Annotated in this window: 51 protein-coding genes and 1 riboswitch (1 of these 52 cut by a window edge); of the genes, 33 read left to right on the plus strand and 18 right to left on the minus strand. The window is 72.8% G+C overall.

Annotation, left to right across the window (positions count from 1 at the left end):
- The first annotated feature begins 346 nt into the window (after nucleotides 1-346).
- The 10 genes from ACFYPH_RS26725 (at nucleotide 347) to ACFYPH_RS26770 (ending at nucleotide 13,977) form a co-directional block, all read left to right on the plus strand.
- The gene (locus ACFYPH_RS26725) at nucleotides 347-1,717 is read left to right on the plus strand and encodes an L-serine ammonia-lyase (RefSeq protein WP_354863302.1); all 1,371 of its coding nucleotides are present in this window, start codon (nucleotides 347-349) and stop codon (nucleotides 1,715-1,717) included.
- 72 nt (nucleotides 1,718-1,789) lie between these two features.
- Entirely contained in the window at nucleotides 1,790-2,617 is an 828-nt protein-coding gene (locus ACFYPH_RS26730; protein ID WP_355066676.1) for an ABC transporter permease, read from the plus strand.
- A 1-nt stretch (nucleotide 2,618) separates the two neighbouring features.
- Nucleotides 2,619-3,365: an ABC transporter ATP-binding protein gene (locus ACFYPH_RS26735; RefSeq protein WP_354863304.1), complete on the plus strand. Its 747-nt coding sequence runs from the start codon at nucleotides 2,619-2,621 to the stop codon at nucleotides 3,363-3,365.
- Nucleotides 3,362-5,404 carry a DUF5941 domain-containing protein gene (locus ACFYPH_RS26740; RefSeq protein WP_387185589.1) on the plus strand — a complete coding sequence of 681 codons (2,043 nt, stop codon included), beginning with the start codon at nucleotides 3,362-3,364 and terminating at the stop codon, nucleotides 5,402-5,404. Before ACFYPH_RS26735 ends, ACFYPH_RS26740 begins: the two co-directional genes overlap by 4 nt.
- Before the next feature lie 15 nt (nucleotides 5,405-5,419).
- Nucleotides 5,420-7,630 carry a bifunctional glycosyltransferase family 2 protein/CDP-glycerol:glycerophosphate glycerophosphotransferase gene (locus ACFYPH_RS26745; protein ID WP_355134451.1) on the plus strand — a complete coding sequence of 737 codons (2,211 nt, stop codon included), beginning with the start codon at nucleotides 5,420-5,422 and terminating at the stop codon, nucleotides 7,628-7,630.
- 132 nt (nucleotides 7,631-7,762) lie between these two features.
- Nucleotides 7,763-9,061, plus strand: a complete 1,299-nt coding sequence (locus ACFYPH_RS26750; RefSeq protein WP_354861948.1) for an ABC transporter ATP-binding protein — start codon at nucleotides 7,763-7,765, stop codon at nucleotides 9,059-9,061.
- Nucleotides 9,062-9,154: 93 nt separating this feature from the next.
- A complete protein-coding gene (locus ACFYPH_RS26755; protein ID WP_387185594.1) occupies nucleotides 9,155-10,201 on the plus strand; it encodes a hypothetical protein in 1,047 nt (348 codons plus the stop codon).
- Between the two features lie 62 nt (nucleotides 10,202-10,263).
- A complete protein-coding gene (locus ACFYPH_RS26760) occupies nucleotides 10,264-10,728 on the plus strand; it encodes a DUF4442 domain-containing protein (RefSeq protein WP_354861951.1) in 465 nt (154 codons plus the stop codon).
- 61 nt (nucleotides 10,729-10,789) lie between these two features.
- A complete protein-coding gene (locus tag ACFYPH_RS26765; RefSeq protein WP_355066672.1) occupies nucleotides 10,790-11,608 on the plus strand; it encodes a beta-phosphoglucomutase family hydrolase in 819 nt (272 codons plus the stop codon).
- The gene (locus ACFYPH_RS26770; RefSeq protein WP_354861955.1) at nucleotides 11,605-13,977 is read left to right on the plus strand and encodes a glycoside hydrolase family 65 protein; all 2,373 of its coding nucleotides are present in this window, start codon (nucleotides 11,605-11,607) and stop codon (nucleotides 13,975-13,977) included. The genes ACFYPH_RS26765 and ACFYPH_RS26770 overlap by 4 nt, the downstream gene beginning before the upstream one ends.
- 45 nt (nucleotides 13,978-14,022) lie before the next feature.
- On the opposite strand, the gene ACFYPH_RS26775 is transcribed toward ACFYPH_RS26770, so the two are convergent.
- A complete protein-coding gene (locus ACFYPH_RS26775) occupies nucleotides 14,023-14,202 on the minus strand; it encodes a hypothetical protein (protein ID WP_354861957.1) in 180 nt (59 codons plus the stop codon).
- A gap of 181 nt (nucleotides 14,203-14,383) precedes the next feature.
- Here ACFYPH_RS26775 and ACFYPH_RS26780 point away from each other — a divergent pair, with 181 nt between their 5' ends.
- The gene (locus ACFYPH_RS26780) at nucleotides 14,384-15,061 is read left to right on the plus strand and encodes a dienelactone hydrolase family protein (protein ID WP_363942215.1); all 678 of its coding nucleotides are present in this window, start codon (nucleotides 14,384-14,386) and stop codon (nucleotides 15,059-15,061) included.
- On the opposite strand, the gene ACFYPH_RS26785 is transcribed toward ACFYPH_RS26780, so the two are convergent.
- Nucleotides 15,056-16,234 (minus strand): AI-2E family transporter, encoded by a 1,179-nt coding sequence (locus tag ACFYPH_RS26785; RefSeq protein WP_387185600.1) that lies wholly within the window; start codon nucleotides 16,232-16,234, stop codon nucleotides 15,056-15,058. The two genes, ACFYPH_RS26780 and ACFYPH_RS26785, sit on opposite strands and share 6 nt — an antisense overlap.
- Nucleotides 16,235-16,388: 154 nt before the next feature.
- Between ACFYPH_RS26785 and ACFYPH_RS26790 the strand changes: the two genes are divergently transcribed.
- The gene (locus tag ACFYPH_RS26790; protein ID WP_387185780.1) at nucleotides 16,389-16,559 is read left to right on the plus strand and encodes an antitoxin; all 171 of its coding nucleotides are present in this window, start codon (nucleotides 16,389-16,391) and stop codon (nucleotides 16,557-16,559) included.
- 70 nt (nucleotides 16,560-16,629) lie between these two features.
- On the opposite strand, the gene ACFYPH_RS26795 is transcribed toward ACFYPH_RS26790, so the two are convergent.
- On the minus strand, nucleotides 16,630-17,235 hold the full coding sequence (locus ACFYPH_RS26795; RefSeq protein WP_354861962.1) for a hemerythrin domain-containing protein: 606 nt from the start codon (nucleotides 17,233-17,235) through the stop codon (nucleotides 16,630-16,632).
- 169 nt (nucleotides 17,236-17,404) lie between these two features.
- Here ACFYPH_RS26795 and ACFYPH_RS26800 point away from each other — a divergent pair, with 169 nt between their 5' ends.
- The 8 genes from ACFYPH_RS26800 (at nucleotide 17,405) to ACFYPH_RS26835 (ending at nucleotide 26,634) form a co-directional block, all read left to right on the plus strand.
- A complete protein-coding gene (locus ACFYPH_RS26800) occupies nucleotides 17,405-18,658 on the plus strand; it encodes a cyanophycinase (protein WP_355066667.1) in 1,254 nt (417 codons plus the stop codon).
- A 206-nt stretch (nucleotides 18,659-18,864) separates the two neighbouring features.
- A complete protein-coding gene (locus ACFYPH_RS26805; RefSeq protein ID WP_354861896.1) occupies nucleotides 18,865-20,295 on the plus strand; it encodes a pre-peptidase C-terminal domain-containing protein in 1,431 nt (476 codons plus the stop codon).
- 66 nt (nucleotides 20,296-20,361) lie between these two features.
- Entirely contained in the window at nucleotides 20,362-21,300 is a 939-nt protein-coding gene (locus ACFYPH_RS26810) for a MurR/RpiR family transcriptional regulator (RefSeq protein ID WP_355066666.1), read from the plus strand.
- 90 nt (nucleotides 21,301-21,390) lie between these two features.
- The gene (locus ACFYPH_RS26815) at nucleotides 21,391-22,338 is read left to right on the plus strand and encodes a transporter substrate-binding domain-containing protein (RefSeq protein WP_355066665.1); all 948 of its coding nucleotides are present in this window, start codon (nucleotides 21,391-21,393) and stop codon (nucleotides 22,336-22,338) included.
- 116 nt (nucleotides 22,339-22,454) lie between these two features.
- Entirely contained in the window at nucleotides 22,455-23,303 is an 849-nt protein-coding gene (locus ACFYPH_RS26820) for an amino acid ABC transporter permease (protein WP_387185606.1), read from the plus strand.
- Nucleotides 23,300-24,076 carry an amino acid ABC transporter ATP-binding protein gene (locus ACFYPH_RS26825; protein ID WP_355066663.1) on the plus strand — a complete coding sequence of 259 codons (777 nt, stop codon included), beginning with the start codon at nucleotides 23,300-23,302 and terminating at the stop codon, nucleotides 24,074-24,076. The genes ACFYPH_RS26820 and ACFYPH_RS26825 overlap by 4 nt, the downstream gene beginning before the upstream one ends.
- A complete protein-coding gene (locus ACFYPH_RS26830; RefSeq protein ID WP_363937504.1) occupies nucleotides 24,076-25,245 on the plus strand; it encodes a M20 family metallopeptidase in 1,170 nt (389 codons plus the stop codon). The genes ACFYPH_RS26825 and ACFYPH_RS26830 overlap by 1 nt, the downstream gene beginning before the upstream one ends.
- A 66-nt stretch (nucleotides 25,246-25,311) precedes the next feature.
- Nucleotides 25,312-26,634: an FUSC family protein gene (locus ACFYPH_RS26835; protein WP_355134455.1), complete on the plus strand. Its 1,323-nt coding sequence runs from the start codon at nucleotides 25,312-25,314 to the stop codon at nucleotides 26,632-26,634.
- Nucleotides 26,635-26,644: 10 nt separating this feature from the next.
- Here the strand turns inward: ACFYPH_RS26835 and ACFYPH_RS26840 are convergent, their stop codons facing one another.
- From ACFYPH_RS26840 to eccB, 8 genes are all read right to left on the minus strand, one after another.
- Nucleotides 26,645-27,289, minus strand: a complete 645-nt coding sequence (locus tag ACFYPH_RS26840) for a C39 family peptidase (protein ID WP_363937502.1) — start codon at nucleotides 27,287-27,289, stop codon at nucleotides 26,645-26,647.
- Between the two features lie 227 nt (nucleotides 27,290-27,516).
- Nucleotides 27,517-27,924 (minus strand): TIGR03618 family F420-dependent PPOX class oxidoreductase, encoded by a 408-nt coding sequence (locus tag ACFYPH_RS26845; protein WP_363937499.1) that lies wholly within the window; start codon nucleotides 27,922-27,924, stop codon nucleotides 27,517-27,519.
- A gap of 31 nt (nucleotides 27,925-27,955) precedes the next feature.
- Nucleotides 27,956-28,294 carry a YkvA family protein gene (locus ACFYPH_RS26850; protein ID WP_363937497.1) on the minus strand — a complete coding sequence of 113 codons (339 nt, stop codon included), beginning with the start codon at nucleotides 28,292-28,294 and terminating at the stop codon, nucleotides 27,956-27,958.
- Between the two features lie 76 nt (nucleotides 28,295-28,370).
- Entirely contained in the window at nucleotides 28,371-29,168 is a 798-nt protein-coding gene (locus ACFYPH_RS26855) for a hypothetical protein (RefSeq protein ID WP_354861912.1), read from the minus strand.
- Nucleotides 29,169-29,439: 271 nt separating this feature from the next.
- Complete coding sequence (locus tag ACFYPH_RS26860; RefSeq protein WP_354861914.1) at nucleotides 29,440-29,799, minus strand: hypothetical protein; 360 nt, start codon at nucleotides 29,797-29,799, stop codon at nucleotides 29,440-29,442.
- Between the two features lie 317 nt (nucleotides 29,800-30,116).
- Nucleotides 30,117-31,406 carry a WXG100 family type VII secretion target gene (locus ACFYPH_RS26865; protein ID WP_354861915.1) on the minus strand — a complete coding sequence of 430 codons (1,290 nt, stop codon included), beginning with the start codon at nucleotides 31,404-31,406 and terminating at the stop codon, nucleotides 30,117-30,119.
- Nucleotides 31,399-31,767, minus strand: coding sequence for a hypothetical protein (locus ACFYPH_RS26870; protein ID WP_007454914.1), 369 nt, complete (start codon nucleotides 31,765-31,767; stop codon nucleotides 31,399-31,401). Before ACFYPH_RS26870 ends, ACFYPH_RS26865 begins: the two co-directional genes overlap by 8 nt.
- An 88-nt stretch (nucleotides 31,768-31,855) precedes the next feature.
- Entirely contained in the window at nucleotides 31,856-33,382 is a 1,527-nt protein-coding gene (gene eccB / locus ACFYPH_RS26875; RefSeq protein ID WP_355066660.1) for a type VII secretion protein EccB, read from the minus strand.
- 159 nt (nucleotides 33,383-33,541) lie between these two features.
- Between eccB and ACFYPH_RS26880 the strand changes: the two genes are divergently transcribed.
- Nucleotides 33,542-34,729 (plus strand): type VII secretion protein EccE, encoded by a 1,188-nt coding sequence (locus ACFYPH_RS26880; RefSeq protein WP_387185615.1) that lies wholly within the window; start codon nucleotides 33,542-33,544, stop codon nucleotides 34,727-34,729.
- Nucleotides 34,730-34,751: 22 nt separating this feature from the next.
- Here the strand turns inward: ACFYPH_RS26880 and eccD are convergent, their stop codons facing one another.
- On the minus strand, nucleotides 34,752-36,149 hold the full coding sequence (gene eccD / locus ACFYPH_RS26885; protein WP_363940523.1) for a type VII secretion integral membrane protein EccD: 1,398 nt from the start codon (nucleotides 36,147-36,149) through the stop codon (nucleotides 34,752-34,754).
- Nucleotides 36,150-36,315: 166 nt separating this feature from the next.
- On the opposite strand from eccD, the gene eccCa reads away from it, so the two are divergent.
- The 6 genes from eccCa (at nucleotide 36,316) to ACFYPH_RS26915 (ending at nucleotide 44,665) form a co-directional block, all read left to right on the plus strand.
- The gene (eccCa, locus tag ACFYPH_RS26890) at nucleotides 36,316-40,278 is read left to right on the plus strand and encodes a type VII secretion protein EccCa (protein WP_354855537.1); all 3,963 of its coding nucleotides are present in this window, start codon (nucleotides 36,316-36,318) and stop codon (nucleotides 40,276-40,278) included.
- A gap of 275 nt (nucleotides 40,279-40,553) precedes the next feature.
- A complete protein-coding gene (locus ACFYPH_RS26895) occupies nucleotides 40,554-40,862 on the plus strand; it encodes a WXG100 family type VII secretion target (protein WP_354855538.1) in 309 nt (102 codons plus the stop codon).
- Between the two features lie 25 nt (nucleotides 40,863-40,887).
- On the plus strand, nucleotides 40,888-41,166 hold the full coding sequence (locus ACFYPH_RS26900; protein ID WP_354855539.1) for a WXG100 family type VII secretion target: 279 nt from the start codon (nucleotides 40,888-40,890) through the stop codon (nucleotides 41,164-41,166).
- A 117-nt stretch (nucleotides 41,167-41,283) separates the two neighbouring features.
- The gene (locus ACFYPH_RS26905; protein ID WP_354855540.1) at nucleotides 41,284-42,705 is read left to right on the plus strand and encodes a S8 family serine peptidase; all 1,422 of its coding nucleotides are present in this window, start codon (nucleotides 41,284-41,286) and stop codon (nucleotides 42,703-42,705) included.
- A gap of 37 nt (nucleotides 42,706-42,742) precedes the next feature.
- Entirely contained in the window at nucleotides 42,743-43,306 is a 564-nt protein-coding gene (locus ACFYPH_RS26910) for a hypothetical protein (RefSeq protein ID WP_354855541.1), read from the plus strand.
- 18 nt (nucleotides 43,307-43,324) lie between these two features.
- Entirely contained in the window at nucleotides 43,325-44,665 is a 1,341-nt protein-coding gene (locus ACFYPH_RS26915) for a WXG100 family type VII secretion target (protein WP_355066657.1), read from the plus strand.
- A gap of 90 nt (nucleotides 44,666-44,755) precedes the next feature.
- Here the strand turns inward: ACFYPH_RS26915 and mycP are convergent, their stop codons facing one another.
- Entirely contained in the window at nucleotides 44,756-45,991 is a 1,236-nt protein-coding gene (mycP, locus tag ACFYPH_RS26920; protein WP_355066656.1) for a type VII secretion-associated serine protease mycosin, read from the minus strand.
- Nucleotides 45,992-46,190: 199 nt separating this feature from the next.
- Entirely contained in the window at nucleotides 46,191-46,520 is a 330-nt protein-coding gene (locus ACFYPH_RS26925) for a MarR family winged helix-turn-helix transcriptional regulator (protein WP_355066655.1), read from the minus strand.
- A gap of 248 nt (nucleotides 46,521-46,768) precedes the next feature.
- On the opposite strand from ACFYPH_RS26925, the gene ACFYPH_RS26930 reads away from it, so the two are divergent.
- Entirely contained in the window at nucleotides 46,769-47,497 is a 729-nt protein-coding gene (locus tag ACFYPH_RS26930; protein ID WP_354855545.1) for a carbonic anhydrase, read from the plus strand.
- An 88-nt stretch (nucleotides 47,498-47,585) separates the two neighbouring features.
- On the opposite strand, the gene ACFYPH_RS26935 is transcribed toward ACFYPH_RS26930, so the two are convergent.
- Together ACFYPH_RS26935 and ACFYPH_RS26940 are read right to left on the minus strand one after the other, a co-directional pair.
- Nucleotides 47,586-48,605, minus strand: coding sequence for a hypothetical protein (locus tag ACFYPH_RS26935; RefSeq protein ID WP_354855546.1), 1,020 nt, complete (start codon nucleotides 48,603-48,605; stop codon nucleotides 47,586-47,588).
- 4 nt (nucleotides 48,606-48,609) lie between these two features.
- Nucleotides 48,610-48,740: riboswitch (cyclic di-AMP (ydaO/yuaA leader) on the minus strand.
- Nucleotides 48,741-48,906: 166 nt separating this feature from the next.
- Nucleotides 48,907-50,271, minus strand: a complete 1,365-nt coding sequence (locus tag ACFYPH_RS26940; protein ID WP_354855547.1) for a YibE/F family protein — start codon at nucleotides 50,269-50,271, stop codon at nucleotides 48,907-48,909.
- Between the two features lie 312 nt (nucleotides 50,272-50,583).
- On the opposite strand from ACFYPH_RS26940, the gene ACFYPH_RS26945 reads away from it, so the two are divergent.
- Entirely contained in the window at nucleotides 50,584-52,695 is a 2,112-nt protein-coding gene (locus tag ACFYPH_RS26945) for a heavy metal translocating P-type ATPase (RefSeq protein ID WP_387185624.1), read from the plus strand.
- Between the two features lie 5 nt (nucleotides 52,696-52,700).
- Here the strand turns inward: ACFYPH_RS26945 and ACFYPH_RS26950 are convergent, their stop codons facing one another.
- Complete coding sequence (locus ACFYPH_RS26950) at nucleotides 52,701-52,997, minus strand: metal-sensitive transcriptional regulator (RefSeq protein WP_030329541.1); 297 nt, start codon at nucleotides 52,995-52,997, stop codon at nucleotides 52,701-52,703.
- A 149-nt stretch (nucleotides 52,998-53,146) separates the two neighbouring features.
- On the opposite strand from ACFYPH_RS26950, the gene ACFYPH_RS26955 reads away from it, so the two are divergent.
- From ACFYPH_RS26955 to ACFYPH_RS26970, 4 genes are all read left to right on the plus strand, one after another.
- Nucleotides 53,147-53,356: a heavy-metal-associated domain-containing protein gene (locus ACFYPH_RS26955; protein WP_387185627.1), complete on the plus strand. Its 210-nt coding sequence runs from the start codon at nucleotides 53,147-53,149 to the stop codon at nucleotides 53,354-53,356.
- 14 nt (nucleotides 53,357-53,370) lie between these two features.
- Nucleotides 53,371-54,318, plus strand: a complete 948-nt coding sequence (locus tag ACFYPH_RS26960) for a hypothetical protein (RefSeq protein WP_387185630.1) — start codon at nucleotides 53,371-53,373, stop codon at nucleotides 54,316-54,318.
- Nucleotides 54,319-54,330: 12 nt separating this feature from the next.
- Nucleotides 54,331-56,580: a heavy metal translocating P-type ATPase gene (locus ACFYPH_RS26965; RefSeq protein WP_387185633.1), complete on the plus strand. Its 2,250-nt coding sequence runs from the start codon at nucleotides 54,331-54,333 to the stop codon at nucleotides 56,578-56,580.
- A gap of 75 nt (nucleotides 56,581-56,655) precedes the next feature.
- A complete protein-coding gene (locus ACFYPH_RS26970) occupies nucleotides 56,656-56,829 on the plus strand; it encodes a CsbD family protein (protein ID WP_139583988.1) in 174 nt (57 codons plus the stop codon).
- Nucleotides 56,830-56,865: 36 nt separating this feature from the next.
- On the opposite strand, the gene ACFYPH_RS26975 is transcribed toward ACFYPH_RS26970, so the two are convergent.
- A protein-coding gene (locus ACFYPH_RS26975; protein WP_387185637.1) for an RNA polymerase sigma factor crosses the window boundary here: on the minus strand, nucleotides 56,866-56,923 show its end. 1,250 nt of this gene lie beyond the right edge of the window; only the last 58 of its 1,308 coding nucleotides appear in the window; its start codon lies beyond the right edge, outside the window; it ends in the stop codon at nucleotides 56,866-56,868.

Consider the following 56,923-nt stretch of genomic DNA (forward strand, 5'->3'; position numbering starts at 1 on the left):
ATCACCTTGCTCGACACAAGCTGATCTATCAGAAGTCCCGTTCGCGTCTCCAAAGCCCTTGACTCAAGTCCCGATCGCCAAACGCAACAGCGTTGACAACAAGGATCGAGCGTGATCATGAAGGCTGCGCGAAGGTGGCGGACGAGCGGCCGGCGGGAGGCGGCCGGGTGGCCCCGCCGCCGTGCTCGGTTGAGGGGTGAGCTGGGCGGGTAGGCTCGCAGGTCGGGCACCCACACCCCGGGTGACCGGCGGCCACCCGACCGGGCGGCCACGAGCGGGGCTGCCGGACCGGCGGCCACGACCGGGCGGATCCCGTACGACGGGATGACGCCGAGGAAGCGCAGCCATGATCAGTGTTTTCGACCTCTTCAGCGTCGGCATCGGGCCGTCCAGCTCGCACACGGTCGGGCCGATGCGGGCCGCCCGTACGTTCGTGGCCGGGCTCAAGGCCGACGGGCTGCTCACCGAGACGGCGCGGGTGCAGGCCGAGCTGTTCGGTTCGCTGGGCGCGACCGGGCACGGGCACGGAAGCGACCGGGCGGTGCTGCTGGGGCTGGCCGGCGAGGCGCCGGAGACGGTCGACACCGACACCGTCGGTCCTCGGGTCGAGCGGATCCGCGCCGAGCGGCGGATCAGTCTGCTGGGTGCGCACGAGATCGACTTCGATCCGGACCGGGACCTGACGCTGCACCGTCGCCGGTCGCTGCCGTACCACCCGAACGGGATGACCTTCGTGGCCTTCGACGCGGCCGGGGAGCAGGTCCGGGCCCGCAGCTACTACTCCGTCGGCGGTGGCTTCGTGGTGGACGAGGCGGCGGCGGGCGCGGACCGCATCAAGCCGGACAGCACGCGGGTGCGATACCCGTTCCTGACCGGGGCGCAGCTCCTCGACGTCACCACCCGCACCGGGCTGTCAATCAGCGAGGTGATGCTCGCCAACGAGCGCTCGTGGCGCAGCGAGGCGGAGATCCGGGCCGGCCTGCTGGAAATCTGGCGGGTCATGCGGGAGTGCGTGCAGCGCGGCTATGAGCGGGACGGCGTACTCCCTGGTGGTTTGAAGGTCCGGCGGCGCGCGGCGGAGTTGCGGCGCGGCCTGGAGGCGGAGGTCGGGACGCCCGATCCGCTGCACGCCATGGACTGGGTGACGCTGTTCGCCCTCGCGGTGAACGAGGAGAACGCGGCCGGCGGTCGGGTGGTGACCGCGCCGACGAACGGCGCGGCGGGGATCATCCCGGCGGTGCTGCACTACTACAGCCGCTTCATCGAAAAAGCCGACGACGACGGCGTGGTGCGGTTCCTGCTGGCGGCCGGCGCGATCGGCGTGCTGTTCAAGGAGAACGCGTCGATCTCCGGCGCGGAGGTCGGCTGTCAGGGTGAGGTCGGCTCGGCCTGCTCGATGGCGGCGGCGGGGCTGGCCGAGGTGCTCGGTGGCACTCCGGAACAGGTGGAGAACGCCGCCGAGATCGGGATGGAGCACAACCTCGGGTTGACCTGTGACCCGGTGGGTGGCCTGGTGCAGATCCCCTGCATCGAGCGGAACGCGGTGGCTAGCATCAAGGCGATCACGGCCGCCCGGTTGGCCCTGCGCGGCGACGGCGTGCACAAGGTGTCGCTGGACAAGGTCATCAAGACCATGCGGGAGACGGGCGCCGACATGAAGGTCAAGTACAAGGAGACGGCGCGGGGCGGTCTGGCCGTCAACGTGATCGAGTGCTGAACCCCGCCGATTCGGGGCATTCGTTCACCGACTGCTAACCTGGCGTCCGTTTTCAGGAGGCGGGAGGCTGCGGTGACCTCTGGCGTCGCGGCCCTGTGGTCGCACCGCAACTCGCTGCGCATCCTGGTCCGACGGGATCTGGCGGTCAAGTACCAGCAGTCGGTGCTGGGTTACTTCTGGTCGCTGATCGAGCCACTCGGCATGGGCGCCATCTACTGGTTCGTCTTCGGGGTGCTCTACTCCCGCGACACCGGTCGGCACCTCGGCGAGGCGGCCGGGTCGTACCCGTTGTTCCTGATCACCGGGATCTTCGCCTGGATGTGGGCCAGTTCGGCGCTGAGCGAGGCCACCAACGCGCTGACCGGCCAGTCCCGGCTGATCACCACGATGAACGTGCCGCGGCAGGTGTTCCCGATCGGCCGGGTCACCGGTCGGTTCGCCGAGTACGCGGCCGGCCTGCCGATCCTGATCGGCATCGCGGTGATCTACGCGGCGCGTGGCAAGATCCACCCCGGGTGGTCGCTGCTCGCCCTGCCGCTCGCGGTGGCGGTGCAGGCGGTGCTGCTGATCGGGCTGGCCCTGCTGTTGTCCGCGTGGAACGTGCTGATGCGCGACGTGGAGCGGTTCCTGCGGCTGATCATCCGGGTGCTGTTCTACGCCACGCCGATCATCTATCCGCTCAGCCTGGTCCGGGAGTCCGGCCTGCCGGGCTGGCTGAAGGTGGCGTACGAGCTGAACCCGCTGGTCGGGATCTTCCAGCTGCACCACGCGATCTGGTACCCGGACGAGTTCCCGGACACCCGCCTGCTCGCCACCACGGTCGTCGGCAGCCTGCTGGTGCTGGCCGCCGGTTGGTGGTCGTTCCGCCGGTTGGAACCCGCCGTGCTCAAGGAACTCTGACGTGGCCGCGCCGATCATCGAGGCGGACGGTCTGGGCATCCGGTTCGTCCGCAACCGGCGCCGCCAACTGCGGCTGCGCGAGCTGTTCATCCACCGGGGCGCCCGGGGCGCCCTGCCCGGCCAGTTCTGGCCGCTGCGCGACGTGTCGTTCACCGTCGAGCCGGGCGAGACCGTCGGGGTGATCGGCCGCAACGGCACCGGCAAGAGCACCCTGCTGCGGCTGATCGCCGGGGTGCTCATCCCCGACGAGGGCGACATCCGGGTGCACGGCGCGGTGGCGCCGCTGCTGGAGTTGTCCGCCGGCTTCTCCAACGACCTGACCGGGCGGGAGAACCTGCACCTGGTCGGTGGGCTGCACGGGCTGTCGACGAGCTACCTGAAGCGGCACTTCGACGAGATCGTCGAGTTCGCCGGTGAGCAGGTGGAACGGGCCATCGACACGTCGGTGCGGCACTACTCGTCGGGAATGAAGGTGCGGCTCGGCTTCGCGATCATCTCGCACCTGCCGCACCCGATCCTGTTGATGGACGAGGTGACCGCGGTCGGCGACGCGGAGTTCCGCAAGAAGTGTTACGCGACGATTGAACGTCTGCTCGGGGAGGGGCGCACGCTCGTGCTGGTGTCACACAACGAAAAGGACCTGACCCGGTTCTGCCGTCGGGGGTTGTACCTCGACGCGGGCCGGTTGACGCTCGACGGCACCATCGCCGAGGCGCTCGACGCGTACCACGCCGCGGTTCCGCGGTGACGCTCGCGATCGTGCTCGCCGCCGGGACGGCCGCGGCGAGCCTGCGCACCGCGTCCGGCGAGCCGCTGGCCGACCGACTCGCCGCCCAGCTGCGCCGGGCCGGAGCGGCCGACGTGCGCTTCGCCGCCACCCTCGACGAGCTGGCCGCGCTGGCCGATACCGCCGACGGGCCGCTGCTGATCAGTGGCACCGACCTGGTGGCGCACACCGCCGTACTGCGGCACCTCGCCACCAGCCCGGTGGGACCGACCGTGGCACTGGTGCTGACCGACCCGCCGGTGCCCGGACGGACCGCCGTGCGCGAGGAGCGCGGCCAGATCGTCGACGCCGGCCCGCTGGACGCCCTCGACGGTGACGCCACCGGCGTGTTCGGTGGCGCGTTGCGCGTCGGCGTCGACGACCTGCCGACCCTGGCCGCCGCCGCGCGGGCCGCCGCCGTCGGCGCGCGACCCCTTGCCGCCCCGATCGGGCCGGCCGGTGACGTGTCGCCGCTGCCGGCGGGCGGGGGCGCCGGCCACGACGAGCCCGGGCCCGCCGTGGACCGGCTCGTCGCGGGTCTCGCGGCGCTCGGCACCCTGATCTTCGCCCAGCGGGTACGCCTCCTCGTCGCGCACCGGGTCGAGGACCCGGCCGGGCTGGTCGCCGCCGAGGCGGCGGTGACGGCGGTCGACGAGGACCGCGCCGAGCTGCGGCTGTCGGTGAAGGAGCGGGACGACTTCTTCTCCACGTACTTCGTCAGCACCTGGTCGCCGTACGTGGTCCGGCTCGCGGCCCGGCTGCGGCTCACCCCGACCGGGGTCACGGTGATCTCGGTGCTGTTCGCGCTGGCCGCCGCCGTGCTGTTCGGGGTCGGCGGGCGACCCGCGCTGGTCGGCGGCGCGGTGCTGCTCTACCTCGGCTTCGTGCTGGACTGCGTGGACGGTCAGCTGGCCCGCTACACCCGGCACTTCAGCGCGTGGGGCGGCTGGCTGGACACGATGGCCGACCGGGCGAAGGAGTACCTGGTCTACGCCGGCCTGGGCTTTGGAGTCAGTCACGCCGGGCTGGGCAACGGCTGGGCGTTGGCGATCGCCGCGATGACGTTGCAGACCGTCCGGCACATGACCGACACCTGGTACGGGGTGCTGCACGACGAGGCGGCACGCCGGCCCCGGACGGCGGCGGGAGCCAGCGGCGGTATCGGTGACCGGCTGAACGCCGCGTCGACGCGGGTGCAGGCGGACACGGGCTCGCTGTCGTACTGGCTGAAGCGGACCGTGGTGTTCCCGATCGGTGAGCGGTGGGCGCTGATCGCGCTGACCGTGGCGCTGTTCAATCCGTTGGTCAGCCTCATCGCGGTGCTGGTCTGGGGTGGGTTGGCGTTCGCGTACACCGGGGCGTTGCGCACGTTGCGGGCCCGCTGGATGTGGGTGCCGGTGCTGGACACGGTCGACGCGACCCTGCACCGCGACGACGGCCCGCTGGCCCGCCGGCTGCCGGTGGTCCGCCCGATGGGGCCGCTCACCCTGGCGGTGATCGCCGCGCTCGGCCCGGCGGTGCTGCTTGTCGTCGCCCTGCTGGGCGACTCGCCGGCAGGGCTGCGGTGGGCGGTGCCGGTGGCGTTGCTGGTGCTGCTGGCCGGTGGCCTCGGCGCCGGGGCCGCGCACAACGGCCCGCTGGACTGGCTGGTGCCGGCGGCGCTGCGGGCCGCCGAGTACCTGTTCGCGATCGCCGTCGGGGTGGTCGGCGACGCGCCGGGCTGGCTGATCTTCGGCTACGTCTTCGTGCTCACCGTGCACCACTACGACCTGACGGCGCGACTGGAGAAGCGGCAGACGGCGCCGCCGCTGCACGTCGCCACGCTGGGCTGGGACGGACGTTCGGTGCTGCTGGCCCTCGCGGCGATTGTCGGCATCGTGAGTATCGGCATGGCTACACTCGGTGCGTACCTTCTCGTGGTTTTCGTGGCGAGCGTCGTCCTGGCCTGGTTCGTCCGGCCGGCCCGTAGCGCGCGGGCGTCGGCCGCGCCGGTGGGCGCGGGAGGTGTCGCGCCGCGCTGACGGAGGGACGGCCGGATGACCCTGATCAGTTTCGTGGTGCCGGCCTTCCGGGTGCAGGGATATCTGCGCGAGTGCCTGGACTCGGTCCTCGGCCAGCCGGTGACCGACCTCGAGGTGATCGCCGTCGACGACTGCTCGCCCGACGCCAGCGGCGAGATCATCGACGAGTACGCGGCCCGCGACCAGCGGGTCCGGTCGGTCCGGCTGTCGGAGAACGTCGGCCTCGGTCCAGCCCGCAACATCGGGCTGGACCAGGCCGTCGGCGAGTACGTGTGGTTTCTCGACGGGGACGACTGGCTGGCGCCGGACTGCCTGCGGGAGGTGGCCGAGCGACTGCGCGCGACCCGGCCGGACGTGCTGCTGGTGGACCACGTCCGGACGCACTGGAACGACACCGCCACCCGCAGCGCGATGGCCGAGGTGTTCCCGGAGTCGCCCGGGGCGGCCACTTTCCGGCTGCGGGACCGGCCGGAGGCGATGCGGCTGCTGCACACCGCCTGGAACCGGCTGGTCCGCCGCGAGTTTCTGGTCGAGCTGGGGTTGCGCTTCTCGGACGGCTGGTACGAGGACGTCTCGTTCAGCTACCCGGTGCTGATGGCGGCGCAGCGGATCGGCGTACTGGATCGGGTCTGCGTCAACTACCGGCAGCGCCGTGCCGGCGCGATCACGAAGACCAGAGGGGACCGGCACTTCGAGGTGTTCCCGCAGTGGCACCGGGTCTTCCACCTGATGGACGCCTGGTCGCCGGCGGTGGACGCGCTGCGGCCGGCGGTCTTCGAACGGATGATCTGGCACTACCTGACCGTGCTGGGCAACGGTCAGCGGATCGCCCCGGAACTGCGGCCGGCGTTCTTCGCGCAGATCACCGCCGACTACGCGCGGTGGCTGCCAGAGGGCGGGTACCCCGTGCCGGAGGGCGTCGAGGGAGTCAAGCACCGGCTGGTGGCGGCCGGCCGGTGGCGGACGTTCAGCGCGTTGCGGGCCGCCAGCCGGGCCCGCGACACGGCCCGGAGGCAGGCGCGTACCGCCCGTCGTCGGGTCGGGCCGGTGGCCCGGCGTGGCGCGCGGCTGACCCGCGACGGGCTGCTGCACGAGTACTACCGGGCGGAGCTGCGCCGGCCGGTGGACCCGACGCTCGCGGTGTACGCGGCCTACTGGTACCGCGGGTACTCCTGCAACCCGGCCGCGATCTACGAGGCGGCCCGCCGGCTGGCCCCCGAGGTGCGGGGGGTGTGGATCGTGCGCCGCGACCGGGTGGACGATGTCCCGGCCGGGGTGGAGTACGTCGTCGCCGGTACCCCGGCGTACTACCGGGTCCTCGCGCGGGCCCGGTGGTTGGTCAACAACGTCAACTACCCGGACTTCGTGCGCAAGCGGCCGGAGCAGGTGCACGTGCAGACCCACCACGGCACCCCGGTCAAGGTGATGGGGCTCGACCAGCAGCGCTACCCGGTCGGCGCGGGCCGGATGGACTTCGCCGGCCTGCTGCGCCGGGTGGACCGCTGGGACTACAGCGTCAGCGCCAACAGCTTCTCCACCCAGATGTGGGACCGCGCCTATCCGGCCACCTACACGACGCTTGAGGTGGGCTATCCGCGCAACGACCGGCTGGTCACGGCCAGTCCGGACGAGGTACGCCGGCTCCGCGCGGAGTTCGGCTTCGGGCCCGACGAGCAGGTGGTCCTGTACGCCCCGACGCACCGCGAGCACCTGCCCGGCTACCGGCCGCCCTTCGACCCGGACCGGTTCGTCGCCGCGCTCGGTGACTCGGGACGGCTGCTGATGCGCAGCCACTACTTCCACGACCGGGAGCGCCGGCCCGGCTGGCCGCTGGACTTCCAGCGGGTGCGCGACGTCAGCGGCTACCAGCGGGTGGAGGACCTCTACCTCGTCGCCGACGTGCTGGTCACCGACTACTCCTCGGCGATGTTCGACTATGCGGTGCTGGACCGGCCCATCGTGCTCTACACACCGGACTGGGAGGCGTACCGCCTGGCCCGGGGTGTCTACTTCGACGTCACCGCGGAGCCACCGGGGGCTGTGGCCACCACGTTCGCCGACCTGCTCGACCTGTTCCGCACGGACGCGGTGCGCTCGGACGCCGCGCACAAGGCCCGCCAGCACTTCCGGGGCCGGTTCTGCCGCCTGGACGACGGGCAGGCGGCTGAGCGGGTGGTGCGCCGGGTGTTCCTCGGCGAACAGCCCGAACCGTCGGCGGGCTGCTGACCGCGACGACACCTCGTCCCGGCGTAATAGCGGCGTCATGGGCCGAACACGAGACGTTTACCCGATGTGCGAATCGAATGATCCTGGTCACAGTCTTGTGGGGGTTCGGCCGACGACCTGGGGGAGGTGACGGTGAGCACCGTCGCGCTCAAAGATGTGACCAAAGTTTTCAAGGACGGCACGTTGGCCGTCGACAGCATAAATCTGGACGTGAACGACGGCGAGTTCATGGTGTTGCTGGGGCCATCCGGCTGCGGCAAGTCCACAGTGCTGCGCATGATCGCCGGTCTGGAGGACCCGACGCAGGGCGCGGTGCTGCTGGACGGGGAGCTGGCCAACGACCTGCCGCCACGCGACCGCAAGATCGCGATGGTCTTCCAGGACTTCGCGCTCTATCCGCACATGACCGTTGGCGACAACATCGCCTTTCCGCTGCGGCTGGCCGGTGTCGAACCGGAGCCGCGCGGTGAGCGGGTCACCGACGTCGCGAGTGCCCTGGGCATCAGCGACGTGCTCGCCCGCAAGCCGGGCCAGCTCTCCGGCGGCCAGCGCCAGCGGGTCGCCATGGGCCGCGCAATCGTCCGACGACCGGGGCTGTTCCTGATGGACGAGCCGCTGTCGAACCTGGACAGTGGGCTGCGCGCCGAGCTGCGCGCGGAGATCTCCGGGCTGACCCGGGAGCTGGGCGTCACCACCGTCTACGTCACCCACGACCAGGCCGAGGCGCTGACCATGGCCGACCGGGTGGCCATCATGCGCCGCGGCGTGCTCCAGGACGTGGGCACACCCACCCAGGTGTACGGCCGCCCGGCGACGCTCTACGTGGCCGCCTTCCTGGGCAGCCCCCGGATGAACCTGCTGGAGGCGTCGGTCTACGTCCACCTCGACCGGTACGTCACGCTCAACCTCGGTGACCAGTCGCTCTACCTGCCGTGGAACGACATCCGCAGCCGGGCGGTGGCGCATTACCACGGCGAGCGGATCGTGGTCGGGATGCGGGCCGAGGCGCTCACCCCGGTCGCCCCGGACAGCCCCGGTGACGTGCTGCGCGGCCGGATCCGCTACCTGGAGCACCACGGGCACGAATCGCTGGCGTTCCTCGACATCGGGGCGACCGCGATCGTCGTGGACGAGATGGGTGCGCCTCTGGACCCGCCGCCCGTTGGCCAGCGAGGACTGCGCCGGTTCGGTGCGGTGATGCAGCGGCTCACCGGCAAGCCGGTGGAGCCCCAGGAGGTCTCGAACGGCGCCACGCGGACCAGCGTCCTACCCGACCCGGGCCGGCACCACCGTCGCCCGGCCGAGTTGGCGGTGCGGCTGGCGCCGTACCCGGCGGTCACCGCCGGTCATCCGCTCGCCGTGTCGGTTCGGATGGACGCGCTGCACTTCTTCGACGAGCGCGGGGCCCGGATCGACGTGGGTTGGCGGTGACGCCACGCCGTAGCGGGGTGGCGGGAGGTCCGTCCGGTGTCCTACCGTCTGCCCACCTAGTCCACTATGTGACACACCGAAAGGGGTGCACCCGTGTCGGGTGACCGTCCCAGCCCGCTCGTCATCGAGCGCATCCTGCGCGACCGGCAGGGCATCTGGCAGCAGATCGTGGCCGAGGGCGACCTCAACGCGCTGACCGGGCGGATGCTGGCCAGCTCCGCCATCGCGCTCGCCTGCTACGGCGCGGTGCTCGGGGCGTTCCACAGCCCGCTGATGGCGCTCACGTCCGCGCTGAAGCTGCCGCTGCTGTTCCTGGTCACGCTGGCCATCTGCCTGCCCACGCTCTACCTGTTCAACCTGGTGTTCGGCGCCCGGCTGTCGGTGCGCCAGTCGCTGGCGCTGGTGATGGTCGCGATCACGGTCACCTCGATGCTCGCGGTGGCGTTCGCACCGATCAGCCTCTTCTTCCTGATCACCGCGCCCGACTACGGCTTCTTCAAGCTGCTCAACGTCGCCATCCTGACACTGTCGGCGCTGGTCGGGCTGCGCTTCCTGACGGGCGGGATGCAGGTGCTCAACGACCACGGCCTGCTCGCCCCGGCGGTGGCCACGGCCGGGGCCGCGGGCCAGGTCAACGCCCAAGCGCCGGCGGTGCCGGCTGCCGTGCCGGCCGGTTCGGTGCCGGCCAGCGTGCCCGCCGGTGCGGCCTCGTCCACCGATGCGGGTGCCGAGCCGGTCGCCGTGTCGGCAGGAGCAGCGGTGGCGGGGTCGGCCGCGAACGGTGGCACGCCCGCTGCGGCGCCGACGGTGCAGACCCCGGCTCAGGTGCCCGCGCATGTCCCGGCCCAGTGGGGCGGACAGCCGGCCACCGGCTCGTTCCCGCCCGGCATGATGCCGCCCGGCTACCCGGCGGCGCAGCGTCCGTGGGCCACCCCGCCGGCCCGGCGCGGCGAGCCGACGCAGCGGCCGGCCAGCATGACGCTGCTCTACATCTGGATCCTGCTCTTCGGGTTCGTCGGCACCCAGTTGGCGTGGACGCTGCGTCCGTTCTTCGGTGACCCGGGTCAGGATTTCTCGCTCTTCCGCAGCATCGACGGCAACTTCTACGCGGAGATCCTGCGGACGATCGCCAACCTCTGACCCGTCGGTAGCCGGGAAAAACCCTGGTTGCCGCCCTGGTTACCGAGAAGTAACGTCGGGCTATGACCATCGACTCCCGCCAGGTGGCGGCCGGCATCCTGGAAGCGGTGCCGTTCGCCCGTACGCTCGGCATCGAATTCGTCGAGGTGGCACCGGAGGCGGACGGCGGGGTGCGGGCCGTCGTCCGACTCCCCGACACGCCGGCCACCCACAACCACGTCGGCGGCCCGCACGCCGGGGCGATGTTCACGCTCGGCGAGACGGCCTCCGGCGCGGTCGTGCTGGCCGCCTTCGGGCAGCTGCTCGATCGTTGCGTGCCGCTCGCCGTCCGGGCCGAGATCGCCTACCGCAAGCTGGCCCGGGGGCCGGTGCTGGCCGCCGCGCGGCTCGGGCGGCCCGCCCCGGAGGTGATCGCCGAGCTGGAGTCCGGTCGGCGGCCCGAGTTCGCCGTCGAGGTGGAGATCGCCACCGAGGACGGCACACCCACCTCGGCGATGACGGTGATCTGGACGTTGCGGCCGAACTGAGCGAGGCCACGGGCGGCCGAAAACGGGTTTGCGGGCCGGGCCGGGTGGTTAGATTCGTACCGTGCTGGGCCTACCTGCTCATGTGACCGCCTGTCTCTTCGATCTGGACGGTGTGCTGACGCAGACCGCCCGGGTGCACAACGCCGCCTGGACGAAGACGTTCGACGAGTTCCTGCGGCAGCGGGCCACGGCAACCGGAGAACCCTTCCAGCCGTTCGACCCCGGCCCGGACTACAACCGCTACGTCGACGGCCGGCCCCGCGCCGACGGCGTCCGGTCGTTCCTCGGCTCCCGGGGGATCGTGCTCCCCGAGGGCAGCCCCGACGACCCGCCGGACGCCGACACCGTCAACGGTGTCGGCAACCGCAAGAACGTCCTGCTGCTGGAACAGCTGCGCACCTCCGGAGTCGAGGTCTACCCGGGTTCGGTGCGTTATCTGCGGGCGGCGGCCGCCGCCGGGCTGCGTCGGGCGGTGGTCACCGCGAGCGCCAACGGGCGCGAGGTGGTCGCCGCGGCCGGGCTGGAGGCCCTTCTGGAGGCGCGGGTCGACGGGCTCGTCGCCCGCGAGCAGAAGCTGCGCGGCAAGCCGCAGCCCGACACCTTCCTGGCCGGGGCCAGGATCCTCGGTGTGGACCCCACCCAGGCCGCCGTCTTCGAGGACGCGCTCTCCGGGGTGGCCGCCGGCCGGGCCGGCGGCTTCGGGTATGTGATCGGTGTCGACCGGGTGGGACAGGCCGACGAACTGCTCGCACACGGCGCCGACGTTGTGGTGAAGGATCTCGCCGACCTGCTCGACGCGGGCGACGCCGACCCGCCGGCGCCCCGCCCCGCCGGCGACACCGCTGGCCGGGCGCCGACCGGCGAGCGGGGCCTCGCGTGATCCGGGAACGGGCCTATCCCGTCGAGCCCTGGCACATCCGGGAGACCCGCCTGGACATGGACGTGCTGGCCCAGTCGGAGTCGGTCTTCGCGCTCTCCAATGGCCACGTCGGTCTGCGCGGCAACCTCGACGAGGGCGAGCCGCACGGCCTGCCCGGCACCTACCTCAACTCGTTCTACGAGCTGCGTCCGCTGCCGTACGCGGAGGCCGGCTACGGGTTCCCCGAGTCCGGGCAGACCATCGTCAATGTCACCAACGGCAAGCTGATCCGGCTGCTCGTCGACGACGAACCGCTCGACGTCCGCTACGGCGAGCTGCTGTCGCACGAGCGCATCCTCGACATGCGGGCCGGCACCCTGCACCGGGAGCTGCACTGGCGCTCGCCGGCCGGCCGTGAGGTCAAGGTCCGCAGCACCCGGCTCGTGTCGTTCACCCAGCGGTCGGTCGCCGCGATCAGCTACGAGGTGGAGGCCGTCGACGGCCCGCTGCGGCTGATCGTCCAGTCCGAACTGGTCGCCAACGAGTCGCTGCCGGCGCAGAGCAAGGACCCCCGGGTCGCGGCGGTGCTGGAGTCGCCGTTGCAGGCTGAGGAGGAGCTGACCACACCGGACGGCGGGCAGCTGATTCACCGCACCAAGGTCTCCGGGCTGCGGGTGGCCGCCGCCATGGAGCACGAGGTGCACGGCCCGGACCACACCACCATCGAGTCCGAGGGGTACGAGGACTGGGTACGCACCACCATCGGCTGCGTGCTCCGTCCCGGCGAGAAGCTGCGGGTGGTCAAGTACCTGACGTACAGCTGGTCCAGCCGGCGGTCCCTGCCCGCACTCCGCGACCAGGTCGGCGCGGCGCTCGCCGGGGCCCGGCTGGACGGCTGGGACGGTCTGCACCGGGAACAGCGCAACTACCTCGACGAGTTCTGGGACGCGGCCGACGTGCTGGTCGAGGGCGATCCGGAGATCCAGCAGGCCGTGCGGTTCGGTCTGTTCCACGTGCTCCAGGCCGGCGCCCGGGCCGAGCAGCGACCGATCTCGGCGAAGGGGTTGACCGGCCCCGGTTACGACGGGCACGCCTTCTGGGACACCGAGATGTTCGTCCTGCCGGTGCTCACGTACACCCAGCCGAGCGCGGTGCGCAGCGCGTTGCAGTGGCGGCACAGCACGCTGGGGCAGGCCCGGGAACGGGCCGAGACGCTCGGCTTCAAGGGCGCCGCTTTTCCCTGGCGGACCATCGAGGGGCCGGAATCCTCCGGGTACTGGCCGGCCGGCACCGCGGCGTTCCACATCGCCGCCGACATCGCCGACGCGGTCCGCCGGTACGTGCTGGTCACCGGGGACACCGTCATGGAGCGGGAGATCGGTCTGGAGCTGCTGGTCGAGACGGCCCGGCTGTGGCGCTCGATCGGGCACCACGACCGGCACGGCCAGTTCCACATCGACGGGGTCACCGGCCCCGACGAGTACACGGCGGTGAAGAACGACAACGTCTACACCAACCTGATGGCCCAGCGGAATTTGCTCACCGCCGCCGAGGTCGTGATGCGCTACCGGGATGAGGCGTTCCACCTCGGGGTCACCGACGAGGAGGCGGCGAGCTGGCGGGACGCGGCGACCTCGATGCACGTGCCGTACGACCACGAGCTGGACGTGCACCAGCAGGTGGAGGGGTTCACCCGGCTGCAGGAGTGGGACTTCCCGCACACACCCGCGGAGAAGTACCCGCTGCTGCTGCACTACCCGTACTTCGATCTGTACCGCAAACAGGTCGTCAAGCAGGCTGACCTGGTCCTGGCCATGCACTGGCGGGGGGACGCGTTCACCCCCGAGCAGAAGGTGCGCAACTTCCTCTACTACGAGCGACGGACGGTGCGCGACTCGTCGCTGTCGGCCTGCACCCAGTCGGTGCTCGCCGCCGAGGTGGGCCATCCCGACCTGGCGCACATCTACCTGCGCGAGGCCGCGCTCATGGACCTGCACGACCTCAACGAGAACACGCGCGACGGCGTGCACATGGCCTCGCTGGCCGGCGCGTGGCTCGCCCTGGTCAGCGGGTTCGGCGGGCTGCGCGATCACGACGGCGAGCTGTCGTTCGCGCCCCGGCTCTCCAGCCGGCTCAGCCGCCTGGAGTTCTCCGTTCAGTGGCGCGGGCTGGCGCTGCGGGTGGACGTCCGGCCGCACCAGACGACGTACTCGCTGCGGCACGGGGGCCCGGACGACGTCGTGGAGCTCCGCCACCACGACCAGATGCTGCGGGTCACCTGCAATGAGCCGGTGACCGTGCCGGTGCCGCCGGCCGAGCCCTCGGGGCCGCCGCCGGAGCAGCCACCGGGCCGGTCGCCGTTGCTGCGGCTGCCCGAGCACGAGCAGTGACGGCCGGGGCGGGAGCACTCCCGCCCCGGCCGTCACGCGCGTACGTCAGACCGGCTCGCCGGTCGAGGGCCGCCCGATCGCGTCGCGGGGTGCGGCCGCCTTGGGATCGTCGGGCAGCCGGGCCGAGGCGGCCTGGTCCCCGAAGTCCTGGTTGCGCTCCGCGTCCTGTTCACGCTGGTCGCGCTCGGTCATCTGCTGCTGCCGGGAGATCTGCTGCTTGGCCATGCTGATCCTCGCGATCCGTCGGGGCGCCGGTGCGCCGACACGGTCTGCGGTCGGTCGTCGCGTACCCGGCGGCCCACCCGGCAAACGCCGCCCCGGAAGCCGCGCGACGCGGCGGGCGCGGGGCGCGTGCGACGCGGCGGGTGGGGTAAGCGGGCCAGAGGCGAGCACGCGGAGGTGCGGCATGGACGAGCAGCGCAGCACGGTGACCATTCCGATCCGGGACGTCCAGCTTCCCGCCGATCTGATGGTGCCCCCACGGCCGGTCGGCGTGGTGCTGTTCGCGCACGGCAGCGGTAGCTCGCGGCACAGCCCACGCAACGTCGCGGTGGCCCGGACGCTGACCGGCCGCGGCCTCGCCACCGTGCTGGTGGATCTGCTCACCCCGGACGAGGACGAGCTCGACACGCGCACCGCCGAACTGCGCTTCGACATCGGGATGTTGGCCAGCCGGCTGGCCGGGATCGTCGACTGGTTGGCGGTCGAGAGCCCCGCCGGTGACGTGCCGATCGGTCTCTTCGGTGCCAGCACGGGCGCCGCCGCCGCGCTGGTCGCGGCCGCGTACCGCGCCGACCGGGTGGGGGCGGTGGTCTCCCGGGGCGGCCGACCCGACCTGGCCGGCGCCGCCCTGGCCCAGGTGCGTACCCCGACGCTGCTGCTGGTCGGCGGCCTGGACGAGGAAGTGCTCACGCTCAACGAGCAGGCGCTCACCGAGCTGGGGGAGGTCGGCGAACTGTGGGTGGTGCCGGGGGCCACCCACCTCTTCGAGGAGCCCGGCGCGCTCGACCAGGTCGCCGAACACGCCGGCACCTGGTTCACCACCCATCTCGCCCGGACGACCGCCGCGCCGCGCCGCTCATGACCGTGCCGGCGCGTCCGTGGTGGAGCGGCGGCGCTGAACGGTGTCGATGACCCGCCAGAGAACGGCGGTGATCGGAACGCTGACGAAGGCGCCGGCGATGCCCGCGATCAGGGTGCCCGCGGTGACCGCCACCAGGATGACGGCCGGGTGCAGGCGCACCTGCCGCTTCATGACCAGCGGCTCCAACAGGTTGCCCTCGATCTGCTGCACCGCGACCACCGCGGCGAGGGTGAGCAGGGCGGTCGTCGGCCCGTTGGCCGCCAACGCCACCAGCACCGCCACCGCGCCGGCCACCGTCGCCCCGATGATCGGTACGAAGCCGCCGAGGAAGGTGATCAGCGCCAGCGGCAGGGCCAGCGGCACCCGTAGCAGCACCAGGGCCAGGCCGATGCCGATCGCGTCGATCGCGGCGATCAGCATGGTCCCCCGGCTGTACGCGCCCAGCGTCTGCCAGCCGGCCCGGCCGGCCTCGGCCACCACCGGTCGGTTCGGGCCGGTCATCCGGGACAGCACCCAGTGCCACATCGACCTGCCGTCCTTGAGCAGGAAGAAGAGCAGCACCAGGGCGAGCAGCGCGGAGCCGACGACCTCGCTTGCCGTCCGGGCGCCCGCCACCGGGTCCGGAGAGCTGCCGCTGAACCCCTCCCGGGCCTGGTCGATCAGCTTGTCGAGTTGGGCGTCGCTGACCGGCAGGGTGGACGTGACGAAGTCGCGGCTGCGGTCGAGCCCCTGGGTCAGCTCCTGACTGAGCTGGTCGAACTGGCTGGCGGTCAGGTTCCACACCAGCGCGCCGACCCCCACCAGGATGCCGAGCAGCAGCAGGACGGTGAGCAGCGCGGCCAGTGCGGCGGGCAGGCGCAGGCGGCGCAGCCGGAGCAGCACCGGGTCGAGCAGCGCGGTGAGGAAGATGGTGGCGGCCAGGGCGATGGCCAGCGGGGCCAGCAGGACGGCGATCCGACCCAGCAGATAGAGCCCGGCGATGATCACCACCAGGCAGGCGCTCCACACCACCGCGCTTCGGACCAGCCAGGGCAGCGCCGCCCACGCGTGGCGTGGTCCGGTCTCACCGGTCTCACCGGTCGTCGCCGCGGTGCCGGTTGTGGACGCGGTGCCGGTTGTGGACGCGGTGCCGGTTGTCGGCGCGGCGTCCGCCCCGGGTTCGTCTGCCGTCATGTCGGCCCTCCTCGATCTCGGCGAGTCGGTACCCGGCCGGCGATGCACCGACACCCGAATCGCGCCATCCCCGTCCGGACCGTCGGTGTTTGCGCCGACAGGCCCAGGGAACGCAAGTGGAAACGATCCCAGGAGGAGCGCCGTGGGTGACTTCATGGACAAGGCCAAGGACGTCACGGACAAGCACGACAAGCAGGTCGACCAGGGCATGGAGAAGGCCGGCGACATGGCCGACAAGCGCACGGGCGGCAAGTACGACGACCAGATCGACAAGGGCGTGGATCAGGCGCAGGCGCGTACCGGTGAGGGTGACCAGGTCCGCTGACGAACCGGACGTCTCCCGGGCCGCCGAGGTGTCGGCGGCCCGGGATCGTCCCTGTCGGACGGTACGTCGGTCAGCGCTGCTGCTTCTCGCGTAGCTCGTCCATCGACGTCGGCCGGTCGCGCAGTGCGTCACGCAGCCGGTCGATCAGCCCGGTGCCGGGGGCGAGCAGCTTGTTCGCCGGCGGGCGGTCCGGCGCGCTCGGGTGGGGCCGGGTCGGCGCCACCTTCTTGAACGCCGTCACCTTCCCGGCCAGCTCGACCAGCTCCTCACGGGCCGTGGCCGCGCGCAGCCGGGGGAAGAGGTCGTTCTCCTCGTCCTGCACGTGGTGACGGATGGTGCTGGTCAGGTTGGCGAGCAGCTCGTCGAAGCGGGGGTCGGACGGGTCAACCGACTCCAGGTCCTTCATGGTCCGTTCGGCGTCGGCGTGTTCGTCGATCTCGTGGTCGGCGATCTGGTCGCCGTCGGGCAGTGCCTTGCGAGCCGTCGGATAGACGTACGCCTCCTCGGCCACCGCGTGCCGCACCAGCTCGGCGATCAGCACGTCGGTGAGCTGCCGGCGGTACTCGGGCGTGCCCTGCCGGGTCTCCAGCTCGACGAAGAGGGTCTCGACCTCGCGGTGGTCGGCGATGAGGATGTCGACGACATCCTCATCGCCGGTGGTCTGTGGATTGCTCATCTGGGCCCCTTACCGGTTGCGGTCGGTGGGTGTGTGGCCCCTGGTACCCCGCAGCGGTCGGGCAAACCTACGGTCGCCGATGGATTTGACGGCGACCCGTTGTTCGCGTCGGGACGCTGTCGTACGCTTCGTCTCGGCCCGCCCTCACGGTCTCCTGTGAGGAGCAGTCATGCCCCTGAACCGCCTGCTGGCCCTCGGGCTCGGCGTGTGCACGGCGGTCGCGATGAGCGTCCCGCTGGCCGCGGCACCAGCCTCGGCCCATCCGTCCCACTCCGGTGGCGGCAGTCTGGTCCTTGTCGGCGGCGGGCTCGCCGACGACAACGCTGCCGTCTACGGCGACATCGTCCGGCTGGCCGGCGGCGTCGGCAAGGCCCGCATCGGCATCTTCACCGCGGCCGCTCCGGTGCCGGCAGAGGATCCGGACGCGGCCACCCCGGACTGCAACAACAGTGTCTGCAACGGCGACTACTACGCCACGCTGTTCCGGAGCTACGGCGTGGCCGACGCGCAGTGGATCCCGATCGACCTGGACCGGTCGGGCGCCGCCGAGGACCCGGCCGTGGTCCGGCAGATCGACTCGATGACCGGCTTCTTCTTCGGCGGCGGCGACCAGTACCGCTATGTCACCACGATGACCCGGGGGAAGGCCCAGCGGGACACGCCGGCCCTGGCGGCGGTGCGGCGCAAGCTCCGCGCCGGCGCGGTGGTCGCCGGCACGAGCGCGGGCGCGCAGATCATGGCCGGCCGCGACATGATCACCGGTGGCTCCACCGAGCCCGGTCTGCGCGACGGTGCCCGGCCCGGCTACTTCGAGGACGCCGGCGTGCTGGCGTACCTGCCCAAGGGTGGTTTCGGATTCTTCACCGACGGCCTGCTGGACACGCACTTCTCGCGGCGGGGCCGGGAGGCCCGGTCGATCCGGCTGGCGGCGGACACCCGGCACCAGCGGGTCTTCGGCCTGGACGAGGACACGGCACTGGAGGTGACCGGGGTCGGCACGCCGCGGCAGTCGCTGCGCGTCCTCGGCACGCGCGGCGTGAGCGTGCTCGACCTGCGCCGCGCCCGCGTCACCGAGTCGGCCGTGTGGGGCATCGAGGGGGTCCGGTGGAGCCGGCTCACCTCCGGTGACCGCTACCGGTCCGGCCGCTGGCAACCGGTGATTTCGCCGGGCAAGCAGCGGGTGACCCCGACCGCCGGCGCGTGCACCGTCCCGGCCTCGGACGACGTCTTCTACGACTACGCACTTGTCGGTCTCGCCGAGGGACTGGTCGACCAGGCCGGTTGTGCGTCGACGTCGGGCACGTCGTACGAGAAGGACCCGCAGTTCGCCGCCGAGGTGACCCGGGGCCGTGGCTTCGCCGGGTACCGGGTCGGCTCGACGACGTCGTTCGTGGACGCGGTGATCGGCATCCGTCCGGTCTGACGATCGGCCCACCTGGCACGTTTCACCAGGAGCGGTATGACTCTGCGTCATAAATATGGCGGGGAGTCATACCGCTCGTCCCGGTGGTGCCGGCCGGGCCACGTCGCCGCGCGCTGCGACGAGATGTAACAGGGGTTACTTATTGAGCAACGAACGTGATGGATGTAACTTCTGTTTCATCGATTCGTGGCCCCTCGGAGGTGCCCATGTCCCCTTCCCGTAACCCCATCCGCAAGCGGCTCGCGGTGCTCGTCACCACGACCACCCTGCTGACCGTGGCACCGATCGGGGTGACCGCCGCGTACGCCCAGGTCACCCGGGTCCGGCAGGGCAGCTCGACGGACGTCAGCCGGGCCAGCTGGTCCGGCCCGGCGTACACCATGAACGGCTCGGGCGGCATCGTGGCCGCGACGATGAACCAGGCGATCGCCGCGATTCGCGGCGGCTCCGGCTCGATCGACGTGGCCGTCGTCGCCGGATCGGGCACCGGCACCCCGGAGTGTGACGTGATCACCGGGCTGAGCGGCGTCAACTCCTGCACCACGCTCACCCTCACCGCCGCCAGCGACGGCAACAACAGCCAGGTCAACACCGACATCCGCAACGCCGAGTTCGTCTACTTCGCCGGCGGCGACCAGTGTCGGTACGTGGCGTGGAAGGGCACCGCGCTGGAGGCGTCCGTCGAGTCGGTGGTGGCCAAGGGCGGCGGGGTCGGCGGCGGCAGCGCCGGGCACCACGTCAACAGCGACATCGTGTACGACGCCTGCGGCGGCAGCGCCACCTCGGCCATCGCCCTCGACGATCCGTACGACGCGTCGATGACGTTCACGACCGGGATGTTCCGCTGGCCGAACTACGCCGACACCATCAACGACTCGCACTTCGTCACCCGGGACCGGATGGGCCGGCTCATGGCGTTCGTGGCGCGGTCCATCAAGGATGGCCGGACCAGCGGTGGCAAGGCGTGGGGAGTGGGCGTCGAGGAGGGCGCCTCGCTCTTCATCGACCGCTTCGGCCTGGCCACCCTCAGCGGGCCGAGCGCGTACGTCGTGCTCGGCGACCACCAGCCGGAGGTGGCCAGCTCGGGCCAACCCCTGACCTACTCCAACTTCAAGATCTGGAAGCTGACCAGCGGTCAGAGCTACCACTTCGGCAACCGGCCGACCTGCGGCTACTACCTCAAGAGCGTCACCAGTGGCGTCCCCAGCGGCAGCCTCTACAGCGGTACGCCGGTCACCGACTGCTCCACGCCGCCGCCCACCGGCGGGTCCAGCTATGCCGAGGTCGAGGCTAACGACTCCCGCGCCGCGGCCAACGACGTGACCGGCCGCAGCTACCCGCTGACCATCACGGGGGACATGAAGAGCGGCACGGACCGGGACTACTTCACGGTCAGCCTCGCCAGCGGGCAGACGCTGTCCGTGAACTGCGCGGTGCCCACCGCGTACGACGCCGATCTCTACCTGCTCAGCTCCACCGGAAGCACGCTCACCAGGTCGGTCAACGACGGCGCCGGCACCGGCGAGTCGGCGTCCACCACCCGTACCGCGTCCGGCTCGGCGACCTACTACGTCGAGCTGGAGGCGTACTCGGGATCGGGCAGCGCCGACTACAGCTGCACCGTCACGAAGTCCTGATCACCGCTGCGGCGCGGGCGCGTTCGGCGCGTCCGCGCCGCCTCGGGCCACGGCTAGGCTCAGCGCGTGTCGACCTCCGATCACGCCGACCAGCCGGGCGCCCGGCCGGTGGCGTACCCCAGCGGTTCTGATCCCGACGGCGTCGAGCCGGCGGCCGTCGGGGTGGCCGCCCTCATCCGGCAGCGCCTCGGTGAGTGCAGCCCGGCCGAGCGGCGGGTGGCGCGGGCCCTGCTCGCCGCCTATCCGGCGGCCGGGCTCGGCACGGTGGCCGCCCTGGCCGAGCGCGCCGAGGTGAGCGCGCCGACCGTGCTGCGCTTCCTCAGCCGTCTCGGCTTCGGTGGCTACCCGGAGTTCCAGCGCGCGCTGCGCGACGAGCTGACCGAGCGCGAGGTCTCGCCGCTGACCGCGTACCGGGCGGCGGAACGAACGGGCGAACCGCCGGCGGGGGCGCTGTCCCGCGCGGCGGCGCGGCTGCCCGAGGCGGTCGCCCGCACGCTCGTCGAGCTGCCGCAGGGTGAGCTGGACGCGGCGGCCCGGCTCCTCGCCGACCAGCAGCTGCGGGTCACGGCGGCCGGCGGCCGGTTCTCCGGGCTGCTCGCCCACTATCTGGTGCTGCACCTCATGCAGGTACGCGGGGGGAGCCGGCTGCTCCCGGCCAGCCCGGTCGAGCGCACCGACATGCTTGTCGACGTGGGCCGGCGTGACCTGGTCGTGCTCTTCGACTTCCGGCGGTACGAGGAGCCGACGCTGGCACTGGCCCGCGAGGTGACCGGGCGCGGTGCCCGGGTGGTGCTGTTCACCGACCGGTGGCTGTCCCCGGTGGCCGGTCTGGCCGAGGTGGTGCTGCCCGGCCGGGTGGAGTCGCCCTCGCTGTACGACAGCTTCGTTCCGGCGCTGGCCCTGGTGGAGACGGTGGTGGCGGCGGTGATCGACCGGCTCGGGCCGGTCGCGGGCACCCGACTGAAGGCGATGGAACAGGCGCAGCAGGAGTTCCACATCGGCTGACCGCCGTTACAGAAAACTGTAACACCACAGAAATAGTAATGTGCGTTACAGTCCGGGTGCTGGTACGTCTGGCACCCGGAAGGACACCCCATGCGCATCCGTCAGCTCGCCCTGGCCACCACGGCCACGGCCCTTCTCGCCGTCACCGCCGGCTGCGGCGGCACCTCCTCCACCGCTGCCGGCTCCGGCGGCGAGGCCCCCACCGTCACGGTCACCGTCGAGGGCGTCGGCCCCATCAGCACCGACGCCAACCTCGCCAAGAAGGTCCCCGCCGACCTGCGCGGGCGGGGCACGGTCACGGTCGCCACCAACGCCCCCTACGAACCGTTCATCGACTTCAAGCAGGAGGGGCGGACCGACGAGTTCAAGGGTCTGGACTACGACCTCTTCCTCGCCGCCTCCGCCCGGCTGGGCATCAAGGCCACCTTCACCCAGCAGCCCTTCGACGGGCTGGTGCCCGGCCTCCAGGCCGGCAAGTACGACGCCATCGCCGGTGGCATCACCGACAAGAAGGAGCGCCAGCAGGTCGCCACCTTCGTCGACTACTCCGCCTCCGGCACCGGCTTCCTCGTCAAGACCGGCAACCCGCTCGGCGTCAAGACCGTCGCGGACCTCTGCGGGCGCAAGGTCGCCGTGCAGAAGGCCAGCAACCAGGCCAAGAACCTGGCCGCGTACTCCAAGGAGAGCTGCGCCGGCAGGGCTGTCGAGGTCAAGGAGTACCCGGAGAACCCGCAGGCCGTGCAGGCCCTGATCGCCGGCAACGTCGAGGTCGTCGCCGCCACCAAGGTCAACCTGGTGGACACCGCCGGCACGCTGGCCGGCAAGGCCGACCTGGTGGACGACCCGTCCGCCCCCAACGGCTGGCTGGCCAGCCCGAACGGCTTCGGCTTCCTCAAGAGCAAGAAGGACGTCGCCGAGGCGTACCGGGCCGCCGTGCAGTCACTGATCGACGACGGCACCTACGCCAAGATTCTCGGCCAGTGGAAGCAGACCCCGATCGCCGTCAAGCAGGCCACCATCGACCAGGCCATCGACTGACCCCGCGGTAGGCGACCCCCTGAACCGCGGTCGCCGGGCGCCCTTTCCACACCGTGAGGGCGGGTCCGAAAGGCGCCCGGCGACCGCCGCACCGCTTTCCGCAGGAGGCACTGCACATGAACGACACCGAGACCGTACGGGTGGTCCCCGTGCGGCACTACGGTCGGTGGCTGACCGCGCTGCTCGTGGTCGGACTGGCGGCCCTGTTCCTCCGGGCGCTGCTGGACAGCCCCAACCTCGAACCCGCCACCATCGGCGAGTACCTGTTCAAGGACTACATCCTCGACGGCGTGGTCACCACGCTCTGGCTGACCCTGCTGGCGATGGTGCTCGGCACCGTCGGCGGCGTCCTGCTGGCGGTCATGCGGCTGTCGCCCAACCCCGTGCTGAGGGCGGTCTCCTGGGCCTTTATCTGGGTCTTCCGGGGCACGCCGCTGCTCGTGCAGATCATCTTCTTCGGCTTCCTCGGCGCGCTCTTTCCCCGGCTGACGCTGAGCCTGCCGTTCACCGGCACCGTGTTCGACCAGCCCACCAGCGTGGTGGTCACCGGCACGGTCGCCGCCGTCCTGGCCCTGTCGCTCAACGAGATGGCGTACGCCGCCGAGGTCATCCGGGGCGGCATCCTCGCCGTCGACGGCGGCCAGACCGAGGCCGCCGCGGCGCTCGGCATGAGCCCGGCGCTCACCCTGCGCCGGGTGGTGCTGCCCCAGGCGATGCGGGTGATCATCCCGCCGATGGGCAACGAGACGATCACCATGCTCAAGTCCACCGCCCTGGTCTCGATCATCGCCGGGCGGGACCTGATGACCGCCGTGCAGACCGTCTACCAGGGCAACTACAAGGTGATCCCGCTGCTGGTCGTCGCCGCGATCTGGTACCTGGCGCTGGTGAGTCTGCTCTCCGCCGGGCAGTGGGCGATCGAACGGCGATTCGGGCGCGGCTTTAGTCGAGGAGGAGTGCGATGACCGTCGCCGAACGGGTCCCCATGGTCCGGGCCGAGTCGGTCACCAAACGCTACGGCCCCATCGAGGTGCTCAGGGGCATCGACCTCGCTGTGGCGCCCGGCGAGGTGGCCTGCCTGCTCGGCCCCTCCGGCTCGGGCAAGTCGACGTTCCTGCGCTGCATCAACCACCTGGAACGGATCGACGGCGGCCAGCTCTGGGTCGACGGCGAGCTGGTCGGCTACCGGCGCAGCGGCGACAAGCTCTACGAGTTGAAGGCCCGCGAGGTGGCCCGACGTCGCCGGGACATCGGCATGGTGTTCCAGCGGTTCAACCTCTTCCCACACCTGACCGCCCTGGGCAACGTGATCGAGGCGCCGGTCCGGGTGCTCGGCACCGCCCGGGAGGCGGCCCGCGACGAAGCGCTGCGGCTGCTCGAACGGGTAGGGCTGGCGGAGAAGGCGAACGCCTACCCCGGGCAACTGTCCGGCGGGCAGCAGCAGCGGGTGGCGATCGCCCGCGCGCTGGCCATGCACCCGAAGTTGATGCTCTTCGACGAGCCCACCTCGGCGCTCGACCCGGAGCTGGTGGGTGACGTGTTGGACGTGATGAAGGGCCTCGCCGCCGAAGGGATGACGATGATCGTGGTGACCCACGAGATGGGCTTCGCCCGCGAGGTGGCCGACTCGGTGGCCTTCCTGGACGGCGGGGTGGTCGTCGAGGCCGGCCCACCGGCGGACGTGCTCGGCAACCCCCGGCACGAGCGCACCCGCGCCTTTCTCGACAAGGTGCTGTGATGGATCCGCTGCTCACCGCCGCCGGCGACCGGCTTACCGCGTACCACGAGCGGTTGGCCGAGCTGGTCGGCATCGACTCCGGTTCCGGACAGCTCGACGGACTGCGCGCGGCGGCCGATCTCGTGCAGACCTGGTGCCTGGCCGCCGGCCTGGCGGTGGAGCGGGAGCCTGTCGCCGACCCGGCCGGCACGCCGCTGGGCGACGTGCTGATCGCCCGCCGGCGCGGACGCGGCACCCGCCGCATCCTGCTCGCCGGCCACCTGGACACGGTGTTCCCGCCGGGCACGGCAGCCGCCCGTCCGTTCCGGGTTCAGGACGGGCGGGCGTACGGCCCCGGGGTGTGCGACGACAAGGGCGGTGTGCTCGCCGGCCTGGCCGCGATGGAGGTGCTGGCCCGGTTGGGGCTGGCCGAGTACGGGGAGCTGATCCTGGTCTGCACCCCCGACGAGGAGATCGGCTCGCCCGGCAGCCGGGCCCTGCTGCGCCGCCTCGGGTCGGAGGTCGACGTCGCGCTCTGCCTCGAGTGCGCCCGCGACAACGGCGACCTGGTCTCCGCCCGCAAGGGCGTGGCGGACCTGGAGGTCACCCTGCGGGGTCGCGCGGCGCACGCCGGTATCGAACCGGAACGCGGCGCCAACGCCCTGCTCGCCGCGGCTCGGTTGACCGTCGCGCTGGACGCGCTCAACGGCCGCTGGCCGGGTGTGACGGTGAACGTCGGGCACCTGCACGCCGGGAACCGGCCGAACGTGGTCGCCGATCAGGCCCGGATGCTCGTCGACCTGCGCGCCTGGCGCACCGGCGAGTACGAGGCGGCGCTGGCCGAGATCCGCCGGCTGGTGGCCGTGCCGACCGTCTCCGGAGTCCGGGCCGAGGTGGCCGTCCACGCGCCCACCCCACCCTGGGAGCCGAACCCTGTCGATCGTCGACTCACCGAACTGGCCGCGAAGGTGGGGGCGGGGCTGGGCGTACCGGTGTCCCACACCGCGACCGGCGGGTGCGCCGACGCGAACCTGCTGGCCGAGGCGGGCGCGGCGGTACTGGACGGACTCGGCCCGGTCGGCGGCGCGGACCACAGCCCGTCGGAGTGGCTGGACCTGGACTCCGTCGTACCCCGTACCGCCCTGCTGGCCGGCCTGATCGACCAGGTCAGCCGGGACGGCGGTGGCTGACGTACGGCTGGTGCCGGTGGGGCGGAGGGGCACGATTGGCCGGACGTCCCCGGGGTAACCGCCGCCATGGCCGACGACCGCCCACCAGCCGACCGGGACCGGTCACCGCTCGGCGAGGCCGCCGAGCGGAGCGGCCAGGCGGTCGAGCGGGTGCGACACCGCAGCGGGCAGGCCAGCCGGATCCGGGCCCGGCAGTGGGAGGTCACCCTGGTCATCTCGATCCAGGCCGGGCTGGCCGCCGCGCTCGCCGCCCTGATCGCCCAGCACTTCCTCGGCCCCGGAGCGCACGTCTTCGCCCCGGCTGCCGCCGTCGGTACGATCGCCACCGCCATCGGCCAGCGGGCCCGACGAACCTTCGAGCTGCTGTTCGGCGTCGGCCTGGGCATCGTCATCGGTGACGCGCTGCGCTTCATCGTCGGATCCGGGCCGTGGCAGACCGGCGTGGTCGTCGCCCTGGCCGTCGCCAGCGCCCTCCTGGTGGCCGGTAAGGGCGGGCCGTTGGTCGGCCAGGCTGGCGGTACCGCCGTACTGATCGCCACGCTGGCCCCGATGCAACGTGGCCTGGAGCTGCCCCGGATCTTCGACGCGCTCGTCGGCGGCGCGGTCGGCCTCCTGGTGGTCGCGCTGCTCCTGCCCATCAACCCGATACGGGTGCTCGACCGCGCCGCCACGCCGATCTTCGCGGTCCTGCGCGAGCAACTCGCCGAGCTGGCGGAGGCGGTACGGCAGCGCGACGTCGACCGAACGCAGGGTGTTCTGGAGCGGCTTCGCGGCACCGAGGGCGACGTGGGGCGCCTGAACGACTCGCTGAGTGGGGCGGAGGAGGTGGTCACCATCGCGCCGGCACGCTGGCACCGCCGTCAACAGTTCCACCGGTACGCCCGCAGCGCGTCGCACCTGGAGCGGCTGCTGCTGGACAGCCACGCGCTGGCCCGCTGGTCGACGACCGCCCTGCAGTACGACGAGCCGATTCCGGCGGAGCTGCCGGACGCGATCGCCCGGCTGGGACAGGCGGTGGCGGAGATGCGGACGGAGTGCCGGGTCGGCGAGACCCCGCGGTGCACCCGGAAGCTGGTCGAGGAGTGTGCCGAGCTGGCCGGACGGGCAGCCGCGACCGGGGTCAGGTCGTTCGGCGACGCCCTCGTCACCGGCCTGCGCACCGCGGCCAGCGACCTGCTCCGGGCGGCGGGGTGCGAGCCCGACGACGCCAACCGGATCGTGCGCAAGGCGGCCGGTGCCGGCGAGGCGGCCATCTCCCCGCCGACCCGACACCATCTGCACCGCGCCCGGCCGACTCGGGCCACCCGGGCGCGTCGGCGAGCGCACCACGCCTCCCGCAGACGCGACGACAGGGCCGGCCTCTCCGCGAGGAAGAGACCGGCCCGGTGAACCGTCAGGGTCAGGAGGAGTAGCCGCGCTCGGCGATCCAGTTGGCGACCTTCGGCAGGCTCATCCAGTACTCGCCGAGCGCCGGGTCGGCCGGGTCGGCGACGCGGATGCTGTCCCCGCCGTCGCGGTAGCCGACGAGCGTCAGGTAGTGGCCGCCCTCGTACGAGTGCGGGTTGCCGTCGGTGTCCACGGTCGTGCCCTTGATGTTGGCCACCACCGGTCGGCCGGCGTCGATCGCGGCCAGGACGTCCCGGCGCAGCTGCTCGACCTGGTCGGGGCGGGCCACCGAGTCACGGATCTCGGTGGTCCGGTAGCGACCGCCGGTCAGCTCGTTGAGCACGCGGGTGGTGTCCAGGGCCGACGGTGTGCCCGCCTCGGTGGTGCCGAGCCGCTTGGCCACCTCGTCCTGGGACAGCGCCTTGCCCTGCGCGGAGAGCGCAATCCGGGTCGCGGCCGGGCCGCAGTAGAAGAAGTTCGGCTGGGCCTGGTAGTCGACGTCGAGAATGCGCTCCGCGCTCCGGCTGGTCTGGCTCGACGAGGGCGGGGCGCCCTGCGCGGGCGCTGCCTGCGCGGCGACCGCAGGGCCGAGGGCGCAACCGCCGGCGACCAGCAGGCCGACGACGGACAGGCCGCTCTTCTGCACGATCGGGTTCATGGTCGAGTCTCCGTTCGGGGGTAGCCGCCTCCGTGGCGGTCTCGGCCGTGCGTACCGGGGACGTAACGGCCCTGCTTCGGCCGACATTCCGTCGCCGGCTGCCGCCGGGGGCGTCGTGACCAGGTGCAACGGCTGTCGCCGGTGCGAGATTCCGGGAGACCACGTGCGGCCGTGGGAGGGCCCGAAGCGGGCATGGCGGCGTGAAGCGGACAGCGGGCCGGTGCGGCTCAGAGGCTCCCGAGCAGCCCGGTCACGGTGATCTCGATGACCACGCGCTCCGGATTCGGGCGCGGGGTCCGATACCGCTCGGCGTAGCGGCGCTCCGCCTCCGCGACGGCGGCTCGGTCCGACCGGAGCACCGCCCGGCCCTCGATCGTCAACCAGCGGCGGCCGTCCACATGGCAGACCGCCACCGGAGTGCCGTCGGCGCTGGCGGCGGCCACCTGGCGAGCCTTGCGGGACGTACCCGAGGTGATCACCCGGGCCAGCCCGGCCGCCGGATCGAGAGTGACCCCGACGGGCACCACGTGCGGGGTGCCGTCGGCGCGCAGGGTGGTCAGTGTCGCCAGGTGCCGTTCCGCGCAGAAGGCGGCCACCCGGTCGTCGCGGATGTCCAGCCGATGATCGCCCGCCACGTCCGTCCCCCGTCCTGTGCGCCAACCTCGATCATCGTACGGAGCGGGCGCGGTCCGGATCCGGCGGCGCGTCCGGCCGCCCGGGCAGGCGAAGGCCGGCAGCCCGGCGCTTGTGCACGAGCCGCGTGAGATAGATCAGCGCGCCGGCCAGAACACCCATGTCGTCCAGGTAGATCGGGTCCGGGAGGATGTCCACCGGAAAGATCGTGTAGATCAGCGCCCCGTAGAAGGCGATCTTGCCGCCCGCGCCGAGCCCGGTCAGCAGCCGCCTCGTGCGCACCACCCGTACCGCCAGCACCACCGCGCCGACCAGTGTGGCGATCGCCAGGATGCCGGCGATCACCACGAGGACCCACGCCTGTCGGGACATGCCGTCACGCTAACCCACCAGCGCCGGCCCGGCCCGGTTCGCCGGGTCGCGAAACCGGAACCGCCGGGCCACCGGGTCAGAACGCCGGGACCGCCGCCCGACCGCGGGCGACCACCGCGTTCTCCCGGGTCTGCTCGGTCGGCGGCCGGAGGACCTCGCTGAGCGGCAGCACCGACGCCGACTCCGCCACCCGCCGCCCGGTCGCCGCGTGGGCCTCCTCGCGAAGGCTACGAGCCGCCGCCACGGCCAGCTCCGCGGCCCGCCAGGCCGCCTGCTCCCGCTCCTGGGCCGCGACGTGCCGGGCGGCCAGATTGTCGCGGATCGCCCGCTGCAGCACGAGTTCCTGATCGACGGGGTGCAGCCGCGGGTCCCAGCCGTCGCGGTGCGCGAAGACGTCGCTGAGCTGCTCCACCGACAGCTCCCGCCGCCAGTACGCGTCCAGCGCGGCCCGGTGCAGGTAGCGCTCGCGGTCGGCGTACTCGGCGGGGGTCCGGGCGGTCTGCGGCAGCGGCATCGCGGCCGCTGCGCCGAGCCGTCGTACGCCGGCCTCGGCCGCCTCCAGCGCCTGCCAGGCGGCTTCGACGGTCTCCTGCGCGGCCACCCACTCCGCCCGTCGCCGCTGGGCGGTGGTGGTGGCGCGCTCGGCGGCCACCGCGACCTCCTGCGCGTAGCGGCTCTGCTCCCGCTCCTGGAGCGCCTGTTCGAGCTGGCTGGGCATGGCGGCGTTGCGGATCCGGGCGGCCGGGTCGAGGCGGAGCCGGCCGGGTCGCAGCAGGAGCGCGGCGACGGCGACCACCACCACCCCGAGCAGGCTCAGCCAGATGGCGGCGGCCCGGGGCACGTCGGGCAGGACGGCGGAGAGGACGGTCTGCATGATCAGCACCTCGCGGTCGAACGACGGTATCGACGGATGGGTCCTGACGGCACCGGGCCGGTCGCTCGACTGGTGTCGACGCGCCGGGCTCCGAGTGGTCGGGGTGAGCTGCGGATGGCCGCCCGAGGCTCGGGCCGATCCCCGCTGGGCGGGATCTCGCGAGCCGGATCGGGTCTGGCTGCGGGTAGCGCCGGTGGCGGCGACCCGGGCACCCGGACGCACGACCCGGAGCCAAGTCACGGGGAGCGTCGGGTGGCCTGACGGCCTGAGATCAGCTGGTGGGAGGGCCGCGTCGGGGCGGGGTACCGCGGCCGGGCTCAACGGCCGACGTGTGCTCCGCGCCCGCGAGGACCGGGCCGGTCGGCGCGGCGACGATGGCGTCGCTGCTCGGCCGGGGCGCGGCCGGCTGGCTCGTCCGCTCGGTGGCCGCGACGGCCTCCGGCTGAACGGCGTCCACCCGGCTGCTCACGGCGCTGGGCCGCAGCTGCGCCTGAGCGGACGGCGGGGTGGCGGCGAGCGCGCCGCCGAGGCCGACCGCGAGCACCAGCGCGGTGACCGCCAGCCGGGTCAGCTCCCGCAGTGACCACAGCACGGCCCACCGGGCTGGGCGGACCAGGGCTGCGGACGACACCCGACCAACCTATCGCCCGACCCGGCATGGCGCAGCACGACAGCGGGCGAATGGGAGTGACCGCCACCACCGTCGCCACTGTGGACGGTGCTGACCTGCGGCCGCACCGTATCCGGGTGCGAGGGCCGAGGGCCGGGGCCCGGGCCCCGGTGGCCGGGGGCCGGGGGCCGGGGGCCGAGGGCCGGGGCCCGGGCCCCGGTGGCCGGGGGCCGGGGGCCGGGGGCCGAGGGCCGAGGGCCGAACCACGGTGACCCCCGCCGCAGCAGGCGGCAGGGGTCACTCGGGTATCTCGTGCGGCGCCGGGTGCCGTCGGCGGGTCAGCCGGAGGTGCCGAGCACCGGCGGCGCGGCGTCCCCGCCGTCCTGCCACACCATCTCGTCCTCGGTCAGCCAGGTCAGCCGCTCGTCGGACTCGTCGTCCTCGGGGCGACCGTGCCCGCCGAGCACCCCCGGGCGGTTGGCGCCCCGGCCGTTGCCCGTCAGACCCTGGCGCCCACCCGCGGCCGACCGACCGGACTCACCGCGGCGGCCGTCGATGCTCCGCCCGACGCCACTGGCGGACCGGCTCTCGGCGGCGGCAGCGCCGCCGGTCGGCCGGGCCGCCGTGGTGGGCGTGCTGCTCGACCCGGCGAGCGCGGAGGTGCGCAGCACCCCACCGGCCGGCGCCCCGCCCGGTGCCCCGAAGAGCAGGCTCGGCCCGCCCGAGGCGCTGGCAGCCACGGTGGTGGTCGGCCCGGCCAGCCCGGCCAGCCCGGCCGCCCCGCCGGTGAGCAGAGCCCCGCCGAGCAGCGGGTCCGCGCTGGCGAGGGAGGTGGTGCTGCCCTCGGGGTCGCTACCGGTGCCCTCCGGCCCGATGGCGACGACCGAGGTGCCACCGTCCTGGCCGGGGACGGAACCGCCCCCGCCGGCCGGCGGAGGTGCCACCCCGTCGGGCGTCGCGACTGTCGCGCCGCCGGTGTGCGCGGTCAGGCCGGTGGCGGTCGGAGCGGCCGACGGCGTCGTGGTGGCCGGGCCGCTGCGCGGCGTCGGCCGGTCCTGATTGGTCGTCTTCGGCGTCTCCGGGTGGGGGTGGGGCGGGTCGACCACCCGGTCGTAGGCGGAGAGGTCGTAGCCGGCGGCCAGCTCGGCAACCACGTTCACCATCCGCTGGTGGGCCTTCTCCTGCTCTTCCTTGTCCTGCTGGTGGCCCATGATGCCCCCGACCACGGCACCGGGCAGGCCGAAGGCGGCACCCTTGAGCGCGCCCGAGATGGCCTGGTCGTTGTCGTCGGTCTCTTCCGGGCTCTCGGCCTGCTTGTGCGCGGTGCGCAGCTGGCTAGCCATCATGGTGAGGCCCTGCTTGATGCCGGCCATGCCCTCGCCCAGCGCGTCGGAGTGATCGACGATCAGCGTCAGCCGGCGCTGGAACTCCCGACCCGCCGGGCCAGTCCAGGTGTTGCCGAGCTTCTCCAGGTCGCCGCTCAGCTCCCGGCCGAGGCCGTCCAGGATGCCCTTGAGGGCGGCCCACTGGGCGGCGATCCCCTCGATCTGCTCCGGCTTGCCGGCCATCACCGCGTCGTACAGCTCGCGGTGGCTCTTGCCCTGGTAGCGCTGGGTGTACTCAGACACTGCCGTCCCCCTTCGGCTGCAACGCCCGGTCGACACCGGTCAGCGCAGCCGTGATGTCGGTGGCGTTGGCCGCGTTACGCGCCTCGGCGGTGCGGTAGTTGGCCAGGATGGTGCTGGTCGCCTGCTGCGCCGCCTGCACCGCCTGCCGGAGCCGCTCGGCCTGATCCACGTACGACTGGTGGACCTCGCTGTAGCGGCGCGAATTCTGGGTGGCGTCGGTGAACGAACCCAACGCCGGTGGACTGCACTGCATCTCGGTGTTGAGCTTGCGCAGCACCGACTCGGCCTGACTCAGCCGCGACGCCAGGTGCTTGTGGAAGTCCTCAAGGGACAGCAGGTCCACTTCCGTACGCCCGGTCATGGCAAACATCCCCGTCGTTCTGGTTGACAACCGTCAGCGAACCCAGGTTAGTCCACTGCCGCGACCCGGGGCGACCCGTCCGAACGGCTCAGCCGTCGGCGCCGGTCGATGCCCCGGGCAGCCCACCGCCCGTGCCGCCGCTCGCCGGGGCGCTCGTGGCCGTAGTGGACGACGTGGGCTGCGGCACGGACGCGGACGCCGGCGCGTCACCGGGTGCGAACTGCACGAGCGCGTCATCCCGGTCCAGGGTGGGCCCGGTCGGGATCAACGCGAGCAGCGAGCCGGGCACCGCCAGCGGGGTGACCCCTTCGTAGCCGAGCGCCCCCAGCGTCTCGGCGGAACCGAGCGGGTACCGGACACCCTGCGGGCTGATCAGGTAGACCGTCGCGCCAGCGGCACCGGACCCGCTGGTGCCGGCGCCGGGCGCGGCCTGGGCCAGTACGCCCTTGCCGCCGGGCAGCAGCACCGACTCGGCCGTGCGCACCGCGTCCCGGTTGGTCTGGCGCACCGGCACCGAGCCGGGCTCGTCCGCCGTCAACTCCGCCGGAGCCCGGTCGAAGACCTCCAGCGTGGTGGTCGGGGGACCACCGGCGCTGCCGGCCCGGTACGTCGCGCAGAGCAGCGTCTGCCCGGCCCGGGCCTGGTACAGGGTGGGCAGCGTCCGGGGCATTCCGTCCGCGTCCACCCGCTGCTCGGTCAACAGCCGACCGGCCTGGTCCGGCGTGATGTCGGTGATCTGACCGCCGCCACTGATGAGCAGCAGGGCGGTGATCTCACTGATCGAGACGAGACCCTCCCGCGCGAGCACGTAGTGCTGCCCCGCCGCCTGGAAGACCTGACCGATGGTGGCGGGCCGGCCGGCGACGCTCAGCCCGCTGCGGTCGCCCATTCCGGGCAGCGACGGCTTGCGCAGCGGCGGCCCGGCCGGCACGGCGTTGAGCAGCTGCTGCCCGACCGGCAGCGGTGCCGTGCCGGTCATCCGCAGCGCCGCGACCGCCTGGTCACCGCCGCGTACCTCGAGCCGGGAGTTGCCGGTGAGCAGGTGCCGCTGACCGTCGACGGTGACCAGGACCGCCCGGTCGCCGAGCGGCGCACCGCCGGGCAGCGCGCGGTCGATCACGACGCGGGTGGTGGAGTGGCGCGGGTCGGCCGCGTCGGGCACGTCGCAGACGGACCACGGCAGGCCGGTCAACGACTTGCGGTCCGGCAACGCGTCGGGCGCGCCGACGATGCCGACGGTGTGCCCCCGTGGACGGTCGCGCAGCGCCGCCTGCGACATGGTGCGCACCGTGGGGTCGGGCTCGTTGAGGATCAGCCGTGCGGAGGCGTAGTTGAGCGTCGGATGCAGCTGTCCCTCGGCGAACACGTACGTCGCGCCGGTCTCCCGCTCGATGACCAGGCTGTTCTCCTCCAGTGGCGCGGTGTTCCCGGTCAACTGGCCGTACGCGCCCACGCCGCCGAGCACCACCGCCGCGGCGATCACACTGCCGAAGACCGCCATGCCGAGCCGTCGCATCGGCAGGTTGGTCGTCTCCGGATCGCCCGACACGAGCGCGGAGACGATCCGACGGGTGACGAAGCGGTACGCCTGCACTTGATCGCGGCGGGTCCGCATGACTTACCTCCGGCGGGGTGGATCCGCGACGATGTCCTCGGGGTGCCGTCGCGGGCTTCCCTACGATAAGGGGCCGACGGCGGGTCCTCGGGGCCGCCGCCGGATCGGTGCCGGGCCGACCCGGCGCAGAGTCGTACCGTCCAGGAGGGACAGTCAGCGATGACGCAGGTTCAGGCGCCACCCGCGGATGCGGTCGCGAGGCCGTCCGACGTCCCGGTACGGGCCACCCCGGCGGCCGATCGGCCGGGTCGGGGTCGCATCGGTCCGGTGCTGGTCGGCCAGCTCGTCGTACTCGAGGTGTGTGCCCTCGCCGTCTGGGCCGCGACGGCCGGGCCGAGCTGGCTGCTCGCCACGGTCGCCGCCCTGGCGGTCGCTGTCGTGGTGGCCGCGTTCGCCCGCCGTGGCGGTCGCTGGTGGTTCGACGACCTGCTGCTGCGTCGCCGGCTCCGCCACCGCCGCGAACGGGCGGCGGCCGCGCTGGCCGGCGGGACCGCCGTGGACCCCCGGCTGGCCGCGCTCGCACCCGAGCTGGGCGTCATCGAGTTGACCGACCGGGGCACCCGGCTCGGCATCGGGCAGGACGAGCAGGGCTGGTTCGCCGCGGTCGCGCTGCAACCGGTCACCGGCGCCGCGGTCGGTTCGGTGGACGCGGCGACCGTGGACCGCGCGTTGCGGGTGCTCGCCGACTTCTCGGCCCCGGTGTCCAGGGCCCAGGTGGTCGCGCACACCCTGGTCTGGTATCCGGCCCCCGGTGCGCCGCCGGCGGCGCACCGGACCGTCTGGGTGGCGCTGCGGCTCACGGTCCACGACGCGCGGGTCGAGACGGTGAGCCGGGGCGGCGGGCTGCCCGGCGTCCACCGGACGCTGGCCGCCGGAATCGGCCGGTTGGGCAAGGCGCTGACGGCAGCCGGGTTGGCCCACCGGCCGCTGGGTCGCGACGAGCTGCGCGCCGCCGTGGTGTCGGCCGCCGGGCTGGACCTGGTGCCGGAGCCGCCGACGGAGAGCTGGCGGGGGCTGCGCGGCGGCGGCTGGACGCACCGCTGCCTGACCCTGCGGGGCCGCCCGGACGCGCCGCTGAGCCCGCTGGTGGACGCGATCACCGCCACGTCGGCCCCCTCGCACACGGTGGCCGCGGCGGTGTCGCCCGACGGGCGCATGGCGGCACCGCTGCTCCGGGTCGCGGCCATGGACAACCACGTCGAGGCGCTGGTCAAGGTCGTCCGGGACGTCGCGCACCGCGCCGGCACGCCCGCCCGGCCGATGGACGGGCAGCACGGCCCGGGCGTCTACGCCAGCGCGCCGGTCGCGTCAGCGCTGGGCGGCGCCGGTCGTCGGCAACCCCGCTGACGGCGCGCTGGAGCCTCCCCGGTCAGGGCCGCAGGTTGACGATCCAGCCGTACAGGCCGCAGACCCAGACGGCGAGCGGCACCAGCGCGATGATCAGCATGATCTCGACGATGTCGAGCAACCGGCCCCACACCGGCGAGATGCGCTTGCCGGCGACGGTCAGGCCGTAGATCAGGCTGACCACGGCAGCCACCAGCAGGCCACCGAGGATCAGGCCGAGCCGGACCGGAAGCGATCCACCGGCGAAGGTCGCCGCGGCGGCCAGGCCCAGTCCGACGGTGCCGGCGAGCAGCACCGGAACGCGCTGGGCCCGACCCAGGAGCGGACGCGCCCGCAGCAACGACAGCAGGGCCAGCACCAGGCAGAGCAGCACCGCCGGCAGGCGGCCGTCCAGGGCCAGCACGAGCTGCGCGCCGAGCACCAGCAGCGAGACCATCCACAGCAGACCGGTGAGGAACTGGTCGGCCCGGTCGCTCCGCTCGAGCACCTGCCGCCCGTCGACCGACTCGCTGTCGGTCTTCAGGTCGTCCGGGCCGGTCGGGATCGACGGCACCGGCAGCCGGGCCAGCCGGTAGGCCACCATCGGCAGCGCCGGCACCACGCCGAACGCCACCGCCGCCACCACCGCGGCCCCGGCCGCGGCGTCGATGCGGAGGGCCAGGCAGAGCAGCGCGCCCAGACCCGTCCCCGCGCCCACCCCGATCGCGGCGAAGAAGAGGGGGTACCGGTCACCGACGGCCAGCACGGCCACCGCCCCGGCGACCACCACGGCGGTGGCCGCGAGCAGGACGTGCGGACTGGCCAGCTCGGTCAGCTTCCGGTCACCGGCGAGCAGCAGCAGGCCACCGGTGCCCGCGTGCACCAGCCCGACCATCGCCAGCACCGAGCCCGTCCCGCTGTCACCCGCGGCCCGGGCGAGCACCGCCGCGCCGACCAGCAGCGCCACCGCGACCAGCAGGGCGGCCAGCGTGCCGGGCAGGTGGGGAGGGCCGGTGAACAGGGCGGCCAGGGCGCCGCCGCCGAACGCCGCGGCGGCGAACAGCACCGCGAACGATCGGGTCGCCCCGACCTGCCAGGAGCCCGGCCGCCGGGTGGTCGCGGTGGCGACCGCGTCCACCACGTCGTCGAATACGACCTCCGGCGCGGAGGCGGACCGGGGCTTGAAGTACAACACCTCGCCGTCGCGGACACCGAGCTGCGCGGCGGTACGACCACCCTCCAGAGGTGCGCCACCCAGGCGGGACAGCGCCCAGCCGCCGTGCCGCACCCCGTCGTCGGCCAGGTCCTCCCCGGCGTAGCGCAGCAGGGTGGGCAGAAGGTCCGCCATCGGCACGTCCGACGGCAGGGCCAGATCAATCCGGGTACGGGGGGCCACAATGGTGATCCGGCTCAGACCACCGGTCGCCGTCTTCGTCGCCACAGTGGCCTCCTGGTGTCCATCTACGATCGGCGGGCCGGGGTCCCGCGGTGCGGGTGCACCGCGCCCACGGGAGATTACCTACGATGACGGGCACGTACAGTGCCCACCCGCGGGCTTCGGGCCGCGCCGGCACGACAGCAGGGCCGCTTCTGGGGAGGAGACAGCCGTGAGCACGGTCGTGTTCCGCCGACCTCCGCGCCAGCCGGGGCCGGCCTTGCCGCGCGGTGAGGTGCTGCTGGAGTCCCCGCCCGAGCTGCCCGAGCCGACGCCCCGCGGGATGGGGCAGCTGCTCATGATCCTGCCGATGGTCTGCGGTGTCGGTGCGATGGCGTTCCTCTACGCCGGCCGGGGCGGCGGCATGATGACGTACGTCGCGGGTGGCCTGTTCGGCGTCTCGATGCTCGGCATGGCCATCGGCTCGCTCAGCAACGGTGGCAACGACAAGGCCGAGCTGAACGCGGACCGCCGCGACTACATGCGTTACCTGGCACAGATGCGCAAGCGCACCCGGCGGGCGGCGGCCCAGCAGCGGGACGCGATGAACTGGCGGCACCCGGAGCCCGACGCGCTCTGGTCGATCGCGGCGTCCCGCCGGCTGTGGGAGCGGCGGATCACCGAGCCCGACTTCGGTGAGACCAGGATCGCGCTCGGCCCGCAGCGGCTGGCCGTGGAAATCGTCCCCCCGGAGACCAAGCCGGTCGAGGACCTGGAGCCGATGAGCGCCATCGCGCTGCGTCGGTTCGTCCGCGCACACTCCACTGTGCCCGGCCTGCCGACCGCGCTGTCGGTGCGCGCGTTCAGCCGGGTGGTGCTGCGCGGCGACCGGGAGCCCGTGCTCGATCTGACCCGGGCGGCCCTGGGCCAACTGGCGACGTTCCACGCCCCGGACGACCTGGTCGTCGCCGTGGTCGCCGCGCCCGACCGGCAGTTGGCCTGGAACTGGGTGAAGTGGCTTCCCCACGCCCACCACAGCGGCCGGACGGACGCGGCCGGCGCGCGCCGGCTGGTCTTCGCCAGCCTGGCCGAGGCCGAGGCGTCTCTCGCGGCCGAGCTGGCCGGGCGACCCCGGTTCGCCGCCGAGGCCAAGCCGCTGACCACCGCGCCACACGTGGTCGTGGTGGTCGACGGTGGCGAGATCTCCCCGACCTGCCAGCTGGTGGGCCAGGGGCTGCTCGGCGTCACTCTGATCGACCTCTCCGGGACGGTGCCGCGCGACGTCGGCCGCTGGCTGCTCTGCCTGGACGTGGGCGACGGCACCACCCTCGACCTGATCCGGGGCAGCTCGTCGTCGCGGCTCGGACGACCCGACCGGCTCACCGCCGAGGCCGCCGAGGGGCTGGCCCGGCAGATCGCGCCGTACCGGCTGTCGCAGCAGCAGACCAGCAACGAGGAGCCGCTGGCCCGCAGCACGGAGCTGCCCGACCTGCTCGGCGTCGGTGACGCCGCCGCCGTGGACGTGCACCAGACCTGGCGGCCGCGCGGTCACCGGGACCGGCTGCGCATCCCGCTCGGCGTCGGCCCGGACGGCAACGTCGTCGAACTCGACTTCAAGGAGTCGGCGCACGAGGGTATGGGCCCACACGGCCTGGTCATCGGCGCGACCGGCTCGGGCAAGAGCGAGCTGCTCCGTACGGTGGTGGCCGCCCTGGCGGTGACCCACTCGTCGGAGGAGCTGAACTTCGTCCTGGTGGACTTCAAGGGCGGCGCCACGTTCGCCTCGTTGGAGGCGTTGCCGCACACCAGCGCGGTGATCACCAACCTGGCCGACGAGCTGCCGTTGGTCGACCGGATGCGCGACGCGCTGGCCGGTGAGATGGTGCGCCGGCAGGAGCTGCTGCGCGCGGCGGGCAACTACGTGTCCCGGTTCGAGTACGAGAAGGCCCGGGCGGCCGGTGAGCCGTTGGCGCCGATGCCGAGCTTGTTGATCATTTGTGACGAGTTCAGCGAGTTGCTGGCGGCGAAGCCGGACTTCATCGACCTGTTCGTGATGATCGGCCGGCTGGGTCGGTCGCTCGGTGTGCACCTGTTGCTGGCCTCGCAGCGCCTGGAGGAGGGCAAGCTGCGCGGTCTGGACACCCACCTGTCGTACCGGATCGGTCTGCGGACCTTCTCGGCGGTGGAGAGCCGGATCGTGCTCGGCGTGCCGGACGCCTACGAGCTGCCGAACGCGCCCGGGCACGGCTACCTCAAGACGGACACCAGCACCATGCTGCGGTTCCGGGCCGCGTACGTCTCGGGGCCGTACCGGGCGCCCGGCCAGCAGGCCTCCGCGTCGCAGGCCCTGGTGCAGCGCCGGATCGTGCCGTACGGCGTCAGCTTCATTCCGGCGCAGGCCACGCAGGTGTCGGTGGACGCCATGCCGGAGCCGGAGCAGCCGGCCGACGGCAAGGCCGTCGCGATGCTGGACGTCCTGATCGACCAGCTCAAGGGTCGGGGCCGCCCCGCGCACCAGGTGTGGCTGCCGCCGCTGGCGGAACCGCCGGGCCTGGGCGAGCTGCTCGGTCCGCTGGCCGTCGACCCGACCTACGGGTTGTGCACGGCGTCCTGGCCGGGCCGGGGTCGCCTCACCGTGCCGGTGGGCGTGGTGGACCGCCCGTACGAGCAGCGCCGCGACCCGATGATGGTCGAGCTGGCCGGAGCGGGCGGCAACGTCGTCATCGTCGGCGGTTCGCTCAGCGGCAAGAGCACCATGCTGCGGTCGCTGCTGGCCTCGCTGGCGCTCACCCACACGCCGCGCGAGGTGCAGTTCTTCTGCCTGGACTTCGGCGGTGGCGCGCTGCGCAGCCTGGAGCGCCTGCCGCACATGGCCGGGGTGGCCGGCCGGCGCGACGTCGAGGCGGTGCGGCGCACGGTGGCCGAGGTGGTCGCGGTGCTGGACGAGCGGGAGATGCGCTTCGCCCAGTACGGCATCGACTCGGTGGCGAGCTACCGCCGTCGCCGGGCGGCCGGCGAGTTCGCCGACGACCCGTTCGGCGACGTGTTCCTGGTGGTGGACGGCTGGAACACCCTGCGCCAGGATTACGAGGAGCTGGAGCAGACCATCACGACGCTCGCCAACCGGGGTCTCGGCTTCGGGGTGCACGTGGTGCTCACTGCGGTGCGCTGGGCGGAGATCCGGATCAACATGCGCGATCTGCTCGGCACCAAGCTGGAGTTGCGCCTGGGCGACGCGGCGGAGTCCGAGATCGACAGGCGCTCGGCGATGAACGTGCCGGAGAAGTCGCCCGGTCGCGGCCTGACCCGGGACAAGCTGCACTTCCTCACCGCGATCTCGCGGATCGACGGTCGGCGCGACATCGAGGATCTGAGCGAGGCGTCGGTCGCGCTCGCCGGGCACGTGGCGGCGAACTGGCCGGGGCGTCCGGCGCCGAAGGTGCGGCTGCTGCCGCGCCGGCTGCCGGTGTCCGAGCTGGCCCGGATCATCGACCGGTCGGCCCCCGGTCTGCCGATCGGCGTCAACGAGTCGGCGCTCGCGCCGGTCTACCTGGACCTGGCCAACGAGCCGCACCTGACCGTCTTCGGCGACGCCGAGTGCGGCAAGACCAACCTGCTGCGGCTGATCGCCCGGGGCATCACCGAGCGGTACACGCCGGCCCAGGCGCGGCTGGTGATCGCCGACTACCGGCGTGGGCTGCTCGGCGCGGTGGAGGGCGATCACCTGCTCGACTACGCGCCGTCCAACCAGGCGTTCGCGCAGGGGCTCGGCTCGATCCGCAGCGCGCTGTCCAACCGGCTGCCCGGCCCGGACGTGACCACCGCCCAACTGCGGGACCGCAGCTGGTGGAAGGGCCCGGACCTCTACATCCTGGTGGACGACTACGACCTGGTGGCCTCCGGTGGCAGCAACCCGCTGAGTGCCCTGCACGAGCTGCTGCCGCAGGCCCGTGACATCGGTCTGCACCTGATCGTCACGCGTCGGGTCGGCGGGGTGTCCCGGGCGCTCTACGAGCCCGTGCTGCAACGGCTCCGCGAGCTGGACTCGCCCGGCCTGCTGATGTCCGGCAACCGGGAGGAGGGCACCGTCTTCGGCACGCTGCGTCCGAGCCCGCAGCCACCCGGCCGGGGCACGCTCGTCCGCCGACGCGACGGCCAGCAGTTGATCCAGACCGCCTGGTCCGAGCCAGCCTGACCGAGCCGTCACGGGGCTCGCTGAGCCGGCGGTCCGGAATCGGCGGGTGACCATGCGTGGTCGCGGGGCCGTTCGGGTCGGATTCCCGTCCGAACGGGCCGCACAAACGACGCGATTCACCGCCATCCATGGAACGCGGCCGGTCAGGGCTGCGATGGCTGGACAGATTCCGCTACGGTCTCAGGTGGAGTGTCCGTCGGTGGGGTGTTGCTGCCTTGCCGCGGGGGAGGGGCGCGGCAAAGCCGCCGCCACAACATGACGGAAGGGTGTGAAGCATGGCGTTCGAGGTCGAAGCTGCGACTCTGCATACCGCCGCGAGTGACGTGCGGTCCACGCGCAGCGAGGTCGACGGCGAGCTGAAGAAGCTGTGGAACGTAGTCGACGACCTGGCCATGGCGTGGAAGGGTCAGGCGTCCACGGGGTTCCAGTCGCTCATGGCTCGCTGGAACGAGGACACGGTGGGCCTGCTGACCGCGATGGACAACATCGCGGACCTGCTCGACAAGTCGGGTACGACGCACCAGGTCAACGACGAGGAGCAGCAGCAGATGCTGGACAAGTTCCACTCTGCGCTCAACCCGTGATCCGTAGCCAGCAGAGGAGGAAGTCGTGACGATCAAGGTTGACTACGCGGTCCTCGAGAGCAGCAACCAGCAGATGCAGGCCATCTCGAAGACCATCGACGAGAAGCTGGACACGCTGCGGTCGATGCTGTCCAAGCTGCAGTGGGAGGGCGAGGACCGCACCGCCTACGAGCAGCACCAGGCGAAGTGGGACTCGTCGGTCCGGGACATCAACCGGATCCTGAACGAGATCGGTGGTGCCGTCGGCATCGCCCGCGAGAACTACGTCTCCACCGAGATGAGCAACTCCAAGGTGTGGGGCTGACACAATCACCGATGCGGCTCCGGTCCGGCTCGACCGGGCCGGAGCCGCATCGTGTTGGCGTCGGTGAGATACGGGAGAGCGATGCGTACGGGGAAGCCTTTCCGATCGACACGGGCCGTGGGCGCGGCCGCGCTGGCGCTGTGCGCCGCGCTGGCCCCCGCGGTGACAGTCGCGCCGGCGCCGGCTCGGGCCGCTGACACGGTCCGTGGCCTTCAGTGGTACCTGGACTACCTCAAGATCCCTGCCGCGCACAAGATCACCAAGGGCGCGGGTGTCGTGGTCGCCGTCGTCGACACCGGGGTCGAGGCCAGTCATCCGGACCTGCGCGGGCAGGTGCTCGCGGGGCACGGCACCAACGCCACGGCCGCCCCGGACGGCCGGCGTGACGACGACAAGGTGAAGGGGCACGGCACCTCGATGGCCGGCATCGTCGCGGGACGCGGCGGTGGCGAGATGCACGAGTTGGGCATCGCCCCGGCCGCGAAGATTCTCCCGGTCTCGATGGGCGCCAATTTCGATAACCAGGACGTGGTCCTGGGAATCCGTTGGGCTGCGGACAACGGCGCTGACGTCATCAACCTCTCGCTCGGCGACGAGGGGACGGCTCAGCCGGAGCTGGTGGACGCCATCAACTACGCGCTGAGCAAGGACGCCGTGGTGGTCGCCTCGGCGGGCAACATCGAGCAGGGCGACCGACAGGTCACCTCACCCGCCAACATCCCGGGCGTCATTGCCGTCTCCGGGTTCGACAAGCGCGGCGGGTTCTTCGCCGGCTCGGTGCAGGGCCCGGAGATCGTGATCGCGAGTCCGATGGAGAGCATCATCGCCCCGGCGCCCAAGGCGGTCTCGCCGAACGGCTACACGCTGGCCAGCGGCACCAGTTCGGCGGCCGCCATCATGTCCGGTGTGGTGGCGCTGATGCGCTCGAAGTACCCGAAGCTCGATGCGCCCAACGTCATCAGCCGTCTGATCGAGACCGCCCGCGATGCCGGTCCGGCCGGCCGGGACCCGCAGTTCGGCTTCGGCCGAGTCGACCCGATAGCCGCCCTGACCCGATCGGTGCCGGCCGTGACGGCGAACCCGCTGTTGGAGGGCGCGGCGGCCGGTCCGACCCGCTCCGGCGGGGCCGCCCGGCCCGGCAACGACGACGACGGACCGGCGGTCGAGTTCGGCGTCTCGAACAAGGCCGGCGCGATCGTCCAGGTGGGACTCTGCCTCGGCGTGCCGATCATCGGGCTGATCGTGCTGCTGGTGGTGCTGCGACGCCGCAAGCGGCGCGCACCGCCGGCCGCCGTCGGCCCGTACCCCGGCGCACCCGGCGTGCCGCCACCCGGCTGGCCCGCCCAGCCGCCACCGGCCTACGGCCCGCCGCCGCAGCCCGTCCCCGGGTACGGTCCGCCACCGGGCCAGCCCGGGCAGGGATACCCGCCGCCCGGCCATCCCGCGCCGGGTCATCCGCCCGCGCCGACCGCTCCGGCGCCGGGCGCGCCCGGCTGGCCGGGCTCGGGCCCGCCGCCGAACGGCCCACAGCAGCAGTGAACGCAGACCACCAGTCAGGGTTTCGGGGAGGGGACCGATGACGGACGACAGGACCACCCAGCCGGCACGGTACGTGAACGACGACCTCTACATCCCGATCCCGGTGGGCGGGATGCCGACGTCGGGCCTCGCCCTGACCGGCCTGGAGATGGACAACGTCGACCACGCCGCGACGCCGAAGGGCCTGGTCACCGCGCCCGGTGAGGCAGGCGTCAAGACCGAGTGGGACGCGACCAGCCTGGACTCGGCCATCACCTGGCTGGAGACCCACGCCGCCTACCTGAACAAGCTCTCCTACGACATGGTCGACATCCAGGACCTGATGGGGGGCGCGGCCAGCGGCGTGGCGGGTGGGGCGGGCGGCCAGCCGAGCCCGCTCGGGGGGTTCGACTGGGCGGCCCGGTTGGCAGCCAAGCACCAGGGGCTCTACCAGGGCACCGAGTCCGGTGTCCGCAAGCTCTCGCAGAGCCTGTACGACGCGGCGGAGGCGCTGCGCCAGGTCAAGCAGAACTACGAGACGGCGGAGGAGCAGAACAGGATGTCCGCCGCCGACATGCAGCGTGTCTTCGGCGACGTGGCCGGCAATGGCGACGGACGCTAGGACGGGGGAGGACGGCAGATGGGCCTGAGCTGGGAAGAGATGTGCCAGAAGGTCGTCATCGACGGCCGGCCGGGTGACGTGGAGAGCGCCGCCCTCGGCTGGGAACAGCTGATCAAGAATCTCAACAACGTCAAGCAGAGCCTCGACACCAACATCAAGGACCTGGGTACGACCTGGAAGGGTCCGGCGTACGAGGCGTTCAAGGGTCACATCGAGCAGATCTCCAAGGACACCGGGCAGATCGTGGCGGACGCGGAGAAGGGCACCGGCATCGTCCAGTCGCTCAAGACCGCCGCCGACAAGCTCACCGCGGCCCAGCGGGACTTCCCGGTCCCAACGACCTGCGTCAACGACGTGTTGGAGGCGCGTAACGCCAAGCTGACCCTCGGGGTCGGCTTCTTCGAAGCGAAGGTCTCGCCGGACTTCCTGGGCTGGTTCGACCCGGTGACCGCGATCGCCGACTGGATCAACGACCAGTCGGAGGACGCGGCCCGGGTCTACGAGCAGGTGAGCGGTGACTACCAGGCCATCGCGCCCGGCACTCCGGGCGATGCCGGCCCCCCCACCACACAGAGCCCGACGACCGAGATTCCCGATCTGGGCACCGGTGGTGGCGGTGGTGGCGGTGGCGGTGGCGTGCCGAAGCTCGGCGGCGGCCCGTCCACCGGCGGCCTGGGGGCCACGCCCTCGATCGGCGCCACCGACATGCCGGGCACGGGCAACCTGCCCAGCGGGTCCGGTGCCCATCCCGACCTCTCGGGCGGGTACGACTCCGGCACGGGCACCTACCCGAGCACCGGTGGCGTCCCGGGCGTCGGCGGTGCGGACGACGAGTTCAGCAGTGGCCTCGCGGGTGCGGGTGGTGGCGGTTCGCCCGGTCTCGGCTCCGGTCTCGGAGGCGGCCTGGGCTCGGGTGGCCTGGGCTCGTCCAGCGGGCTCGGCAGCGGCGGTGGCGGCCTGGGCGGCGCCGGTGCCCTCGCGGGCGGCGGCGCGCTCGGCCGGGCGGTCTCGCCGGGCATGGGCCCGATGATGGGCGGCGGCGCGGCGGGTGCCGGTCGTGGCGGTGGCCGGGGCGCCGGTGGCCGACTCGGCGCGGGCGGCAAGCTGGGCGGCGGCATGGCACCCGGTATGGGTGGCGTCGCCGGTGGCGGCGGTGCCGGCGCCGGTCGGGGCGGCGCCGGGCGTGGCGCGGCGGGGGCCGGTGGTCGGGGCGCGGGTGCTCGCGGCGCCGGTGGCGTGGCCGGGACGGGCGGCGGTGCCGGCTACGGCGAGGAGGACACCGCCCGCAACACCTGGTTGGAGGAGGACGAGGACGTGTGGGGCGCCGACAGCGGTGGCACCTCCGGCATCCTGCGCTGAGCTTTCCGCGTCACGGCGCTGCTGCGGTCGACCGCAGCAGCGCCGTGACGTGTCCCACGGACCAACCGTCCCGAGGGCTGTGCCGGCCGCTCAGCCGGTGACCGGTTCGTCGGTACGTCGGCCCGGCCGCCAGCCGCGCCGGCGGCCGCGCGCCACGATCGGTCGCGTGATCAGCAGCAGTACGGCGAGTAGAGCTCCCACCGCGGCGGCCCAGATCGCGACGGTGCGCTGCCAGCTCAGCGGGTCGGCCGCCGGGGCGGGTGCGGCAAGCGCGTCGACCGGCGGGTTGGTGCGGGTGCCCAGCAGGCTCGACACCGCCCGGTACGGGTTGACCACGCCGTAGCCGACCTCGGCGTTGCGCCCCTGCGGCGGGTTGTCCGCCGTCCGCTCCAACCGGTCGGCGACCTGCTCCGGAGTGAGATCCGGGTAGGCGGCCCGCACCAGCGCGGCCACCCCCGAGACGTACGCGGCCGCGAAGCTGGTGCCACCCGTCGGCTCGGCGCGGTAGCCGGATCCACCCGGTGCCGGGCCGATGATGTTCAGTCCCGGCGCGGCGACGTCGACGAAGGTGCCGCTGACCGAGGTGCCCACGTGCCCGCCCTGCTCGTCCACGCCGCCGACGGCGATCACCCCGGGGTACGCCGCCGGGTAGGCGGGCCTGTCCTCCTGGGTCTCCTGCCGGTTGCCGGCGGCGGCGACCAGCACCACCCGCTTGGCGAGGGCGCGTTCGACGGCCTGTGCCAGTTCGGGGCGGGGCAGGGTCACCAGGGACAGGTTGATCACGTCGGCGCCGTTGTCGACCGCCCAGTCGATGGCTGCGGCGATCTGCCCGGGCAGCCCCTCGTCGTTGGTGCCCTTGGCGTCCGGCAGGACCCGGATGGGCAGGATGCGCGCCGCCGGGGCGATACCGCTGAACGGCACCCCGGTGCCGTCCTTGCCGGCGATGATGCCGGCGACCATCGTGCCGTGACCGGCCAGGTCACACTGCCCCCGGTTGGCCGGCAGGTTGTTGAAGTCGCGGCCCTCGAGCACCTGACCCTTCAGGGCCGGGTGGATGGCGGAGACCCCGGAGTCGATGACCGCGACCGTCACCCCGGCACCCCGGGACAGCGGCCACGCCGAGGCCGGATCCACCCTTCGCAGCGCCCACGGCATCTGCACCAGACCGTCCTCGCCGGCCGGGCCGCAGGTGGGCGGTGCCGCGACCGCCGGGGAGGAGGGGACCACCAGGGCGGCGCCGAGCAGGGCCGCCAGCGTTCCACTGAGGACAGCTCGGACGGCACGGCGGGACGGCTCGGTCGCGCTCGGCGGCAGGCATTCGCGCACCCGCAGAGATTACCGCTGCACCGCGTCGGGCAGCGGCCCGGCGACGCCGTTCCGGGCGGGAACGATGACGTCGCTCAGCGGCGGGCGCGACGACGCCGGTCCGGGCGGGTAGCGGGTCGCCGCTCCAGGCCGGCGTGCGGCGACGCCGGTCCGGGCGGGTAGCGGGTCGCCGCTCCAGGCCGGCGTGCACCGACGACGGTCAAGGCCGGGACGTGACATCTTCTGCGGGTGCTTCGGCGAACAGCGCGAGCAGGTCGCCGACCTGGCGGTCGGCCTCGGCGGGGTGCCGGAACCGGCCGGCGGGGTTCAGGGTGTACTCGTTGCGACGCCCCACCCGGGTGCGGTGCAGGTAACCACCGGCCTCCAGGTCGGCGACGATGGCCTGGGCGGCCCGTTCGGTGACGCCCACCTCGGCCGCCACGTCGCGCAGTCGCGCGGTGGGATCGCGGGCGATGGCCAGCAGCACATGCCCGTGGTTGGTGAGGAACGTCCAGTTCCGGCCGCCTCCGGCCGTCGCCGCGCTCGTCATGGTGGAGCCGCCTCTCCGGTTGTCCGCCCCACCTCCGTGCCCGCCGGAGGGTCGGGCCAGGTGCCGACGGACGGGCCCGGTCCCAACGGCCGGAGGGCCGGTTCGGGGGTCAACGTATGAAATCTAAATCACGCATATCTTGACGCATCTTGCGGTGCGTGTGACCGTGGAGCCCGAGCCAGCGCCCACCGCCGGCCCGACTGAAAAGCCTCTTGAGCAGGTCAAACGCGTGGAGACGAGGTGCGGGGATGAGCCGTTCCGGTACGCCTGGCGGGCAGCCGGGCCCGCAGCGGGCTGCCGATCGAGCGCCGACGCCGACCGAGCCGGCCCGAGCGTACGCCGAGCTGGCCGCGGGCAACCGGCGCTTCGTCAGCGGGGCGCCGCGCCACCCCAACCAGGACGCCGGGCACCGGGCCGCCGTGGCCGACGGGCAGCACCCGTTCGCGGTGATCGTGGGCTGCTCCGACTCCCGCCTGGCGGCTGAGATCATCTTCGACCGGGGGCTGGGCGACCTCTTCGTGGTCCGTACGGCCGGACACACCGCGGGCCCGGAGGTGCTGGGCAGCGTGGAGTACGCGGTGACGGTGCTCGGCACTCCACTGGTGGTGGTCCTCGGCCACGACTCGTGCGGTGCGGTGCAGGCCGCCCGTGAGGCGGCCGCCACCGGCGTCGCGCCGCCGGGACACCTGCCCGCGGTGGTCGACGCGGTGCTGCCCAGCCTGCGACGTGCCACCGCCGAGGGCGTGGACGACGTCGACGGCATCGTCGACATCCACATCGCGCAGACCGTCGAGACGCTGCTCGGGCAGTCGCCCGTGCTGGCCGACGAGGTGGCACAGGGGCGGTGTGCGGTGGTGGGCATGTCGTACCGGCTCGCCGCCGGTGTGGTGCGCGCGGTTACCCCCGCACCGGCGGGTGCCGCGACGTTCGACGCGCCCGGCGCCTCGGACGACCCGGCAGCTTCCGCCGCCGCCTGACGCGGACCGCCCCGGCAACTTCCGCCGCCTGACGCGACGAGGGCCGCCCCGCCTGATGCGGGACGGCCCTCGACTTCTTGGCACCGGGTCAGAGCAGCGACATGTGCACGTGGTCGGTGTGGTTCGACGGTCCGCTGTACGACTTCCAGCCGGTCGCCGGGAACCAGATCTGCCGGTTCCAGATCACGTAGTAGATGCCGAGGCGGTCGGCGTTGCGGATGAGGAACGCGGCGACGTTGTTGCCGTACATGCGGGTGTCGTTGTTGTGCCACGGGCTGAAGCCGCTCTTCTGCAACGACCAGTCACAGGCGCGGCCCTTCGGGTGCTCGAACGGGCCACCGTTGCGGTGGCAGCCGACGAACCGGTTGAACCCGGCCCGCTTGACCTCCTTGTACGCGTGCAGGGTGCGCGGCGTGACACAACCGGAGGTGGTGGGGTCGTCCTCGCTGCATGACTCGGCCTTCCAGTCGCCGTCGGCGGTGCGACCCGGGCCGATCCGGGCGACCGGCGAGACGGCGTCGACCAGACCGCCGGTGAAACCCTGACCGCCGACCAGCGCGAGCGCCTTGTCCGCGTCGCGCTTGTCCTTCGCCATCAGGGCGGTCTGCTTCTGCTGCTCGCGGACCTCCGCGTCGAGGGCCAGCTTGGCCTGCTCGGCGCGGGTCTTGACCGTGTTGACCTCGGCGAGCTTCTTCTCGTTGACCATGTTCATCTCGTCGAGCGCCGCGGCCCGTCGGACGAACGAGTCCGGGGCGTCGCTCTCCAGCAGCATCGCGATCGCGCCGATCCGCCCGGTCCGGTACGACTGGGCGGCGATCTGCCCGACCTGCGGGGCCAGCGCCTCCAGGTCGGCCTTCGCCCGCTCGACCTGCAACGCCAGCTCAAGCTGCCGCTTCTTGGACTTGTCCAGCTTGGACTTGGCCGCCACGTAGTCCCGGTTGGTCTGCTCGATGACGTCGTTGAGGAGCTTGGGTTCGTCTTCCTCTTCGTGCCCGGACGGTGTGGGGGTCGTCGGGGCGGCGTGGGCCGGGAGGGGCCCGGCGAACACGGTCAGCGCAGCGAGCACGGCCACCACGGGTGTCAACCAGCGGCGTAGGGGTGCCGTCACAATGTTCCCTTCCGTCGACCGCCGACCGGGTTAGCTGACGGGTTCGGGGCGGAAGTGGCCCCTACCGCTGTCGCGGATTCACCCCACGTACCTGGGTCCCCGGCTCGCCGGTTGGCGATTGGGCGGTGGCACCGCAGGCGCCGCTGCGCGCCTTCGTCGGTGACCGGCAGCGAGGTTACCCGAGAGTCCACCGCCTGAGCTACGTCCTGATGCCGACTAAAAGCGTCATTTCGCCATGGCGTTGAGTGACCAGTGACGCGGTTCTCAGGGCGTAGGCCCGATCCGGTCACGCTGAGGAGTGTCACCATGCCGTATCCGTGCTCCTGTTCGGCTCTGGCCACCCGGTGGTGGCGGTGGATGGGGGTGCGCTCCGCTCCGGGTCGGGCCCGTCGGACCGACCCGCTGGCGGGGAGCTGAGGGCGGCCAACGCCTCCGTCCGGTCCGGACGGGGGCGCGGCGTCAGGACGTCGGCGGCCGCGTCCTGCGCCGGCGTCGACCCGGCCGCGGTCACCACGGCGGCGAGCCCGGTGGTGAGGGGTACGGCGGCGATCAGGCCGAGCGTGGCGACCGCGCTGCGGACGATCTCCTGGGCGAGGAACTCGCTGGTCAGGATCTGCCCGAGGGGGCGGGTGTCGGCGGTGAGCAGAAGCAGCAGCGGAAGTGAGGCGCCCGCGTACGCCAGGACGATGGTGTTGACCGTGGAGGCGATGTGCGCCCGGCCGACCCGGGTGGCCGCCCGGTAGAGCTGCAGCCGGCTCAGGCCGGGGTTGGCGTTCGCCAGCTCGGTGACGGTGGCGGCCTGGGTGACGGTCACGTCGTCGAGCACCCCGAGTGAGCCGATGATGATCCCGGCGAGCAGCAGGCCACGCAGATCGACATCGGCCTGGAACATCGACAGCGTGGTGGCGTCCTCGCTGCCGAAGCCGGTCAGGTGGGTGGCGGCGGTGGCGATGGTCGCGAGCACGCCGGTGAGCACCAGGCTGCCCAGGGTGCCGAGCACCGCGACCGAGGTCTGCGCGGTCACCCCGTGTGTCAGGTAGAGCACCACGAACATGATCAGGGCTGCGCCGACCACCGCCACCAGCAGCGGTGACCGGCCGGCGCTGATGCCCGGCAACACGAAGGTGAGCAGGATGGCGAAGCTGGCGGCCAGCCCTGCCAGCGCGGCCAGGCCCCGCCACCGGCCGAACGCGACGATCGCGGCGGCGAAGACCACCGCGAGCCATACCAGCGGCTTTCCGCGCTGATGCTCGGCGATGTTCCAGCTGCTGGTGGCGGGATCGGTCGGGTCGGTCAGCTCGACCAGGACGACGTCGTCGCCGACCTCGATCCGCGGAGCGCCGGGCCCGGCGGGGACGGGCGTCTGCACCTGCTGGCCGGCGCTCGGCCCGTCCTCGATCCGTACGTCCACGGTCCCGCACGGCCCGATGGCCGGCGTGCCCGCCGGGTTGGCCGACGGTGGGCAGGGTTCGGTCACCACCCGGGTGACCGTGCCGTGGTGGCGCGGCGCGTCCGTGCCGCCGCCGGTCTGCGGCGCCCCGTCCCGTGGCCAGAGCACCACGGCGGCGACGACGGTGGCCACGAAGAGTGGCACCACCGTCGCGACGAGGATCCGCCGGACCCGGGGTGGGACGGGCGGAGCGGTACGGCTGTGGTCGGAACCCAATGCGAGAACTCCCAACGATCCGGTGCGGGGTACGTGCCGACGGGCCGGTCGGTTCACCTCCGCCGGTCGAACGCGGTGCCGGGCGCATCGGATTGCCGGCTGGCGACCCGGTGATCACACAGGGTGAGCCGTCGGACCGGCCGGTCGGCGGAGGCGCCGCGCCGTGGCGGCGCCGGTGCCCGACTGGGCGGTGGGGTCCGGTAGGCCATCGCCGGAAATGCTAGCCAGCCGGACCGGGTGTCGCAGGTCGTGGCGGAGTGTCGGATGGTCGAACCGCCCGCGCGGCGTCGCCCGGAGCGGCATGTTGGAGTCATGCCCGCGTCCGAGCCCGCCCCTGAGCAGGCCGCCGACCAGAGCCAGCACGCGACGCCGGCCGGCCACGATCAGCACGCCGGCCCGGAGAGGCACGCCGGCCAGGACAAGCACGCTGGCCACGACAAGCACGCCGGCCACGACCCGGCGATGTTCCGCCGCCGGTTCTGGGTCTGCCTGGTGCTCACCCTGCCGGTGGTGCTGACCAGCCACCTGGTGGTGGACGGGCTCGGGCTCCGGTGGGACGTTCCGGGCCGCTCCTGGGTCGGGCCGGTGCTCGGATCGGTGATTTTCCTCTGGGGTGGCTGGCCGTTCCTGGTCGGTGCGGTGCGCGAGATCCGGGACCGGGCGCCGGGAATGATGCTGCTGGTCGCGATGGCGATCACGGTGGCGTACTCGGCGTCGTTGGCCACCAGCCTGGGCGCCTTCGACCTGGACTTCTGGTGGGAGTTGGCCGCGCTGGTCACCATCATGCTGCTCGGGCACTGGCAGGAGATGAAGGCCATCGGGCAGGCCCGGGGGGCGCTGGCGGCGTTGGCCGCGTTGCTGCCCGACGAGGCCGAGCGCGTGGCGGCGGACGGGCAGGCCGAGCCGGTGCCGGTCGGCGCGTTGCGGGTGGGCGACGTGGTGCTTGTCCGGCCCGGGGGTCGAGTGCCGGCGGACGGCCGGATCGTCGATGGCGACGCCGAACTGGACGAGTCGATGATCACCGGTGAATCGCGGCCGGTGGCCCGGTCGACGGGCGAGCGGGTGGTGGCCGGCACGGTCGCCACCGACTCGGCGATCCGGGTCCGGGTCGAGGCGCTGGGTGACGAGACCGCGCTCGCCGGCATTCAGCGCATGGTCGCGCAGGCGCAGCGCTCGGGTGGGCAGGCCCAACTGCTGGCCGACCGGTTCGCCGCCGCGCTGTTCTACGTGGCCGCCGGCACAGCCGTGGTGACGCTGGCGGTCTGGACCGCGCTCGGTGAGCCCGACCAGGCGGTGGTCCGTACGGTCACCGTCCTGGTGATCGCCTGCCCGCACGCGCTCGGCCTGGCCATCCCGCTGGTCGTGGCGCTCTCCACCGCCCTGGCGGCGCGGCGCGGGATCCTGGTCAAGGACCGGTTGGCGCTGGAGCGCATGCGGACCGTCGACGCGGTGCTCTTCGACAAGACCGGCACGCTGACCCGGGGTGAGCACGCGGTGAGCGACCTGGTGACGACCCAGGGGCTGGAGCGGGAGGAAGCGCTGCGGATCGCCGCCGGCGTCGAGTCCGACAGCGAGCATCCGCTGGCTCGGGCGATCGTGACGGCGGCCGGGTCCGCCGGCCCGGCGCGTGCCACCGGCTTCCGGTCGCTGCCGGGCCGCGGCGTGCGGGCCACCGTCGACGGTACGGAGTACGCGGTGGGCGGCCCGGCGTTGCTGCGGGATCTGGGCCGAGCGCTCCCGGACGACCTGAAGGCGGCGACCGGCAGATGGTCGGCCCGCGGGGCCGTGGTGCTGTACCTGGTGCGGCTGCCGGGCACCGTGCTCGGGGCGTTCGCGCTCACCGACGAGGTGCGTCCGGAGGCCCGGCAGGCCGTCGCCGAGCTCCGTGCCGAAGGCGTCCGCACCATCGCCATGATCACCGGCGACGCGCGGTCGGTGGCCGAGTCGGTAGCCGCCGATCTCGGCTTCCGGTCGGGAGTGGACGAGGTCTTCGCCGAGGTGCTGCCGGCCGAGAAGGACAGCCGGGTCGCGGAGCTCCAGCGGCGAGGGCTGACCGTGGCGATGGTCGGCGACGGGGTGAACGACGCGCCGGCGCTGGCCCGCTCCGACGTCGGCATCGCGATCGGGGCGGGGACCGACGTGGCGATCGAGTCCGCCGGGGTGGTGCTGGCGTCGTCCGACCCGCGCGGTGTCGGTGCCGTGGTCCGGCTCTCCCGGGCGTCGTACCGCAAGATGCGGCAGAACCTGGCCTGGGCCGCCGGCTACAACGTGGTGGCGTTGCCCCTGGCGGCCGGGGTGCTCGCCTGGGCCGGGGTGGCGTTGAGCCCGGCGGTGGCGGCGGTGCTGATGTCGGCGTCCACCATCGTGGTGGCGCTCAACGCCCAGTTGCTCCGCCGGGTACGCCTCGACGCGGAGCCCGACTGACCGGCTCAGCCGCGTTTCATGAGTCGGCCGACGGCCGCCATCATCTCGGTGGCCATCTCGTCGGCCCGGCCCTCGGCCGCCCCCTCGTGCATGCAGTGCCGGGCGTGCCCGTCGAGCAGGCCCAGGGCCACCTTGTCGAGCGCGGCCTGGATCGCGGAGATCTGGGTGAGGACGTCGATGCAGTAACGGTCGTCGTCGACCATCTTCTCGATGCCCCGGACCTGCCCCTCGACGCGGCGGAGCCGCGCGAGCAGCTGGTCCTTGCTGGCGGTGTAGCCGCGGATCGGCGTGGGTGCGGTCATGGCGACGAGGATAGCGTACCCCTGGGGGGTATGGTAACGTCCCTCGTGTCCAATACCCCCACCGGGTACCGGTACATGACCGGTCACGAGTCTGCCTCGGCCTTACCCCTGGGGGGTATAGGCTGGCAGACGACGAAGGGAGAGATTCGATGGTCGACGCGACGTTCCAGGTGCGGGGCATGACCTGCGGGCACTGCGTCAGCGCGGTCAGCGCCGAGGTGGGCGCCATCGCCGGGGTGCGCGACGTGCAGGTGGATCTCGCCACCGGCCGGGTCACCGTCACCAGCGAGCAACCCGTGGACGCGGAGTCCGTCCGGGCGGCGGTCGACGAGGCCGGTTACGACCTCGTCGAGGCGTGAGCGGGAAGCCCGGGATGAACACGGTGACCAGAATGGGCGGGTTCGCCCTCGGTCTCGCGGCGGTCTTCGGCGCGGCGTACGGGATCGGCCGGGTGGTCGACCCGGCCGCCCCGGTCGCCGAGAGTCGGCCCGACGGCGGCGTCGCCCACAGCTCGGGCCCCACCGCGCACGACGAGGTGACCGACCGGACTCCCGGCGGTCTGCTCGTCTCCGACCGTGGCTACACGCTCGTTCCGGTCGCCGCTCCGGCCGGTGAGTTCGCCTTCCGGATCGGCGGGCCGGACGGCCGCCCGGTGATTGGGTACGACGTGGCACACGACAAGCGGATGCACCTGATCGTCGCCCGGCGGGACCTGTCCGGCTTCCGCCACGTGCACCCCGACCTCGCCCCGGACGGCACCTGGCGGGTCGACACCCCGCTGGACGGCCCGGGGCAGTGGCGGGCGTTCGCCGACTTCACGCCGACCGGGGGCGAGGCGCTGACCCTCGGGGTGGACGTGACCGTCCCCGGTGAGCTGACCGAACGGCCGCTGCCCGCCCCGGCCACCAGCACCACGGTCGACGGCTACACCGTCACCCTGGCCGGCGTGCCGCAGCCCGGCCGCACCTCGTCACTCACCCTGAGCGTCAGCCGCGACGGGCGACCGGTCACCGACCTGGAGCCCTACCTGGGCGCGTACGGGCACCTGGTGGCGCTGCGCCGGGGCGATCTCGCGTACCTGCACGTACACCCGGACGGAACACCCGGCGACGGGCGCACCCGGCCCGGTCCGGAGGTCACCTTCCTCGCCGAGGTGCCGTCGGCCGGCAGCTACCGGCTCTACCTCGACTTCCGGCACGGCGGGCTGGTGCACACCGCCGAGTTCACCGTCGTCGCCGGCACCGCCACGACCGGGGGCGACCCCACTCCGAGCGGGCCGGCGCCGACCGAGCACGGCACCCCCGGCCACGGGCACAACTGACGGGACCAGACGATGACCACCACCAGCAGACCACTGCCCGAGGCGCCGAACCGGATCGAGCTGGCCATCGGGGGAATGACCTGCGCCGCCTGCGCCGCCCGGATCGAGAAGAAGCTGAACCGGATGGACGGGGTGAGCGCCACCGTCAACTACGCCACCGAGAAGGCCACCGTCCGGTACGTCGACAGCGTCACCCCGGACGACCTGATCGACACGGTGCAGAAGACCGGCTACACGGCTGCCCTGCCGGCACCGCCGACGACCGAACAGCCGGTCGACCCGCTGCGGGGTCCGCGTACCCGTCTGTGGGTGTCGGCGGCGCTCAGCGTGCCGGTGGTTCTGCTGGCCATGGTGCCGCCCTGGCAGTTCGACTACTGGCAGTGGCTCTCGCTGACCCTCGCCGCCCCGGTGGTGGTCTGGGGCGGGCTGCCGTTCCACCGGGCCGCGTGGACCAACCTGCGGCACGGCGCCGCGACCATGGACACCCTGGTCTCGCTGGGCACCCTGGCCGCGTTCGGCTGGTCGCTCTGGGCGCTCTTCCTGGGCGACGCCGGCATGCCCGGGATGACGCATCCCTTCCGCTTCGACATCACCCGCACCGACGGCGCCGGCAACATCTACCTGGAGGCGGCCGCCGGGGTGACGGTGTTCATCCTGGCCGGCCGCTACTTCGAGGCCCGATCCAAGCGGACCGCCGGGGCGGCCCTGCGCGCCCTTCTCGAACTCGGCGCCCGGGACGTGGCGGTGCTGCGCGACGGGGTGGAGACCCGGATCCCGGTGGACCGGCTCGTCGTCGGTGACCGGTTCGTGGTCCGCCCCGGCGAGAAGATCGCCACCGACGGGGTCGTCGACGAGGGCACGTCCGCCGTCGACGCCAGCATGCTGACCGGCGAGTCGGTGCCGGTCGAGGTCGGCCCGGGCGACGGCGTGGTCGGCGCCACGATCAACGCGGGCGGCCGGCTGGTCGTCACCGCCACCCGGGTCGGCGCGGACACCCAGCTCGCCCGGATGGCCGACCTCGTCGAGCAGGCGCAGAGCGGCAAGGCGGCCGTGCAGCGGCTGGCCGACCGGATCTCCGGTGTCTTCGTGCCGATCGTCATCACCCTCGCGGTGGGCACCCTCGGCTGGTGGCTCGGCACCGGAGCCGGTCCGACCACCGCGTTCACCGCCGCGGTGGCCGTGCTGATCATCGCCTGCCCGTGTGCCCTCGGCCTGGCCACGCCGACCGCGCTGCTGGTCGGCACCGGTCGCGGCGCCCAGCTCGGCGTGCTGATCAAGGGACCGGAGGTGCTGGAGTCCACCCGTCGCGTCGACACCGTCGTGCTGGACAAGACCGGAACCGTGACGACCGGCCGGATGACCCTGGTGGACGTCGTGCCGGCGAGCGGCGAGGACCGCGCCGAGCTGCTCCGGCTCGCCGGGGCCGTGGAGGCCGCCTCCGAGCACCCGATCGCCCGGGCCGTCGCCGCGGGCGCCGCCGAGGCCGGAGCGCTGCCCCCGGTTACCGGCTTCGCCAACCTCGAAGGGCTGGGCGTCACCGGCACGGTCGACGGTCGGACCATGCTGGTCGGCCGGCTCCGGCTGCTGCGCGAGCGCGGTGTCGACGTACCGCCGGAGGTCGATCTGGCCGTGCGTGACGCGGAGGCCGCCGGGCGTACGGCGATCGTCGCCGGCTGGGACGGACGGGCGCGGGGCGTGCTCGCGGTCGCCGACGTGGTCCGGCCGACCAGCCGGACGGCCGTGGCCCGGCTGCGCGCCCTGGGGCTCACCCCGGTCCTGCTGACCGGGGACAACCCCACCGTGGCCGGGGCGGTCGCCGCCGAGGTGGGCATCGACGAGGTGATCGCCGAGGTGCTGCCCGCCGGCAAGGTCGACGTCGTCCGGCGGCTCCAGGCGCAGGGGCGGTCGGTGGCGATGGTCGGCGACGGGGTGAACGACGCGCCGGCGTTGGCCCAGGCAGATCTGGGGCTGGCGATGGGCACCGGCACCGACGTGGCGATCGAGGCGTCCGATCTCACCCTCGTCCGGGGCGACCTGGATGCGGCGGTGGACGCCATCCGGCTGTCCCGGCGCACGCTCGGCATCATCCGGGGCAACCTGTTCTGGGCCTTCGGCTACAACGTGGCGGCGCTGCCGCTGGCCGCCGCCGGCCTGCTCAACCCGATGATCGCCGGTGCCACCATGGCGCTGTCCTCGGTCTTCGTGGTGGCCAACAGCCTGCGCCTGCGCCGGTTCCGTTCGGCCGCCGATCGCGGATTGTGACGGCGGTGATGGTTGGGCGGTGGACTGCGGGGGTATTGCTGAGGTCGTAGCGACGCTCGCAATGGAGGTTGGCACATGGGTATCGATGACAAGATCAACAACGCCAGCGAGGACGCGGCCGGCAAGCTCAAGGAAGGCGCCGGTCGGGCCACCGACAACGAGCAGCTCGAGGCCGAGGGGCGCGCAGACCAGTCCACGGCCAAGCTCAAGCAGGCGGGCGAGAAGATCAAGGACGCTTTCAAGAGCTGACGTACGACGTAACCCGCACGCCGGGCCGGTGATCATTCACCGGCCCGGCGTGCTGTGTGCCCGGGGCCGTGAACCCTGAGATCCCCCCTGTGAC

The organism is Micromonospora sp. NPDC005252, assembly GCF_042872475.1.
Lineage (GTDB): Bacteria > Actinomycetota > Actinomycetes > Mycobacteriales > Micromonosporaceae > Micromonospora.

What these genes read in the sequence shown, in the direction of transcription:
- ACFYPH_RS26725 (WP_354863302.1), top strand. Translation starts at nt 347, where the DNA reads ATGATCAGTGTTTTCGACCTCTTCAGCGTCGGCATCGGGCCGTCCAGC.
- ACFYPH_RS26745 (WP_355134451.1), top strand. Translation starts at nt 5,420, where the DNA reads ATGACCCTGATCAGTTTCGTGGTGCCGGCCTTCCGGGTGCAGGGATAT.
- ACFYPH_RS26760 (WP_354861951.1), top strand. Translation starts at nt 10,264, where the DNA reads ATGACCATCGACTCCCGCCAGGTGGCGGCCGGCATCCTGGAAGCGGTG.
- ACFYPH_RS26775 (WP_354861957.1), bottom strand. Translation starts at nt 14,202, where the DNA reads ATGGCCAAGCAGCAGATCTCCCGGCAGCAGCAGATGACCGAGCGCGAC.
- ACFYPH_RS26780 (WP_363942215.1), top strand. Translation starts at nt 14,384, where the DNA reads ATGGACGAGCAGCGCAGCACGGTGACCATTCCGATCCGGGACGTCCAG.
- ACFYPH_RS26785 (WP_387185600.1), bottom strand. Translation starts at nt 16,234, where the DNA reads ATGACGGCAGACGAACCCGGGGCGGACGCCGCGCCGACAACCGGCACC.
- ACFYPH_RS26790 (WP_387185780.1), top strand. Translation starts at nt 16,389, where the DNA reads ATGGACAAGGCCAAGGACGTCACGGACAAGCACGACAAGCAGGTCGAC.
- ACFYPH_RS26795 (WP_354861962.1), bottom strand. Translation starts at nt 17,235, where the DNA reads ATGAGCAATCCACAGACCACCGGCGATGAGGATGTCGTCGACATCCTC.
- ACFYPH_RS26800 (WP_355066667.1), top strand. Translation starts at nt 17,405, where the DNA reads ATGCCCCTGAACCGCCTGCTGGCCCTCGGGCTCGGCGTGTGCACGGCG.
- ACFYPH_RS26805 (WP_354861896.1), top strand. Translation starts at nt 18,865, where the DNA reads ATGTCCCCTTCCCGTAACCCCATCCGCAAGCGGCTCGCGGTGCTCGTC.
- ACFYPH_RS26815 (WP_355066665.1), top strand. Translation starts at nt 21,391, where the DNA reads ATGCGCATCCGTCAGCTCGCCCTGGCCACCACGGCCACGGCCCTTCTC.
- ACFYPH_RS26820 (WP_387185606.1), top strand. Translation starts at nt 22,455, where the DNA reads ATGAACGACACCGAGACCGTACGGGTGGTCCCCGTGCGGCACTACGGT.
- ACFYPH_RS26825 (WP_355066663.1), top strand. Translation starts at nt 23,300, where the DNA reads ATGACCGTCGCCGAACGGGTCCCCATGGTCCGGGCCGAGTCGGTCACC.
- ACFYPH_RS26830 (WP_363937504.1), top strand. Translation starts at nt 24,076, where the DNA reads ATGGATCCGCTGCTCACCGCCGCCGGCGACCGGCTTACCGCGTACCAC.
- ACFYPH_RS26835 (WP_355134455.1), top strand. Translation starts at nt 25,312, where the DNA reads ATGGCCGACGACCGCCCACCAGCCGACCGGGACCGGTCACCGCTCGGC.
- ACFYPH_RS26840 (WP_363937502.1), bottom strand. Translation starts at nt 27,289, where the DNA reads ATGAACCCGATCGTGCAGAAGAGCGGCCTGTCCGTCGTCGGCCTGCTG.
- ACFYPH_RS26850 (WP_363937497.1), bottom strand. Translation starts at nt 28,294, where the DNA reads ATGTCCCGACAGGCGTGGGTCCTCGTGGTGATCGCCGGCATCCTGGCG.
- ACFYPH_RS26855 (WP_354861912.1), bottom strand. Translation starts at nt 29,168, where the DNA reads ATGCAGACCGTCCTCTCCGCCGTCCTGCCCGACGTGCCCCGGGCCGCC.
- ACFYPH_RS26870 (WP_007454914.1), bottom strand. Translation starts at nt 31,767, where the DNA reads ATGACCGGGCGTACGGAAGTGGACCTGCTGTCCCTTGAGGACTTCCAC.
- eccB (WP_355066660.1), bottom strand. Translation starts at nt 33,382, where the DNA reads ATGCGGACCCGCCGCGATCAAGTGCAGGCGTACCGCTTCGTCACCCGT.
- ACFYPH_RS26880 (WP_387185615.1), top strand. Translation starts at nt 33,542, where the DNA reads ATGACGCAGGTTCAGGCGCCACCCGCGGATGCGGTCGCGAGGCCGTCC.
- ACFYPH_RS26895 (WP_354855538.1), top strand. Translation starts at nt 40,554, where the DNA reads ATGGCGTTCGAGGTCGAAGCTGCGACTCTGCATACCGCCGCGAGTGAC.
- ACFYPH_RS26910 (WP_354855541.1), top strand. Translation starts at nt 42,743, where the DNA reads ATGACGGACGACAGGACCACCCAGCCGGCACGGTACGTGAACGACGAC.
- ACFYPH_RS26915 (WP_355066657.1), top strand. Translation starts at nt 43,325, where the DNA reads ATGGGCCTGAGCTGGGAAGAGATGTGCCAGAAGGTCGTCATCGACGGC.
- ACFYPH_RS26925 (WP_355066655.1), bottom strand. Translation starts at nt 46,520, where the DNA reads ATGACGAGCGCGGCGACGGCCGGAGGCGGCCGGAACTGGACGTTCCTC.
- ACFYPH_RS26930 (WP_354855545.1), top strand. Translation starts at nt 46,769, where the DNA reads ATGAGCCGTTCCGGTACGCCTGGCGGGCAGCCGGGCCCGCAGCGGGCT.
- ACFYPH_RS26945 (WP_387185624.1), top strand. Translation starts at nt 50,584, where the DNA reads ATGCCCGCGTCCGAGCCCGCCCCTGAGCAGGCCGCCGACCAGAGCCAG.
- ACFYPH_RS26950 (WP_030329541.1), bottom strand. Translation starts at nt 52,997, where the DNA reads ATGACCGCACCCACGCCGATCCGCGGCTACACCGCCAGCAAGGACCAG.
- ACFYPH_RS26955 (WP_387185627.1), top strand. Translation starts at nt 53,147, where the DNA reads ATGGTCGACGCGACGTTCCAGGTGCGGGGCATGACCTGCGGGCACTGC.
- ACFYPH_RS26960 (WP_387185630.1), top strand. Translation starts at nt 53,371, where the DNA reads ATGAACACGGTGACCAGAATGGGCGGGTTCGCCCTCGGTCTCGCGGCG.
- ACFYPH_RS26965 (WP_387185633.1), top strand. Translation starts at nt 54,331, where the DNA reads ATGACCACCACCAGCAGACCACTGCCCGAGGCGCCGAACCGGATCGAG.
- ACFYPH_RS26970 (WP_139583988.1), top strand. Translation starts at nt 56,656, where the DNA reads ATGGGTATCGATGACAAGATCAACAACGCCAGCGAGGACGCGGCCGGC.